The organism is Micromonospora sp. DT4 (assembly GCF_049841675.1).
Taxonomy (GTDB): Bacteria; Actinomycetota; Actinomycetes; order Mycobacteriales; family Micromonosporaceae; genus Micromonospora.
Genome location: NZ_JBNCKT010000004.1, coordinates 71,582 through 129,252, shown reverse-complemented (window position 1 = coordinate 129,252; position 57,671 = coordinate 71,582). Strand labels below are relative to the sequence as shown.

At 72.5% G+C, this 57,671-nt stretch carries 42 protein-coding genes and 2 pseudogenes (1 of these 44 cut by a window edge); 18 read left to right on the top strand and 26 right to left on the bottom strand.

Going from position 1 to position 57,671, the window contains the following annotated elements:
- On the bottom strand, positions 1-1,512 hold the 5' portion of the coding sequence (locus tag ACLQ24_RS03145; protein ID WP_425888883.1) for a DUF2079 domain-containing protein. Its footprint begins 315 nt before the window's first position; only the first 1,512 of its 1,827 coding nucleotides appear in the window; it begins with the start codon at positions 1,510-1,512; its stop codon lies off the left edge, out of view.
- Between the two features lie 23 nt (positions 1,513-1,535).
- Between ACLQ24_RS03145 and ACLQ24_RS03140 the strand changes: the two are divergent.
- A pseudogene (locus ACLQ24_RS03140) lies at positions 1,536-1,927 on the top strand (feruloyl esterase); the annotation flags it as partial.
- A 114-nt stretch (positions 1,928-2,041) separates the two neighbouring features.
- On the opposite strand, the gene ACLQ24_RS03135 reads toward ACLQ24_RS03140, so the two are convergent.
- The 5 genes from ACLQ24_RS03135 to lpdA form a co-directional block, all read right to left on the bottom strand.
- Entirely contained in the window at positions 2,042-2,941 is a 900-nt protein-coding gene (locus tag ACLQ24_RS03135; RefSeq protein ID WP_425888882.1) for a TIGR01777 family oxidoreductase, read from the bottom strand.
- A 326-nt stretch (positions 2,942-3,267) separates the two neighbouring features.
- Complete coding sequence (locus ACLQ24_RS03130) at positions 3,268-4,605, bottom strand: low temperature requirement protein A (RefSeq protein WP_425888881.1); 1,338 nt, start codon at positions 4,603-4,605, stop codon at positions 3,268-3,270.
- Positions 4,606-4,650: 45 nt separating this feature from the next.
- Positions 4,651-4,971: a hypothetical protein gene (locus tag ACLQ24_RS03125; RefSeq protein ID WP_425888880.1), complete on the bottom strand. Its 321-nt coding sequence runs from the start codon at positions 4,969-4,971 to the stop codon at positions 4,651-4,653.
- A 239-nt stretch (positions 4,972-5,210) separates the two neighbouring features.
- Entirely contained in the window at positions 5,211-7,043 is a 1,833-nt protein-coding gene (gene sucB, locus ACLQ24_RS03120; RefSeq protein ID WP_425888879.1) for a 2-oxoglutarate dehydrogenase, E2 component, dihydrolipoamide succinyltransferase, read from the bottom strand.
- Between the two features lie 66 nt (positions 7,044-7,109).
- Positions 7,110-8,501 (bottom strand): dihydrolipoyl dehydrogenase, encoded by a 1,392-nt coding sequence (gene lpdA / locus ACLQ24_RS03115; RefSeq protein ID WP_425888878.1) that lies wholly within the window; start codon positions 8,499-8,501, stop codon positions 7,110-7,112.
- Between the two features lie 178 nt (positions 8,502-8,679).
- Between lpdA and ACLQ24_RS03110 the strand changes: the two genes are divergently transcribed.
- Positions 8,680-9,009 carry a hypothetical protein gene (locus tag ACLQ24_RS03110; protein WP_425888877.1) on the top strand — a complete coding sequence of 110 codons (330 nt, stop codon included), beginning with the start codon at positions 8,680-8,682 and terminating at the stop codon, positions 9,007-9,009.
- A gap of 67 nt (positions 9,010-9,076) precedes the next feature.
- Here ACLQ24_RS03110 and ACLQ24_RS03105 read toward each other — a convergent pair whose 3' ends face one another.
- On the bottom strand, positions 9,077-10,651 hold the full coding sequence (locus ACLQ24_RS03105) for a leucyl aminopeptidase (RefSeq protein WP_425888876.1): 1,575 nt from the start codon (positions 10,649-10,651) through the stop codon (positions 9,077-9,079).
- Between the two features lie 162 nt (positions 10,652-10,813).
- Between ACLQ24_RS03105 and gcvT the strand changes: the two genes are divergently transcribed.
- Entirely contained in the window at positions 10,814-11,947 is a 1,134-nt protein-coding gene (gcvT, locus tag ACLQ24_RS03100; protein ID WP_425888875.1) for a glycine cleavage system aminomethyltransferase GcvT, read from the top strand.
- An 84-nt stretch (positions 11,948-12,031) separates the two neighbouring features.
- Here gcvT and ACLQ24_RS03095 read toward each other — a convergent pair whose 3' ends face one another.
- The 3 genes from ACLQ24_RS03095 to ACLQ24_RS03085 form a co-directional block, all read right to left on the bottom strand.
- Entirely contained in the window at positions 12,032-13,336 is a 1,305-nt protein-coding gene (locus tag ACLQ24_RS03095) for a DUF2314 domain-containing protein (protein ID WP_425888874.1), read from the bottom strand.
- A 66-nt stretch (positions 13,337-13,402) separates the two neighbouring features.
- Entirely contained in the window at positions 13,403-14,176 is a 774-nt protein-coding gene (gene cobS / locus ACLQ24_RS03090; RefSeq protein WP_425888873.1) for an adenosylcobinamide-GDP ribazoletransferase, read from the bottom strand.
- Positions 14,166-16,142 (bottom strand): bifunctional adenosylcobinamide kinase/adenosylcobinamide-phosphate guanylyltransferase, encoded by a 1,977-nt coding sequence (locus ACLQ24_RS03085; RefSeq protein ID WP_425888872.1) that lies wholly within the window; start codon positions 16,140-16,142, stop codon positions 14,166-14,168. Before ACLQ24_RS03085 ends, cobS begins: the two co-directional genes overlap by 11 nt.
- A gap of 305 nt (positions 16,143-16,447) precedes the next feature.
- Here ACLQ24_RS03085 and ACLQ24_RS03080 point away from each other — a divergent pair, with 305 nt between their 5' ends.
- Positions 16,448-16,648, top strand: a complete 201-nt coding sequence (locus tag ACLQ24_RS03080; RefSeq protein WP_425888871.1) for a hypothetical protein — start codon at positions 16,448-16,450, stop codon at positions 16,646-16,648.
- Positions 16,648-17,445 (top strand): site-2 protease family protein, encoded by a 798-nt coding sequence (locus ACLQ24_RS03075; RefSeq protein ID WP_425888870.1) that lies wholly within the window; start codon positions 16,648-16,650, stop codon positions 17,443-17,445. Before ACLQ24_RS03080 ends, ACLQ24_RS03075 begins: the two co-directional genes overlap by 1 nt.
- A 64-nt stretch (positions 17,446-17,509) precedes the next feature.
- Here the strand turns inward: ACLQ24_RS03075 and ACLQ24_RS03070 are convergent, their stop codons facing one another.
- The 6 genes and pseudogenes from ACLQ24_RS03070 to nadA all read right to left on the bottom strand — a co-directional run bounded on the left by ACLQ24_RS03070 (position 17,510) and on the right by nadA (position 27,883).
- The gene (locus ACLQ24_RS03070) at positions 17,510-18,508 is read right to left on the bottom strand and encodes an aldo/keto reductase family protein (protein WP_425888869.1); all 999 of its coding nucleotides are present in this window, start codon (positions 18,506-18,508) and stop codon (positions 17,510-17,512) included.
- A 44-nt stretch (positions 18,509-18,552) separates the two neighbouring features.
- Positions 18,553-23,688: a WG repeat-containing protein gene (locus tag ACLQ24_RS03065; RefSeq protein WP_425888868.1), complete on the bottom strand. Its 5,136-nt coding sequence runs from the start codon at positions 23,686-23,688 to the stop codon at positions 18,553-18,555.
- A 402-nt stretch (positions 23,689-24,090) separates the two neighbouring features.
- A pseudogene (locus ACLQ24_RS03060) lies at positions 24,091-24,273 on the bottom strand (helix-turn-helix domain-containing protein); the annotation flags it as partial.
- A gap of 156 nt (positions 24,274-24,429) precedes the next feature.
- Positions 24,430-25,026 (bottom strand): DUF3043 domain-containing protein, encoded by a 597-nt coding sequence (locus ACLQ24_RS03055; RefSeq protein WP_425888867.1) that lies wholly within the window; start codon positions 25,024-25,026, stop codon positions 24,430-24,432.
- Positions 25,027-25,139: 113 nt separating this feature from the next.
- Complete coding sequence (murA, locus tag ACLQ24_RS03050; RefSeq protein WP_425888866.1) at positions 25,140-26,495, bottom strand: UDP-N-acetylglucosamine 1-carboxyvinyltransferase; 1,356 nt, start codon at positions 26,493-26,495, stop codon at positions 25,140-25,142.
- Positions 26,496-26,707: 212 nt separating this feature from the next.
- Positions 26,708-27,883: a quinolinate synthase NadA gene (gene nadA, locus ACLQ24_RS03045; RefSeq protein WP_425888865.1), complete on the bottom strand. Its 1,176-nt coding sequence runs from the start codon at positions 27,881-27,883 to the stop codon at positions 26,708-26,710.
- Positions 27,884-27,951: 68 nt separating this feature from the next.
- Here nadA and ACLQ24_RS03040 point away from each other — a divergent pair, with 68 nt between their 5' ends.
- The 4 genes from ACLQ24_RS03040 to ACLQ24_RS03025 all read left to right on the top strand — a co-directional run bounded on the left by ACLQ24_RS03040 (position 27,952) and on the right by ACLQ24_RS03025 (position 38,409).
- Positions 27,952-29,091, top strand: coding sequence for a glycerate kinase (locus tag ACLQ24_RS03040; protein ID WP_425888864.1), 1,140 nt, complete (start codon positions 27,952-27,954; stop codon positions 29,089-29,091).
- A 159-nt stretch (positions 29,092-29,250) separates the two neighbouring features.
- Positions 29,251-29,619: an iron-sulfur cluster insertion protein ErpA gene (gene erpA, locus ACLQ24_RS03035; RefSeq protein WP_282257478.1), complete on the top strand. Its 369-nt coding sequence runs from the start codon at positions 29,251-29,253 to the stop codon at positions 29,617-29,619.
- A gap of 192 nt (positions 29,620-29,811) precedes the next feature.
- Positions 29,812-30,789: a carbohydrate kinase family protein gene (locus ACLQ24_RS03030; RefSeq protein ID WP_425888863.1), complete on the top strand. Its 978-nt coding sequence runs from the start codon at positions 29,812-29,814 to the stop codon at positions 30,787-30,789.
- Positions 30,790-30,924: 135 nt separating this feature from the next.
- Positions 30,925-38,409: a hypothetical protein gene (locus ACLQ24_RS03025; protein ID WP_425888862.1), complete on the top strand. Its 7,485-nt coding sequence runs from the start codon at positions 30,925-30,927 to the stop codon at positions 38,407-38,409.
- 12 nt (positions 38,410-38,421) lie between these two features.
- On the opposite strand, the gene ACLQ24_RS03020 is transcribed toward ACLQ24_RS03025, so the two are convergent.
- A complete protein-coding gene (locus ACLQ24_RS03020) occupies positions 38,422-38,655 on the bottom strand; it encodes a sulfurtransferase TusA family protein (RefSeq protein WP_425888861.1) in 234 nt (77 codons plus the stop codon).
- Positions 38,652-40,043 carry a cysteine desulfurase family protein gene (locus ACLQ24_RS03015; RefSeq protein WP_425888860.1) on the bottom strand — a complete coding sequence of 464 codons (1,392 nt, stop codon included), beginning with the start codon at positions 40,041-40,043 and terminating at the stop codon, positions 38,652-38,654. The genes ACLQ24_RS03020 and ACLQ24_RS03015 overlap by 4 nt, the downstream gene beginning before the upstream one ends.
- Here ACLQ24_RS03015 and coxB point away from each other — a divergent pair.
- Both coxB and ACLQ24_RS03005 read left to right on the top strand, forming a co-directional pair.
- Complete coding sequence (gene coxB / locus ACLQ24_RS03010; RefSeq protein ID WP_425888859.1) at positions 40,034-41,005, top strand: cytochrome c oxidase subunit II; 972 nt, start codon at positions 40,034-40,036, stop codon at positions 41,003-41,005. The genes ACLQ24_RS03015 and coxB overlap by 10 nt on opposite strands.
- A gap of 9 nt (positions 41,006-41,014) precedes the next feature.
- On the top strand, positions 41,015-41,440 hold the full coding sequence (locus ACLQ24_RS03005; protein ID WP_425888858.1) for a cytochrome c oxidase subunit 4: 426 nt from the start codon (positions 41,015-41,017) through the stop codon (positions 41,438-41,440).
- 202 nt (positions 41,441-41,642) lie between these two features.
- On the opposite strand, the gene trpD is transcribed toward ACLQ24_RS03005, so the two are convergent.
- From trpD to ACLQ24_RS02990, 3 genes are all read right to left on the bottom strand, one after another.
- Positions 41,643-42,725: an anthranilate phosphoribosyltransferase gene (gene trpD / locus ACLQ24_RS03000; protein ID WP_425888857.1), complete on the bottom strand. Its 1,083-nt coding sequence runs from the start codon at positions 42,723-42,725 to the stop codon at positions 41,643-41,645.
- Between the two features lie 90 nt (positions 42,726-42,815).
- On the bottom strand, positions 42,816-43,211 hold the full coding sequence (locus tag ACLQ24_RS02995; protein WP_355236420.1) for a hypothetical protein: 396 nt from the start codon (positions 43,209-43,211) through the stop codon (positions 42,816-42,818).
- Between the two features lie 109 nt (positions 43,212-43,320).
- Complete coding sequence (locus ACLQ24_RS02990; RefSeq protein ID WP_425888856.1) at positions 43,321-44,310, bottom strand: cytochrome c oxidase assembly protein; 990 nt, start codon at positions 44,308-44,310, stop codon at positions 43,321-43,323.
- Positions 44,311-44,418: 108 nt separating this feature from the next.
- On the opposite strand from ACLQ24_RS02990, the gene ACLQ24_RS02985 reads away from it, so the two are divergent.
- The 5 genes from ACLQ24_RS02985 to ACLQ24_RS02965 all read left to right on the top strand — a co-directional run bounded on the left by ACLQ24_RS02985 (position 44,419) and on the right by ACLQ24_RS02965 (position 49,593).
- Positions 44,419-45,018 carry a cytochrome c oxidase subunit 3 gene (locus ACLQ24_RS02985; RefSeq protein WP_425888855.1) on the top strand — a complete coding sequence of 200 codons (600 nt, stop codon included), beginning with the start codon at positions 44,419-44,421 and terminating at the stop codon, positions 45,016-45,018.
- 72 nt (positions 45,019-45,090) lie between these two features.
- The gene (locus tag ACLQ24_RS02980) at positions 45,091-45,930 is read left to right on the top strand and encodes a cytochrome c (RefSeq protein ID WP_425888854.1); all 840 of its coding nucleotides are present in this window, start codon (positions 45,091-45,093) and stop codon (positions 45,928-45,930) included.
- 64 nt (positions 45,931-45,994) lie between these two features.
- Positions 45,995-47,089, top strand: coding sequence for a ubiquinol-cytochrome c reductase iron-sulfur subunit (locus tag ACLQ24_RS02975; RefSeq protein ID WP_425888853.1), 1,095 nt, complete (start codon positions 45,995-45,997; stop codon positions 47,087-47,089).
- Entirely contained in the window at positions 47,086-48,717 is a 1,632-nt protein-coding gene (locus ACLQ24_RS02970; RefSeq protein WP_425888852.1) for a cytochrome b N-terminal domain-containing protein, read from the top strand. The genes ACLQ24_RS02975 and ACLQ24_RS02970 overlap by 4 nt, the downstream gene beginning before the upstream one ends.
- Before the next feature lie 195 nt (positions 48,718-48,912).
- The gene (locus ACLQ24_RS02965; RefSeq protein ID WP_425888851.1) at positions 48,913-49,593 is read left to right on the top strand and encodes a DUF4142 domain-containing protein; all 681 of its coding nucleotides are present in this window, start codon (positions 48,913-48,915) and stop codon (positions 49,591-49,593) included.
- Positions 49,594-49,680: 87 nt separating this feature from the next.
- Here the strand turns inward: ACLQ24_RS02965 and ACLQ24_RS02960 are convergent, their stop codons facing one another.
- The 5 genes from ACLQ24_RS02960 to ACLQ24_RS02940 form a co-directional block, all read right to left on the bottom strand.
- On the bottom strand, positions 49,681-49,968 hold the full coding sequence (locus ACLQ24_RS02960) for an Lrp/AsnC family transcriptional regulator (RefSeq protein WP_355236440.1): 288 nt from the start codon (positions 49,966-49,968) through the stop codon (positions 49,681-49,683).
- A 377-nt stretch (positions 49,969-50,345) separates the two neighbouring features.
- Positions 50,346-51,212 carry a sugar phosphate nucleotidyltransferase gene (locus tag ACLQ24_RS02955; RefSeq protein ID WP_425888850.1) on the bottom strand — a complete coding sequence of 289 codons (867 nt, stop codon included), beginning with the start codon at positions 51,210-51,212 and terminating at the stop codon, positions 50,346-50,348.
- Entirely contained in the window at positions 51,209-51,751 is a 543-nt protein-coding gene (locus ACLQ24_RS02950; RefSeq protein WP_425888849.1) for an NUDIX hydrolase, read from the bottom strand. The genes ACLQ24_RS02955 and ACLQ24_RS02950 overlap by 4 nt, the downstream gene beginning before the upstream one ends.
- Before the next feature lie 54 nt (positions 51,752-51,805).
- The gene (locus tag ACLQ24_RS02945) at positions 51,806-53,599 is read right to left on the bottom strand and encodes a RelA/SpoT family protein (protein ID WP_425888894.1); all 1,794 of its coding nucleotides are present in this window, start codon (positions 53,597-53,599) and stop codon (positions 51,806-51,808) included.
- 128 nt (positions 53,600-53,727) lie between these two features.
- On the bottom strand, positions 53,728-55,482 hold the full coding sequence (locus ACLQ24_RS02940; RefSeq protein WP_425888848.1) for a DEDD exonuclease domain-containing protein: 1,755 nt from the start codon (positions 55,480-55,482) through the stop codon (positions 53,728-53,730).
- 127 nt (positions 55,483-55,609) lie between these two features.
- Between ACLQ24_RS02940 and ACLQ24_RS02935 the strand changes: the two genes are divergently transcribed.
- Together ACLQ24_RS02935 and ACLQ24_RS02930 are read left to right on the top strand one after the other, a co-directional pair.
- Positions 55,610-57,028 (top strand): NYN domain-containing protein, encoded by a 1,419-nt coding sequence (locus ACLQ24_RS02935; protein WP_425888847.1) that lies wholly within the window; start codon positions 55,610-55,612, stop codon positions 57,026-57,028.
- A 124-nt stretch (positions 57,029-57,152) separates the two neighbouring features.
- Positions 57,153-57,566, top strand: a complete 414-nt coding sequence (locus ACLQ24_RS02930; protein ID WP_425888846.1) for a hypothetical protein — start codon at positions 57,153-57,155, stop codon at positions 57,564-57,566.
- The last annotated feature ends 105 nt before the right edge of the window (positions 57,567-57,671 follow it).

The following is a 57,671-nucleotide window of genomic DNA, read 5'->3' as shown; positions in this document are numbered from 1 at the left end:
GGCGAACTCGCCCTGCCGGTGCGACAGGGCGTACGCCTGCCACCGCTGGCCGTCCGGATAGATGTCCACGGTCAGCGGCAACGGGGTCAACGTGTTGCCGTCGGAGACGTACTGCCGCCAGGCGCCGGACGTGATGAAGCGCGGGATGGGCTCCCGTTCGCGGGTCAGCAACGGGGTGGGCAGCAGCGGCACGAGGGCCGCCGCGAACCCGATCACCCAGGCCAGCTCCGTGGGGCGGTACCGGGGTGGCGCGGCGCGAAGCTGATCGATGGCGTACGCCAGCAGCACCCCGATCACCGGGGCTACCACCAGGGCCAGCCGGGCCGGCAGCGCGGCATTCACCACCGGCAACTGGCCGAGGACGTCGAACGGCATGGGCAGGTCGGTGCGCCGTCCGTCGACCTTCGCCACCGGCCCGAAGGAGAGCACCGTGAAGATCAGCGCGACGACGCCCAGCGCCCAGAGGACGGCCCGGCGGCCGGCGTCGGCCCACCGCCAGAGCGCGACGAAGCAGATCACGGTGAGCACCAGCAGCGGGATGCCGAAGAACGAGTTCTCCTCGGTCGGGTTCGGCGCCAGCGCGGTGCCCAGCCCGGCCTCCCCGGCCAGCGAGCGGCGCGGGAACGCGGTGAAGGCGGCGATGTCCTCCGAGTGGATCACCGGGTCGAAGCCGGTGCCGTGGAACCGCTGCGGCCCCGCGAAGTGCAACCACAGCGGGTACGACAGCAGCACGCCGGCCACCACCGCTGTCACGCCGAGCCCACGGACGAAGGTGGGCAGCGCGGCGCGGGCCTCGGCGCGGTGGGCCGGGTGCAGCGCCCAGACGGCGACGAACACGCCGAGCGCGAGAGTGGCGAAGAACAGGCCCTCGGCGGCGATCGAGAAGGCCGCCGCGACGAGCAGGCCGAGGATCACCCCGTCGCGCAGCCAGCGCCCGGGGCGGCGCAGCGCGAACAGCCGCCAGATCAGCAACGGCACCAGCCAGCCGGCGGTCCAGTTCAGGTGGGCGTTGGCGTGCGAGACCATGCCGGGGGAGTAGGCGATGAAGAGGCCACCGACGCCAGCGGCGAGGCGGCTGCGCACCAGGTGCCGCGAGAGCAGCCAGTACCAGGCCAGCGCGGTGGCGAAGAGGTTCAGGGTGAGGATCACGAGGAACGTCGCCGGCGGCCCGACGAGGTACGTGAGCGGGGCGAAGACCACCGCGTACACCGTGATCGAGGTGTTGACCGCGAGGTTCACGCCGTCCGGGACGTTGATCAGGTAGGTGAAGAAGGGGTTCTCCCCGTGGGTGACCGCGTGCCCGCCGAAGGCGAGCAGCCACTCGAAGAGCGCCTGGTCGCTGGAGTTGACGGTGATCGTGCGGGCGTTCGGGTCCCGCCACAGACCGCTGGTCACCCAGACGGCGAGCGCGAGCGCCACCAGCACGACGATCAGGTCGGCCCGGCGGTCCCGGAGGGCGCGCGGCGGCGACGCGGGTGCGGGCCCGGTGGCCAGCGACGGGGAGGACGGCACGCAGCGGACGTTACCAATCGGACCTGGACGAGCCGGTCAGACCGGCGGTTGTCGTCGGTTCCCGTGCCGCCGTGGCGGGGGCGATCACCCTCGCCACGCCCGCCCAGGCCGCCAGCCTCACCCAGGTCACCGGGTTAGGCTCCAATCCGGGCAACCTCGCCATGTACGCCTACCGGCCGGACAACCTGCCGGCCAACTCCCCGGCCTCTCGGCGGAGGGGGCGATGAGCGCGGTCATGCTCGCGACGTACCCGGACGTCTTCGCCGCCGGATCGATCATCGCGGGCATCCCGTACCGCTGCGCCACCAGCGTGGTCAACGCGTTCAGCTGCATGAACCCGGGTACGGACAAGACGGCGGCGGCCTGGGGCGACCTGGTCCGTGGCGCCTACTCCGGCTACACCCGCCCCCAACTACTGGGTAATCGGCTGCTGACCTCCCATCCCTGGTAGCTGGCCCCCATTGATCATGGAGTTATTGCCCCGACACGCCGAGGTGGCGGGCAATAACTCCATGATCAACCCGCCTTGTCAGCCCTGCAGGGCTGCCGACAGGGCTGCGGGGAGGGTGGGGTGCTGGTAAGGGTAGGCGGCGTTCGACAGCACGCCGGGGAGCACCCGGGTGCTCGTCAGGGCCTCGTGGGAGAAGCCGCCGAGCGCCACCTTGAGGGCCAGGGCGGGGATCGGGATGATCGCCGGGCGATGCAGCTGCCGGGCCAGCTCGCGGGTGAACTCGGCATTCGTCACCGGGTTCGGGCTCACCACGTTGACCGGGCCGGCGATCTCGTCATCGGCCAGCAGGAAGTCGACCGCGTCCAGCCAGTCCTGCATGGAGATCCACGGCAACCACTGCCGGCCACTGCCCAGGCGCCCGGCGATGCCCAGCTTGAACGGCAGCAACTGCGGCTTGAGCAGCCCACCGTCGCGGTGCAGGGGCAGGCCGGTGCGCAGCCGCACCACGCGTACCCCGGCGTCCTCCGCCGGTCGGGTCGCGGCCTCCCACACCCGGCAGACGTCGGCCAGGAAACTCTCGCCGGCGGGCGCGTCCTCCTCGATCACCCGGTCGCCCGTGTTGCCGTACCAGCCGACCGCCGACGAGTTGAGCAGCGTCCGAGGTCGGTCGCCGGCGGCCAGCCCGGCGATGGTCGTCGCGAGCGTGGTCGTGCTGTCCACCCGGCTGGTGCGGATCAACCGTCGGTAGTCGTCGTTCCAGCGCTTGTCGCCGACGCCCGCGCCGGCCAGGTTGACCACCGCGTCCGTCTCGGCGACCACGGTCGGGTCGAGCTGGCCGGCCGCCGGGTCCCACTGCCGCTCCTGCGGGTCGCGCGGCGCGCGGCGCACGAGCCGGGTGACCTGGTGCCCGTCGGCGGCGAGCCGGTCGCCCAGCCGGGTGCCGAGGAAGCCGGACGCGCCGGCCATGAGGATCCGCATGCCGTCATCTTCGTCGAAAACCCCCTCCCCGGACGCGCCCCGCCCCCACTCCGCGTCGATCTTGCACCTTTTGGTGTCGTTATGTCAGGCAAGGCCCGTTTCATCGCCACAGAAAGTGCAAGATCGACGAGATGAGGTCAGGGGCGTAGGTCGGTGAGGAGGTTCTCCACCTCCGGGTACACGTCGGCGGGGAGGGGGCCCAGCGTCAGGGTGGTCAGGTTCTCGTCGGGTGCATGTACATCCCATGCCGTCCCCGCGCCTCCATGCCCTCGGCGGCCTTCCTGCCGGATACACCGCGACGCTGTCCGCAGTCTAGACCGGCGTTGTTACGGGGTGGTCGGCTCGTCGGGCTCCCGGAGGTCGTGCCAGCGCGCACGCCAGGCGGCCTCGTGCGCCTCGTGCGTCGTCCGTTCCTGGAACACGGCGGCCCGCAGCGCGTGCCGGGAGTCCGACATCACCAGCACCTCGACGGCGACGAGCCCGACGCAGATCACGGTGGCCAGGGTGAGCGCGCCCAGCACCGGCAGGTGCGGACCGATCGGCAGCGCCGCCGTGAGCGCCACGATGACACCCACGCGGGTCCAGGTGACGGTGTGCAGGGTCCGTAACTGGAACAGCATGTTGACGGCGAAGTAGGTGATCAGACCGCCGAAGAGCATCGGCATGGTCGGCCCGTCGATCTTCTCCGCGATACCGCCGGCCGGGTCGGTGATCTTGTGCAGGAGCTCCTCGTTGCCGATCGAGAACAGGATCACCCCGGCGATCATCGGTAGGTAGAGGTACGCGTACGCGTCGCGGGCCATCGCCACCCGGGGAGCGCCCTCGGCCGCGTGCAGCGCGATCCGGGCGGCGGGCCCGACGAAGTCGAAGTGCGCCCACCAGAGGGCTGCGGTGATCACGATGCCGAGCGCGGCGGCGGCCACCGCCGGCCAGGTGACGGGTTTGCCGAGCAGGTTGCCGCCCACCCCGGTGGAGATGATCGACTCGCCCAGCGCGATGATCAGGATGAGGTCGTAGCGCTCGGTCCAGTGCTCCGCGCTGGTCACCCCCCAGCCCCAGGTGCCGACGATGAAGCCGGTGGCGTACTGCACCACCACCACGGCGACCCACAGCCCGTCGCGGACCAGGGCGGCCCGGTCGGAGTCGGTGATCTGCGGCGGGATCAGCGCGGCGGCCAGCAGCAGCACGATGCTCACCGCCAGCTCCGGGGCGAACCGTCGGAGCTGGCGCCGCTCCTGCGGGCTGTCCCGCACCACGTGCTGGTACAGGAACATGTGCACGGCCCGGACCACGACGTAGCTGATGGCCACCAGCATCGGGCCGGCGGCGCTGCCCTTCGGGTCGCTGAACGCCTGCGGCAGCCCCAGCGCGAACGCGAACAGCGCGACCATCGAGATCACCATGAGCGCCGGTACGTAGCCCTCGCCGAGCCGTACCCGGGTGGCGACCAGGCTGTGCACCACCCAGATCCACCAGAGCACGGCGAGCACCAGGGCGGCGTGCAGCAGTTGGCGACCGGAGATGTTCGCGGCCGTCGCGCGGGTGATGATGAAGAAGGAGAAGACGAAGACCAGGTCGAAGAAGACCTCGAACTTGTCCACCCGTGCGCCGGGCGCGATGGGGACGGCCGGTCCCAGTTGTCCACGCCGCCGGTAGCCGCCCACAGTCCCACTCTGGCAGCGTGTGGCCTGGTCGGAGGACGGAACGGGTCAGCCCGCGTCGTGGGACCGCAGGCCGTCCACCAGCAGGTCGAACAGCCGGTCGGCCTGGTCGCGCTCGCCGGCGGCCAGGGAGATCCCACTGAGACCGGCCAGAACGTCACCGGCGGCGACGTCGCCCCGGACGCTGCCCGCCGCCACGCCCGCGCTCAGCAACCGGCCGAGCGCGGCCAGCAGCAGGTCCCGGCTCTGGGCGTACGGGTTGGCGCCGGACGCGATGACGAGGCGCAGCGCGTCGGCCATGCCCCGCTTCGTGGCGAGGTAGTCCGTGAAACGCGACATCCACTCCCGTAGCGCCCGCTCGGGCGGCAACCGGTCCAGCAGCAGCGGCGCGGCGTCGCAGAGCCGGGCCAGCTCGTTGCGGTACGCCGCCTCGACCAGCCGCCCCGGCCCGGCCGGGCGGGCGCACGGGCGTCGCCGACTACGCGCTGGACCCGGAGGCCGCCGAGCGGCTCTGGCAGGTCTCGACCGCGCTGCTCAAGAGCTGAGCGGCAGAGACGAAGGGGCACCCCGGTCCACGACCGGGGTGCCCCTTTCGGCGTTGCGGCGGATCAGGTCAGGCCCAGCTCCGACTCGAAGTTGCCGCCCTCCAGCCGCTCCTTGACCGAGGTCAGGAAACGGGCCGCGTCGGCGCCGTCGATCAGGCGGTGGTCGTACGACATGGCCAGGTAGACCATCGACCGGACCGCGATGACCTCGCCCAACTCCGGGTCGTTGACCACGACCGGACGCTTCACCACGGCGCCCGTGCCGAGCATCGCCGACTGCGGCGACGGCACGATCGGCGTGTCGAAGAGAGCGCCCCGGCTGCCCGTGTTGGTCAGCGTGAAGGTCGCGCCGGCCATCTCGTCCGGGGTGATCTTGTTGTTCCGGGTGCGCTCGGCCAGGTCGGCGATCCGCTTGGCGATGCCGCCCATGTTGAGGTCACCGGCGTTGTGGATGACCGGCACGAGCAGCCCGCGCTCGGTGTCCACGGCGATGCCGAGGTGCTCGGCGGCCGGGTAGGTGATCTTGCCGCCGTCCAGGTCCATGCTGGCCTGGATGATCGGGTGGGTCTGGAGCGCCTCGATGGCGGCGAGGGCGAAGAACGGCAGGAACGACAGCTTCACGCCGTGCTTGGCCAGGAACAAGTCCTTGGCCTGGGCCCGCAGCTTGGCGACCTTGGTGACGTCGACCTCGACGACAGTGGTGAGCTGCGCCGTCTCGTGCAGCGACTGCTGCATCCGCTTCGCGATGGTCGCCCGGATCCGTGGCAGCTTCTCCGTGGTGCCCCGCTTGGCGCTGGGCTGCGGCTTGGCGGCCGGCTTCGGCGCGGCGGCCGACGGAGCGGCGGTCGGCTGCGCCGCCGGAGCCGGCGCGGCCTTGGCGGCCTTGGCCTTCTCGGCCGCGTCGAGGACGTCCTGCTTGCGGATCCGGCCACCCACACCGGTGCCGTTGAGCGCGGCCAGGTCCACACCGTGCTCGCTGGCCAGCTTGCGCACCAGCGGCGTGACGTACCCGGCCGCCTCCTCGCCGCCGCCCTGCGCCGGGGCGGACGGGCGCTGCGGCGCGGCCGTCGGCGCGGACGGCTGGGCCGCCTGCTCGGCCTTCGCCGGCTGCGCCGAGGTCTCCGCCTCGGCGGACGGCTCGTTGTACGACATGCCCGGGGTCGGCTCCTCGACCTTCGGCTCCGGCTTCGGCTCGGCCTTGGGCGCCGGCGCCGCCTTCGGCTCGGGCTTGGCCTGGGCGGGGGCCCCGCCGGTCACGCCGATGACCACGAGGTCGGCGCCGACCGCGGCGGTCTCGTCCTCGGCGACCTTGATCTCCAGCACGGTGCCGGCGACCGGCGACGGGATCTCCGTGTCCACCTTGTCGGTGGAGACCTCCAGCAGCGGCTCGTCCACCTCGACGGTGTCACCGACCTGCTTGAGCCAGCGGGTGACCGTACCCTCGGTGACGCTCTCGCCCAGGGCCGGCATCTTGACCGGGGTGCCCTCGCCCGACGACGCGGCGGCCGGCGCCGGCGTCTCGGCCGGGGCCTCGTCCTGCGCTACCTCGTCCGCGGTGCCCTCGGCGGCGGCGGTCGGCTCGGTGGCCGGCTCGACCGACTCGGCCGGTGCCTGCTGCTGCTCCTGCGGCGCGGCCTCGCCGCCGCCGGTCGACTCGCACTCACCGGCGATGACAGCCAGCTCGCTGCCGACCTCGGCGGTCTCGTCCTCGCCGACCACGATGCGGCTCAGCACGCCCGCCGCGGGCGACGGGATCTCGGTGTCGACCTTGTCGGTCGAGACCTCGAGCAGGGGCTCGTCAACCTCGACCGTGTCGCCCTCCTGCTTGAGCCAGCGCGTGACGGTGCCCTCGGTGACGCTCTCACCGAGCCGGGGCATGGTGACCGATACCGGCATGTTTTCCAGACTCCTTCATTCCCCTGGGGGATCTTCGCCCGTCGCCGGACGCCGCGGTTTGGGTGATCAGGCGTGTGCGTGCAGCGGCTTGCCGGCGAGGGCCAGGTGCGCCTCGCCCAAGGCCTCGTTCTGGGTCGGGTGGGCGTGCACGAGCTGGGCGACCTCCGCCGGGTAGGCCTCCCAGTTGTAGATGAGCTGCGCCTCACCGATCAGCTCACCCACCCGGGCGCCGACCATGTGGACGCCGACCACCGGGCCGTCCTGGAGCCGCACCAGCTTCACGAAGCCGGTGGTCTTGAGGATCTGGCTCTTGCCGTTGCCGCCCAGCGGGTAGTTGTACGACGTGACCTTGTCGGCGCCGTACTGCTCCTTGGCCTTCGCCTCGGTCAGGCCCACCGACGCCAGCTCCGGGTCGCAGTAGGTGACGCGCGGGATGCCGACCTCGTCGATGACGGCCGGGGTCTGCCCGGCGATCTCCTCGGCGACGAAGATGCCCTGCTGGAAGCCCCGGTGCGCGAGCTGGAGGCCGGGCACGATGTCGCCGACCGCGTAGACGTTCGGCACACTGGTGCGCAGCCGCTCGTCGGTCAGCACGTAGCCGCGGTCCATCTTGACGCCCTGCTCCTCGTACCCGAGGTTGGCAGTGTTCGGACCGCGACCGACGGCGACCAGCAGCAGCTCCGCCTCGACGGTCCCGCCACCCTGAATGGTCAACTTGACGCCGTTCTCGGTCTTCTCGACCTTCTCGAACGGCTTGCCGACCTTGAAGTTGATCTTACGCTTGCGGAACGCCCGCTCCAGCGCCTTCGACGACTCCTCGTCCTCGGCGGCGACCAGTCGGGGCAGCGCCTCGACGATCGTCACGTCCGCGCCGAAGGACTTCCATACGCTGGCGAACTCGACGCCGATCACGCCACCACCGAGCACGATCACCGACGAGGGGACCCGGTCCAGGGTCAGCGCGTGGTCGCTCGTGATGATCCGCTCGCCGTCGACCTCCAGGCCGGGCAGGCTCTTGGCGTACGAGCCGGAGGCCAGCACGATGTTGCGGCCGGTGTAGCGCTTGCCGTCCACCTCGACGACGTTCTTGCCGACCAGCTTGCCGGCGCCCGCGACGAAGGTGATCTTCTTCGAGCCGCCCACCAGGCCCTGCAGGCCCTTGTACAGGCGGGAGATCACGCCGTCCTTGTACGAGTTGACCCCGGCCATGTCGACGCCGACCAGCTCGGCCTTCACACCGAACTGCTCGGACTCGCGGGTCTGGTCGGCGATCTCGGCCGCGTGCAGCAGCGCCTTCGTCGGGATGCAGCCATTGTGCAGGCAGGTGCCGCCGAGCTTGCCCTTCTCGATCAGGGCGACGGAGAGATCAAGCTGGGCGGCGCGCAGCGCCGCCGCGTAGCCGCCGCTGCCACCTCCGAGGATGACAATGTCGAAGGTTGCGTCGTTCGGCTCGCTCACGCTCAACTCCCAGGTCGCGTCACTGCATCGGGGGTCACGGAGGGGTAACACGGACACACCCCACCTCGGTCATCTTGTCACCACCGGGCACAGGGTGCGTAGTGAGGTGCCCAACGACACGTCATCGACACGTACCCTTGGCACCGTTGTCGATGACGTCAGTTGGGGGAGAGGTTCAGTGGGGTTGTTCCGGCGCCGGAAGCAGGCGCGTGTGCTGAGCCACGACCGAGCGGCCGATCGTGGCGATCTGGCCCATCTGGAGAACTTCATCCGGAGCAGGCGAGGCGTCGAGGCGTTCATCGAGCCCCGGACGACGGTCACCGAGACCACCGTCATCCTGATCGCCGACGACGGAGAGTGGACCCGCCGCCGTATCGACGGCCCGGACGGCGCGCGCCGCTTCGCGTACCGGATGGGCATCCCGGTGTACGACGTCCGGCTGATGGGCTACCCGCAGCGGATGCGCGACGTCAACGAGCGCCGCAAGCATCGCCCCGAGCTGTCCTGAGAGACGCGGAAGGGCCCCCGGCAGCTTGCTTGGATCTTGGATTCCAGGGGCCCTTCCGCGTGCGCTGTCAGCCGTTGGCGGCGATGTCCTCGACCAACTGCACCAGGGTGCGGACCGGCACGCCGGTGCCACCCTTGGTCCAGTAGCCGGTCGACTCGCCCGAGTGGTAGCCGGGCCCGGCGATGTCGATGTGCGCCCACGCCACGTCGTCGGCCACGAACTCACGCAGGAACACGCCGCCCTGCAGCATGTGCCCGGCCCGGTCCATCCCGGCGCTGATCTGCGAGATGTCCGCCACGTCCGAGTCCATGCCCTTGCGCACGTCTTCCGGCAGCGGCATCGGCCAGGCCGGCTCGCCGACCGCGTCGCCGACCGTGCGGACCCGCTCGCACAGGTCCGGGGTGCCCATCACACCGGCGACCCGCTTGCCGAGCGCGATCACCTGACCGCCGGTCAGGGTGGACGTCTCGAACAGGTAGTCCGTGCCGTCGGCGCAGGCGCGGGCGATGGCGTCGGCCAGGATTATCCGGCCCTCGGCGTCGGTGTTGAGCACCTCCACCTTCTTGCCGCTGAACATGCTGATCACGTCGCCCGGTCGGTAGCTGGTGCCGGACGGCATGTTCTCGGCCATCGGCAGGTACGCGCTGACCGCCACGGCCGGCTTCAGCGCGGCGATCGCCAGCATCGCCGCGCCCACCGCGGCGGCGCCCGCCATGTCGGACTTCATCTCCCACATGCCCTGCGCCGGCTTGATCGAGATGCCGCCGGTGTCGAAGGTGATGCCCTTGCCGACCAGCGCGACCCGCTTGCCGTTGCCGGCGTCCGGCGGGGTGTAGGTGAGCTTCACCAGCCGCGGCGGGGACTCCGAGCCCTGCCCGACCGCGATGATGCCGCCGTACCCACCGGCGGCCAGCGCCGCCTCGTCCAGCACCTCGACGCCGAGGCCGGCGTCACGGGCGGCGGCGGCCACGGCGTCGGCGAACGACGGCGGACGCAGCTCGTTCGGGGCGGTGTTCACCCAGTCCCGGCTGAGCCGGACCGCGCCGGCGACCGCCTGCGCGCGGGTGATCTCCGCCTGGGCGCCCGCGTCGGCGGCGTCCGGCACGGCGATCAGCACCTCGGCCACCGGCTCCCGGCGGGTCGGCTGCGGCCGGGTCTTGTAGCCGGCGAACCGGTAGCCGCCGAGCAGCGCGCCCTCGGCGACCGCGCGCAGCGCGGCCAGCGCGTCGGCGTCGTCGGGCAACGGCAGGCTGAGCGCCACCTTCGGCGCGCCCGCCAGGGCCCGCACGGCCGCGCCAGCCGCGCGACGCAGCGTCTCCGGCGCCGGAGCGGCACCCGTCGGTTCCGGGCCGAGCCCGACCGCGACGACCAGCGGAGCCGTGACGGTGCCCAGCGTGGCCAGCTTGATAACCTCGCCCGGGCCGCCGGTCGCGCCGAGCAGCGCCAGCGTCTCGGTCAGCTTGCCGTCGAACGCGACGGCGATGCTCTCCGCGCCGCTGCCGAGCAGCAGGTTGCCGGCGAGGCCGCTGGTGGCGTCCTGCTCTCCGGTCTGGCTGTGCACACCGATCACGATCGCGTCGACGGCGAGCTCCGCTGGGTCGGTGTCGACCAGGCTCAGGGTGGTCGTGCGGGGGGATGTCACTGAAGCTACTCCGGGCGGGCCGGGCCGGTCGCATCGTCGCGTACCAGCGGTGAAGGTCTCCGGCGGAACCTACCCGCCGGACGTCAGGGCTGTCCCGCCGATCACACCAACGGGCTCCCGCCGATGCTAACCAGCGGCGTAACCCCCGGTAAGTTGCCACCCATGACCGACGTGACCTCCGCTGCCGCCGCCGCGACCCGGCTGCGCCGTTCCCCGCTACACGGGCGGCACACCGCCGCGGGCGCCAAGTTCGCCCCCTTCGGGGGCTGGGAAATGCCGCTGGAGTACGCCGGCGGCGGGGTGCTCAAGGAGCACACCGCGGTCCGTACGGCGGTGGGGGTCTTCGACGTGTCGCACCTGGGCAAGGTCCGGGTGACCGGCCCCGGCGCGGCCGACTTCGTCAACTCCTGCCTCAGCAACGACCTGGGCCGGATCGGGCCCGGCCGCGCGCAGTACACGCTGTGCTGCGACGACGCCACCGGTGGTGTGGTGGACGACATCATCGCCTACCTGTACGCCGACGACCACGTCTTCCTCATCCCGAACGCGGCGAACACCGCCGAGGTCGTACGCCGGTTGCGCGCCGCCGCGCCGGAGCGGATCACGGTCACCGACGAGCACGAGGCGTACGCGGTGCTGGCCGTGCAGGGCCCCCGCTCGGGCGACCTGCTCGCCGCCCTCGACCTGCCCACCGAGCACGGCTACATGAGCTTCGACGCCGCCGACCTCGCCGCCGTGGAGTTGACCGTCTGCCGTACCGGCTACACCGGCGAGTTGGGCTACGAGCTGGTGGTGCCGGCGGAGCACGCGGTGACCGTGTGGGACGCGCTCTTCGCCGCCGGTGCGGCGTTCGAGCTGCGCGCCTGCGGGCTGGCCGCCCGGGACACGCTGCGTACCGAGATGGGCTACCCGCTGCACGGGCAGGACCTCTCGCTGGACATCACCCCGGTGCAGGCTCGCTCCGGCTGGGCGGTCGGCTGGGACAAGCCGGCCTTCTGGGGCCGCGACGCGCTGCTCGCCGAGAAGGCGGCCGGACCCCGTCGTACGCTGCGCGGCCTGGTGGCCGTCGACCGTGCCATCCCGCGCCCCGGCATGACCCTGCACGTGGGCGACACCCAGGTCGGCGTGGTGACGAGCGGCACCTTCAGCCCCACGAGGAAGCAGGGCATCGCCCTGGCCCTGCTGAACACCGACGCCAACCTGACCGACGGCGACCAGGTCGAGATCGACATCCGAGGCCGCCGAGCCCCCCTGACCCTGACCAAGCCCCCCTTCGTAACCCCCTCAGTCCACTAACCCCCACCGCCTCCCCCGCCCTCCCGGCGTTGATCATGAGGTTGACGGGACGCTAGGAGATCAAACTCCCCGTTAACCCCATGATCAACTGGGGGTGGGGGTGGGGCTGGGGGGTTCGCCGGAGTCCAGGACTGCCTGGGTCCAGCCGCCTTCGATGACTCCGGTCGCGCCCAGGACCGCCCAGTCGACGACGTCGGTCGACTCCACCACCACCGGGGCGCCGATCCGTACGCTCTCGTCGGTCGCCGCGTCGCTGGCGCTGACGCCGACGATCCGCTCCGGGGTCTCCCACGACGTGACGCCCGCCCAGACGTACTCCGGGCCGTCGTCGCCCGGCAGGCCGTACTTGACCACAAGCTGCGACTCGGCCGGTAGGTGGCCGGCGACGAAGCGGGCCCGGGCGTCGCCCAGCGCGGCGCGGGCGGTGGCGACCGCACGGCTCATCGCGTCACCGGAGCGGGCGTAGCGCACGTCCGGCTGGATGCCGGAGAACAGGGTCGCGCAGGCGGCGGCGTAGTAGCGCCCGTCCGGGCCGGGGTGCCCGGCCGGCGGACGCAGGCTCAGGAACGAGTCGGCCTCCGGGTCGGTCGCCGGGTCCAGCTCCAGGCGCAGCAGCACCGGGGCGGTCGCGCCGTGCTGCTCCGGGTTGCCGTACGCCACGGCGATGTCGTGCCCGGTCACCGTGGCGAGCACCGGAAGCTGCACGAACGCCGGCACCTCCTCGCCGGTGAGGCCGTCGGTCCAGTCCCGCAGCAGCCGACGGGCCGCCCCGGTCATCACCGCGCCCCAGGCGCGCGTGAGGTGGTCGGGCACCCCCTGGGTCTGCAACTCCAGCAGCCCGAAGCGACGCAGCCCCTTCGTGGTGAACCACAGTCCCTCGGCGTCGGACGAGTACGGCACCAGCACCCAGTCGACCAGCCGGATGCGGCCCTGCTCGTCGGGGAGCGAGCGCAGCGCGGTCGCCGGGTCGAGGAACTGGAGGCCGAAGACGTCCACCACGTCGCTGTCGGCTGACTCGGCGACCGCCGCCGCCACCGCCCGTGCCGCCCACTCGTGTGCCGGCGGCCAACCGGGCCGGTACTCGGCCTGCACCACCACCAGGTGCGTCGCCGCCGCCAGCCGGGCCAACTGCTCCTCGGTGGCACCGAACGCGGTGAGCAGATCCGGCGGCAGCGCGGGGAACTCGGCGATCGGCCGGGTGTCCACGCTCATCAGCGGGCTGTCCAGCATCTGCCGCGCGAGCCCGTGCACGGGTTCGGCCAGCCGCCCGGTCAGCGCCGCGACCGCCGTCTTCGCGCTGACCTTCGGCAGCCCCGCCATCGGCACCAGGTAGGTCGCGCTGAGCGACTCCGGCACCGGTACGGGCAGGAAGTCGTCCGTGATGAGCATATGGGTTCCCCCGGTGGCCGTGCCGGTGTTGTCGAGCCGAACGCTACCCGGCCGGCCGCGTCGGCTTCAGGCGGACAGCACCACACCCAGGTAGACCAGCGTGGTGACCACCTCGACGGTCGCGCCGAGCACGTCGCCGGTGATGCCGCCGAGCCGGCGTACCGCGTGGGTCAGCAGCGGCACCGCGACGGCCAGCGCGGCGACGACGGCGAGTGGCCCCTGCCACGGGCGACCTGGCACCGCCGGCACCGCCAGCAGCATGACGGCGACCGCGCCGACGGTCAGGGCCGCCGGGCCGACCGTGCCGGCGACCATGGCGCCCAGGCCGTCCGGCCGGGCCGCGGGCACGCCCCGCCGGCACGCCACCGTGACGCCCAGGCGGCCGGCGGCGGTCGCCGCGACCACCGCCGCGAGGCAGGCCAGCCACGACCGGCCGGCCAGGTCGGCGAGCGCCGCGGCCTGCACCAGGAGTACGACCACCAGCGCCACGACGCCGAACGGCCCGACGTCCGGCTTCTTCATGATCTCCAGGGCGGCGGCACCCCGCCGGTACGAGCCGAGGGCGTCCACAGTGTCGGCCAGCCCGTCCAGGTGCAGCCCCCGCGTCAGCAGGGCGGCGGCGACCACCGTCACGCCGGCGGCCACCAGCGGGGGCGCGAGCAGACCGGCCACGAGCAGGACACCACCGAGGAGTACGCCGAGCAGCGCGCCGACGGCCGGGGCGAGCGCCATCGCCGTACCCGCCACCGGGCGGTCGATCCGCCCGGCGCGTACCGGCAGCGTGCTGAAGGTGGTGACGGCGAGCCGGACGCCCGCGACGAACCGCGACTCAGCCGGCACGCCAGCCCGACGCCGGCTGCTCGTCGCCCCAGGTGCGGGTGGGGCCCGGCCCGGCCGGCTCCGGCTCGGCGAACTCCGGATCGGTGTAGCCGGGCCCGGTGTACGCCGGCTCGTCGTAGTCGGGCTCCGGGCCGGTCGGCGGCTCGTCGGTCCCGTCCGGGTCGACGTCGCCGCTGAGCGACGGGTGGACCGGAAGCGCGGCGGCCAGCGCCAGCACCGAGCGCAGCAGCGGCAACGCGACCAGGGCGTTGGCGCCCTCGCCGAGGTCCAACCGGAGGTCGAGCAGGGGCGTGAGGCCGAGCACGTCGGCGGCCAGCCGCACTGCGGGGTGCTGGCCGTGGTCGGCCAGCAGACACCAGTGCCGCGACTGCCCGGCCAGGTCACGACTGACCATTCCGGCGGCCAACCCGACCGGCCCGTCCAGCAGCACCGGCACCCGGCGGGCGGTCGCGCCCAGCAGCATGCCGGTCGCCACCGCCACGTCGCCGCCACCCAGCTCGGCCAGCACGTCCTTGGCGCTGCGCGGCGAGCGGCGGGTGCGGTGCAGGGCGTCTCGTACAGCCGCGCAGCGGACCATCCACGCCGCGTCGTCGATCTCACCGGACGCGGTGATCACCCGACCCAGCACGGAGGGCGGTTCGGCGCCGGCGGTGGCCGCCAGCACGGCCGCCGCCGCCGCTTCGGTGCCGGCGCCGCACGCCCCCAGGACCAGCAGTTGTACGCCTGCGTCGGCCGCCTGATCGGCCAGCCGCCAGCCGTGGCGCAGCGCCGACTCGACCTGCTCGCCGGAGAGCGCGGGCTGGGTCTCCATCGGTGCGGCGGCCGGGGTGTCCACGACCTGGAGGCTCGCGCCGGCCTCGGCGGCCAGCCGGGCCAGCGCGCCCCGGCCGGCGCGGGCCTGCGCGGCGCGGCGCGCCGATTCGCCGGTGACGGTGCCGGCGGAAGCGCCGCCCGCATGGTCGCCGTTGAGCAGCAGCACCCGTACCGAACCCCAGGCGACCGGCGTCGACGTGCCCTGGGTGGCGGCGGCGAAACCGACCACCCGGTCCAGGACGCCCAGCCCCGCGCCCGGTACGTCCAGGGTGGCCAGCCGGTCCACGGCCTGTGGGCCCGCGTACTCGTCGGGCATCGGCAGTTCCATGCCCGGCTGGATGACCAGCCCGGTGGCCACCATCGGCAGCGCCATGGTCGGCGCGGCCCAGGGGGTGCCGGGCTCCTGGTGCGGGGCGACCGGCGGGGTGTGGGTCAGGACCTCGGGGAGCTGCACCTCGGGCGTGGGCTCGGCGTCGCCGAGGCTCGCGTCAGTCCGACCCGCAGTGGCCTGGCTCGGGGCGGCCTGGCTCGGGGCGGCGTGCCTCGCGGCGGTGCGCACCGACCCGACCGAGGCGGACCCGGTCGGCGCGGCGGTCGCGGTCGGGGTGGACGGCTTCAACCAGGCGGGCTGACCGGCGACCACCAGCACCACGGCGTCGCAGGCGTCCGCGACCGCGCGGTTGGCCGCGCCGAGCGCGTCGGTGAACGCCCGCCCCAGCGGGGTGGTCGGCACCAGCGACAGTCCCACCTCGGGGCTGACCAGCACCACCCGCGCCGCGCAGGAGCGGATCGCCTCGGCCAGCTCGGCGATCGTCGCCACGTCGTCGGCGGGCTGGTACTCCGGGTCGAGCAGCACGGTCACCCAGCCACCCAGGTCGTCCACGAGAAGCGTCTCGTTGGGCTCGGCCGACCCGAGCACGTCCGCCAGCCGACGCGGCTCCCCGGTGGTCTCCTCGGTGGTCCAGCTACCCGGCCGCCGGGCGCGGTGCGTCGCCAGTCGGGTCGCCCACTCGGTGTCCTCCGGGTCGCCCTCCGGCGCGGTGGCGACGTAGCGCACCACCGGCGCGTCGGCGACCAGGGACTCGGCGAACTCGGACTTGCCGGACCGGATACCGCCGAGCACCAGGACCGTGTTCCACCCGTCAACGGACATGCCCGTACCTTAAGGCCGCCCGGGGTCGCTCTGCCTGCCGGCCCGGCGCTCGCGCGAGGGCCGTCCCGATCCACGGTGCCGGCGGACAGCGACAGCCCTCAGCCTGGCGGGGGACCGCCGCGCGCCGGGGCTCCGCGCCCCCGCAGCGGGCAATCTTGGACACTTCCGTCAGCCGGAAACGGAAAGTGTCCAAGATCTATGCTGCCAGCGCCCCTTCCGGTGGGCGAGGGGCCGTTGCGCGCCGGGCCGACTACGCTGGCGGGGGTTCGTCCCACCGGGACTTCAGCGGCGAGGGGAGACGCGGCATGGCGTGGAGCTGGCGGTACGAGGGCACGGACGGCCAGACGGTCGAGGGACCGGCGGAGTCGTTCGGCAGCCAGGCCGACGCCGAATCCTGGATCGGTCAGACCTGGCGTGAACTCGCGGCGTCCGGCGTCACCTCGGTCGCGCTCGCGGAGGACGACCGGGTGGAGTATCGGATGAGCTTGCTGCCCACGGCCGAGTGATGGCGTACGACCGGCCGGGCACCGACAAGCTGGTGCTCGGCGTGCCGAGGGCGGCGTTCCGGCCCAGCCCGGTCTTCCTCGGCCTGGTCGCGCTCTTCGCGGTCAGCGGAGTGCTGGCCTGGAACGGTTACGGCAGCGTCCGCTTCGACGTGTTCCTGTTCGTCGTCTCCGGCTGGCTGGTGTCGCTCTGCCTGCACGAATACTCCCACGCGGTCGTCGCCTACCGCGCTGGCGACCGGGACATCGCCCACCGTGGCTACCTGACGCTCAACCCGTTCAAGTACACCCACCCGCTGCTGTCGATCGTGCTGCCGGTGGTGGTCGTGCTGTTCGGCGGCATCGGCCTTCCCGGCGGCGCGGTGTGGGTGGACCGGCACGCCATCCCAGGGCGGCTGCGGCACACCCTGGTGAGCCTCGCCGGCCCGGCGACCAACGTGCTGTTCACGTTGCTGCTCGTGCTCGCGGTGCGAATCGGTACCACCTCGGGCGGCCCGGTCGAGTTCTGGGCCGGGGTGGCGCTGCTGGCGTTCCTGCAACTCACCGCGAGCGTGCTCAACCTGCTGCCGGTGCCCGGCCTCGACGGCGGCAACATGATCCAGCCGTGGCTCAACCCGCAGTGGCGCAAGATGTACGACCTGTTCGCCCCGTACGGCTTTCTTCTGCTCTTCGCGCTGCTGTGGAATCCGCGCATCGGCGGCTGGTTCTTCGACGCGGTCTTCGCGGTCGGTGGCCTGTTCGGCCTGCCGTCCTGGCTGTACGCCGCCGGCCTGGACCTGATCCGCTTCTGGCAGAGCTGAGTCGAGCTGACCTGAGGTGTCCGGTCGGGCCGGCGCGGGCGCGCCGACCGGACCGGTCCTTGAGTCAGGGGCGCTGCGCGGGAGACTCGGTCTTCGCCGGGTCCCGCTCGGTGACCGGCTCGACGATCTCGTCGATGGCCTTGAGCAGTTCGGCGTCGAGCGTGACCCCGGCCGCCTTCACGTTGTCGTGCACCTGCTCGGGGCGGGACGCGCCGATGATCGCCGACGAGACGTTCGGGTTCTGCAGGACCCACGCCACGGCGAGCTGGGCCATGCTCAGCCCCGCCTGCTCGGCGAGCGGCTTGAGCCGCTGCACCCGGGTGAGCACGTCGTCGTCCATGAACCGGGAGATGAAGTTCGCGCCGGACTTCTCGTCGGTGGCGCGGGAACCGGCCGGCGGCGGCTGCCCCGGCAGGTACTTGCCGGAGAGCACGCCCTGCGCCATCGGCGACCAGACGATCTGCCCGATGCCCAGCTCCTCGCTGGCCGGTACGACCTCGGCCTCGATGACCCGCCACAGCATCGAGTACTGAGGCTGGTTGGAGACCAGCGGTACGTGCAGTTCGCGGGCGAGCGGGTGCGCGGCACGCAGCTGCTCGGCGGTCCACTCGGAGACGCCGATGTAGTGCGCCTTGCCGGAGTGCACGACGTCGGCGAACGCCTCCATCGTCTCCTCCAGCGGCGTGCTGTAGTCGTACCGGTGGGCCTGGTAGAGGTCCACGTAGTCGGTACGCAGCCGGCGCAGCGAGCCGTTGATCGACCCCATGATGTGCTTGCGGGACAGGCCACGGTCGTTGCGACCCGGCCCGGTCGGCCAGTAGACCTTGGTGAAGATCTCCAGGCCCTCACGGCGCTCGTTCTCCAGCGCCCGGCCGAGCACGTCCTCGGCCCGGGTGCCGGCGTACACGTCGGCGGTGTCGAAGGTGGTGATCCCCGCGTCGAGGGCGGCCCGCACACACGCGAACGCCGCATCCTCCTCGACCTGGGAACCGTGGGTGATCCAGTTGCCGTACGAGATCGCGCTGACCATCAGGCCGGAACGGCCCAGGTGTCGGAATTCCATGTCCCGACCCTAACTCCGGTGGATCATGATCGCCGAGCGGCGTTTCAGAGCACCGGGTTGGCGTCGGTCAACAGCCGGTCGATCTCCTTCAGGACCGCCCCGCGATCGGGGTGCACCGGGTCGATCAGCGGCGCGCCACGCCGGTCCAGCGCGCCCCACCGGCCGCCGCCGCCGGTGGCGACGAGGAACGCCACCGGGTGGATGACCACCATCGGGTACGACGGAGGCACCACCACCGCGCCCGTGCGATCCACCACACCGCGCCGACCGGCCACGTCGACGACCACGAGACCCTCGTCGGTGAAACCGTCGACCGGCCCCGCGTCGGTCAACTCGGTGACGAAGGCGTGGTAGCGGGTCGGCACCACGATCCGTCCGGTCCGGTCGACCGCCCCCCACCCCTCGCGCTTCACGGCGGCCAGCCCGCGGCGGAACGGCCGTACGTCGGCGAAGTTCGGCGGGACCTGCACCGCGCCGGTCGGGTCGATCGCCGTCCAGCCGCCGTCGGTGACCACCCAGGCCAGGCCGTCGCTGAACGGACGCACCGCCCGGTACGACGGCGGGATCACCGTCGTACCCAACATGTTGATCAGCGACCACCGGTCGGTGTCCGGCCGCCGGACCCAGGCCAGCCCGTCGTGGAACGGCTGCGCCTCCGCGTAGCGGGCGGGAATGACCAGCTCGCCGGCCTGGTCGGTGTAGCCCCACAGTGGTCCGTCGCGGTCCGGCTGCGGGGGCCGGTCACGGTCGAGCACCTCGTCCCGACTCCGGGGGTACGGCCCGAAGCCGTCCGCCGAGGCCCGCACGGTGACCGCGTCGAGGGCCACCCGCACCCGGTCCAGCAGCTCGGCGTCGGCTGCGCCGCGCAGGTCGAGCGCCCGCTCGAAGTGGTGGCAGGCCTCCATCAGCCGGCCCTGGTCATAGCAGCACCGCCCGGCGTGCTCGTGCAGGGCGGCGCGCAGCCGGTCGGGCAGCTCGATCGAGTTGGCCTCGGCGAAGAGCTGGTCGGCCTCGGCGAAGTCACCTCGCCAGCGCAGGACGTGGGCCAGCCGCGCCTGCGCCAGCGCGGTTCGGCGCAGCTCACCGGTGGCCTCCGCGTACGTGAGCGCCAGGCGTCCGTCGGCCAACGCGTCGTCGAGGTCGCCGAGGGTCCGCGAGGCCACCGCGCGCAGGCTGAGCAGGCGCGCCCGGGCCCGGTTGTCGACGGCCGTGCCCAACTTTTCGGTCAACCGCCGCCGGATCGCCCGCATGCCGTCCGGCTCCGTCAGCTCCTCGCGCAGGGTCATGGGGTCCAGCCGCCAGCGGTACGCGGCCAGGACCTGCTCCGGGTCGCCCTGGTCGGCCAGCGAGGGACCGGCCGGCTCCGTCGCCGTGCTCGGCGGCGCCGACACGGGCGCGTCCGTCTCGGACGGCGCCTCACGCGGCGCGGGAATGACGGCAGCAGGTACGGGCTCCGCGGGGGCGGGCTCTGCGGCGGCGGGCTCTGCGGGGGCGGGCTCTGCGGGGGCGGGCGTGGGTGCCGCTGGCGGTCCGGAGACGGGCTCAGCGGCGGGTGGCGCTGGGGTGGGCTCGGTCGCCGCGGGTGGCGCGGATACGGGTTCGGTCGCGTCGGGTGGCGAGTGGACGGCCTTGGCCGTTGGCGCGGAGGCAGCTCTGGCCTCGGTCGCTGGCGCGGAGACGGGTTCCGCTGCGGCGGCTGGCGCGGAGGTCGGTTCGGCGGCCGTGGTGGACGTGGAGGTCGGTTCGGCGGCCGTGGTGGACGTGGAGGTCGGTTCGGCGGCGGTCGGCGCGGGGTCGGGTGTGGCGGTTGGCGCGGAGGCGGTCCCCGCCAGGGTGTCCGGCGCGGAGGTGGGCTCGACTGTGGCGGGCGGCGCGAAGGTGGGCGCGGGCGAGGCAGGCGGTGCCGACACGGGTGCGGCCGGCGGTGTGACCGCCGTCGACGGTGTGGGCGGGGGCGGTGTGAATGCCGCCATTGGCTCTGTCCCGGTGGATCCCTCCGCCGCAGGTCCGGGCGTCGCGTGTGTCGTCTCGGGGACCGGTGCGGGCTCGGCGTCGGTGTCCGGTGTGACTGTCGACGGGTACGCGGTGCTCGGCCCGGACAACACCGACGCCGACCGGTCCGACGAGTTTGGGCTGGTGACAGCGGCGGTCGACGGTGTGCCTGTCGGGTCAGCCAGCTCGTGCACGTCGTCCGCAGTGGACTCGCTCTGCCAGCCCGACGTCTCGCCGGAGCCCGGACGCTGATCCTGGCTGGATGTCGGACCGGTCGTCGCCCGTTCGTGGTCCGCGTCCTCGAACAGGTCGTCCGACCAGCCGTGCGGGGCGACCGGGGCCGGATCGGCTGGCGGTCCGGAGACGGGGCTCAGTTCGGACGGGGCCGGCTCGGCAGAGGGCTGCACGGGGTCGACCAGGTCATCGGACCAGGGTTCACGCTCACTGCCGACCGGCCCGAACGGCGGCGCGGAGACGGGCGCCGCGTCGGCGGGCGGCGCGGAGACGGGCGCAGTGTCGGCGGGTGGTGCCGACACGGGCCGCACGGCGGCGGGTGGTGCCGAGACGGGCCGTGCCGAGACCGGTGGTGCCGAGACGGGCCGTGCCGAGACCGGTGGTGCCGAGACGGGCCGTGTGGCGGTCTGGTCGGTTGGCGGTGCGGACACCGGCCGGGTCGACGGCGGGGAGAACGCGTCGGCGGGGGGTCCGGAGACCGGTGTCGCGGCAGCCTCGACGGCGGCGTCGGGCCGCTGTCCGGTCGCCGGGCTGTCGACCAGCGGCTCGACCGAACCGTCGTACGCGTCTTCGGTCTGCGGCGGTGACCCTGCCGGCCGGTCGACCGGCGTCCGGTCCCTGGTCGTCTCGAGAACCGTCGCATCGTCCGGCGGCGTCGCGTCCTGCTCGGACTCGACCGGCTGCATGGCGGGACTGAACCAGGCGTCGGGCCCCCGGGCCGGCGTCTCCGCTGACTCCGGGGCGGTCGGCGCGGATGCTTCGGAGGGCGTCGGAGGCACGTAGCGACGCGGCACGCCCGGGGCGATCGGGAGCGCCGGCTCGGCGTCGGGTGTGGCAGACGTGGGCGTCTGGCGCGCGGCGGGCTGTTCCGGCCGCTGCCAGGTGGGCGGAGGCGCGAGCGGCGGACGGCTGTCCGGGCCGGGATAGCGCGGTGGCGCGGTGGGGCGGGCGTCCGTCGTCGAAGCCGCTTCGGTGGGCCTGCGATGCTCGGGTGGGGGCGGCGACGCCGGCTGTTCGTCGGACGACGGGGGCTCCACCGGGGCGGGCAGGAACTCCACCCGCAGCCGGGCGGCCGGCGGTCCGGAGACCGGAACGTCCGCTGCCGGGGAGACCGGTGTGGCCGACACCGGCCAGTCGTGCTCGGAGCGCGCGGACGACGTCGAAGGTCGCCGCTCGTGGTCGGCGGGAGCGGGAGAGACGGGCATCGCCGACACGGGCCGGTCCCAGCCGGCAGCGGCGGGCGAGACGGGCTGGTCCCGGCCTGGAGCGGCGGGCGAGACGGGCCGGTCCCGGCCTGGAGCCGCGGGCGAGACGGGCTGGTCCCGTCCGGGAGCCGCAGGCGACACCGGCCGCTCCGGCGGGACCGGCCGAACCGGAATCGCCCGGCCGGTGCCCGGCGCGGCCGGGGAGACGGGTGTGGGCGGGACCGGGTCGGCCCGACTGTAGGTGGGCGACGCGCTCGCGGCGGGGCGCGCCTGCCGTTCGTCGTACCGGGGTGGTTCCGCCGGTGGCCGCGCGGGGCCGGCCGGCGGCCGCGAGCCGACGCGCGGCTCGGGGGCGCGGTGTGGCTCGGGCCGGTAGCCCGGCTCCCGGGTGCGGTCGGGATGCACCGGGCCGGGCGGCGGCCAGGGCAGACCGCCACCCGAGCGGGGGGCGGGCTGCGTCCGGGCTTCGCGGTACACCTCGTCGCGGTACGGCTCGGGCCGGGTGGTCTCGCGCGGGCGACGGTCCGGGTACGCCTCGGCGCGGGCCGCTGCCTCGCGGGGTTGCTGGCGGTGCGGCTCGACATCGGGACGGCGGCGCTCGTCGTCGCGGCGGGACTGCTCCGGCGGCTCCGGTTCGGGGCGGCGTCGCCGTCCATCCTCGGACGTCTGGGGCGGCCCGAATCCGTCCTCCGGCCGGCGTTGCCGGTCGGTGGGCGCGCCGGGACCAGCCTCCACACGCGACCGATCGTCGGCGACACCCCGCTCCGACCGGCGAGCCTCGTCGGGCCAGCGCCCCGCGCGGCGTGCGTCGTCGGCGACGCCCCGCTCCGGCTGTCGGGCGTCGTCGGGGCGGCGGTCGGGCTGTCGGGCGTCGTCGGGCCGACGGTCGGGTTGACCGTCGGCGCGGTAGCGGGAGCGGCCGTCGATGGGCGCCCACTGGCCGGCGCCCTCGGCGGCCCAGCCGTCGGTGGGCCGGCTGTCGGTGGGGCGGCCGTCGTGGCTTCGGGCCGGTCGGGAGCCGTACCCGTCGCCGGGCTGCCGGTCGTGGCCGGCGGCCGGTCGTTCCGCCGTGCCGCGTCGGCGCGGTGGCTCGTCCGGCTCGGGCACCCAGCCGGAATCGATGCGCGGCCCCGGGGAGTAGGGCCCGGGGGAGACCGGCGGCGCCACCGGGTACGCCGGGTCCCGGTCGGCCGGCTCGGGTCGGCGCCGGCGGCTGTCGTACCCCTCGGAAGAGGGCTGTTCGCGGTGCCAGGCGGCCTCGCGGCCCGGTGCCCGGTCGTCGGCGGCGCGTCGGTCGGACCAGGCGGTACGCCGGTCCGACTCGGGAGAGCGGCGCTCCTCACGCCGGGGCGGCTCGGGGAGTGGCCGGCGGTACGGCTCGTGGTCGTAGTACGCGGTCTCGGATCGGCCGTTGCGGGAGGCGTCGCTCGTCCGCTCGTCGCCACGTGGCCAGCCGTAGGACTCGCCCGGCTCGTCGTCCGCGCGCCAACGGCCGTCGGGCTCGGCCGGAGGTTCGTCGGCCCAGGAGCGGCCGAGGTAGGTGCCATCCGGGCGAGTGGGTGCGAGCGGCGGCACCTCGGCACGACCGACCGCGCTCGCCCGGCCGCGAGGCGGTGGGGACTGGTGGGTGGCGCCGATGTCGCCGGGGTAGCGCTGGCCGGGGAACTGGGGGTGCCATTCGGTGGTCGGTTCGACCACCCAGGACGGTTCGTTCGGGTCCCGCCACCGGTCGGTGTAGCGGCCGTTCATCCGTCGAGCCCGTCGCCACACCCGACCGCTCGGCCGCTCCCCGTCGACGGTGACGTGTGGGTGCTCCCGCCCCGCTGCCGCCTGGGCGTCCGGTCGCCGCCTGCCACGCTCCGGTGGCCGGCTCGCGTCCGCTCGCTCACGGCGTTGTCACCTCGTTGCACATTGTCGCGCTGGGGCCTCGCGTGCCGGTCGGGCCGCCCGTTCCGGCGGGGCGTGGCTGCGGATGGAGGGTAACGGCGCGGACTCGCTCACCGCCACTGTGGCACCGTCCACGGGCGCAAACGTTATCCGATGGTTTCGGACATTTGGGTCGATAACCGAATCTGACCTTCGACGATACCCCACCGGCCGTCGGGACGGACCAGGGCATCAGGTCAGGGATGCTCCAGGACGAGGACGGGGCGTCTCCACGGTCGGGTTGCCGGCCCCTGACTCCAGCTCCGAGAGCGTGGACTCGGCCACCCCGGCCCGAGCGGCCACCCCGGCCCGAGCGGCCAACTCGGTCAGCGAGACACCGGCGCGCTCGCGTTCGCGGCGCAGGGCGGCGGCGATGCTGGCCGACGGGGCAGCCGGTTCTCCGGGCATGCGTGTTGGCTCCACCGGATCATCGTTCGCGGCCACGAACAACGGGCGACCGTTCACCGTGATGGACTACGCGCACGGTACAACGAACGGCCGCCGCCGGGACGCTTCCCGACGTCCTATGCCCAACGCGGCCCGGGCCGCGCCGTGACGCCGGGATCAGACCTTGTCGCCGAGCTTCACCGCGGGCGCCGGAGCGCGCATACGCCGGAAGGTGATCGACCGCATCACGGCGTACAGGTAGAGCGAGCCCATCCGCTGGTCGGTCTTCGGGAAGCGCTCCCGGACCAGCTTGCCGATCTTGCGGCAGATCAGCAGCGAGTCGACGACCACGCCCAGGGCCAGGGCGCCCCAGAGCACGTTGGAGATCAGTCGGACCACCGGCGGCATCGCCGCGTTCGAGCCGATCAGCACGATCAGCGCGCCGCCGAAGAACCAGGTGCCGACGGTACGGCGGGAGTCGACCACGTTGCGCGCCAGCAGCCGCTCCGGGCCCCGGTCGCGGGGGCCACCCTCGCGGCGGAAATCGGCCGCGGCCTCCGACCGCAGTTGGCGACGCCGCTCCCGCTCCTCCTCCTTGGTGAGGGGACGGCTCGGGCCGGCTGGACGCCGGCCGACCGTCGGCCGCTTCGGCGTCTCCCGCCCCTTGGCGGGGGTGTAGGCCCGGGAACGGTCGGCGGCGGTCTCCTCGGGGGTCACCGAGGTGACGGCCTCGTCGACGAGGTCGGTGGACTTGCGGCGAAAGAGCGACGGCACGCGGCAAGGGTAGCCAACGGTCCGCGCCCGGTGCACATCGCGGTACGGCGGCCGACGGCTCCAGGTCGCAGCGCGATCTGGAGCCGTCGGGGCCGAACGATTGGTGCGAGAGGTTACGGGCGCTCGGCGTGCGCGCCCAGGTCGGCGAGCTTCGCCTCGAAGTCCTCGTAGCCCCGGTTGATCAGGTCGACGCCGTACACCCGGGAGGTGCCCTCGGCCGCGAGCGCCGCGATCAGGTGGCTGAAACCGGCCCGCAGGTCCGGAATGACCAGGTCGGCGGCGTGCAGCTTGCTCGGCCCGGCGATGACGGCGGAGTGCTTGAAGTTGCGCCGGCCGAAGCGGCACGGGGTGCCGCCCAGGCAGTCGCGGTAAACCTGGATGTTGGCGCCCATCGAGTTCAGCGCCTCGGTGTAGCCGAGCCGCTGCTCGTAGACCGTCTCGTGCACGATCGACAGGCCATGGGCCTGGGTCAGCGCCACGACCAGCGGCTGCTGCCAGTCGGTCATGAAGCCCGGGTGCACGTCGGTCTCGAGCGCGACGGCGTTCAGCTCGCCGCCGGGGTGCCAGAAGCGGATGCCACCCTCCTGACCCGGGTCGCCCAGCTTCGGCGCGCGCGCGTCGGTGACCTCGTACTCGCCGCCGACGGACCGGAAGATGTTCAGGAAGGTCATCATGTCGGCCTGCTGCGCGCCGAGCACCTCGACGTGACCACGGGTGGCCAGCGCGGCGGCGGCCCAGCTCGCGGCCTCGATCCGGTCCGGGATCGGCCGGTGGGTGTAGCCGTGCAGCTTCGGTACGCCCTGGATCTCGATCACCCGGTCGGTGTGGACCTTGATGATCGCGCCCATCTTCTGCAGGATGCAGATCAGGTCGATGATCTCCGGCTCCACGGCGGCGTTGCGCAGCTCGGTGACGCCCTCGGCCATGACCGCGGTCAGCAACACCTGCTCGGTGGCGCCGACGCTCGGGTACGGCAGCGCGAACTTGGTGCCGTGCAGTCCGTTCGGCGCGGACAGGTGCAGACCCTCGGGCCGCTTGTCGACCGTCGCGCCGAACTCCCGCAGCGCCTGCAGGTGGAAGTCGATCGGACGGGGGCCGATGTGGCAGCCGCCCAGGTCCGGGATGAACGCGTGTCCCAGCCGGTGCAGCAGCGGCCCGCAGAACAGGATCGGGATGCGGCTCGAGCCGGCGTGCACGTTGATCTGGTCCGTGCTGGCGCTCTCCACGTTCGCCGGGTCGAAGACGAGCTCGCCGTCCTCGGCGCCGTCGGTCACCTTGACGCCGTGCAGACCGAGCAGACCTCGGACCACCTCGACGTCTCGGATCTTCGGCACGTCGAACAGCCGGCTCGGGCTGTCGCCCAACAGTGCGGCGACCATCGCCTTCGAAACCAGGTTCTTCGCGCCGCGCACGCGGATCCGCCCTTCGAGCGGAGTGCCTCCATGCACGACCAGGACGTCGTCGGTCAACGCAACCTCCAGCGCTTCGGTGCTGCTGTGTTGTTGGTGGGGAACGTGAACCTTGTCGCTACCCCGGATGCGGCCATATCGAAACGGCCCGCTCGCGTCGTCGCTCTGGCAGCATAGCCCTCGGTGACGAATAAGGACTCGGTCAGACCGGAGTGTGTGGCATTAATCGGTGATCCGGCACTTTTACGTACCAGCGACGTCACGGACCGTGATCACGCTCCGGGGAGGGCGAGCATCTGGTCCAGCGCCACCCGCGCGTGGTGCGCGGTGTCCGCGTCGACCGTGATCTGGTTGACCACCCGACCCGCGACCAGCTCCTCCAGCGCCCACACCAGGTGCGGCAGATCGATCCGGTTCATCGTCGAGCAGTAGCAGACCGCCTTGTCGAGGAACATGATCTGCTTGTCCGGGTGCGCCAGGGCCAGCCGGCGGACCAGGTTCAGCTCGGTGCCCAGCGCCCACGCCGAGCCGGCCGGCGCCGCCTCGATCATTTTGATGATGTACTCGGTCGAGCCGACGTAGTCGGAGGCCGTGACGACCTCGTGCCGGCACTCCGGGTGGACCAGCACGTTGACCCCGGGCACCCGCTCCCGTACGTCGTTGACGCTCTCCAGCGTGAACCGGCCGTGCACCGAGCAGTGCCCCCGCCAGAGGATCATCTTGGCGTCGCGTAGCTGCTCCGGGGTGCGCCCGCCACCGGGCTTGTGCGGGTCGTAGAGCACGCAGTCGTCCAGCGACATGCCCATCTCCAGCACCGCCGTGTTGCGGCCCAGGTGCTGATCCGGCAGGAAGAGCACCTTGCGGCCCTGCTCGAACGCCCAGTCCAGGGCGCGCTTGGCGTTCGACGACGTGCAGACCACGCCGCCGTTGCGGCCCACGAAACCCTTGATGTCCGCCGACGAGTTCATGTACGTCACCGGCACGGTCTCACCGGCGATGCCCAGCTCGGTCAGCGTGTCCCAGGCGGCCTCGACCTGACCCAGCACCGCCATGTCCGCCATCGAACAGCCGGCCGCCAGATCGGGGAGGATCACCCGCTGGGTGTCGGTGGTGAGAATGTCGGCACTCTCGGCCATGAAGTGCACGCCGCAGAAGACGATGTACTCCGCGTCCGGACGGGCCGCCGCCTCGCGGGCCAGCTTGAACGAGTCGCCGGTCACGTCGGCGAACTGGATGACCTCGTCGCGCTGGTAGTGGTGCCCCAGCACGAAGGCCTTGCTGCCCAGCTTCGCCTTCGCCGCCGTGGCGCGGGCCACCAGGTCGGGATCGCTGGGCGCTGGCAGGTCGCCCGGACACTCGACGCCGCGCTCGGTGTCGGGGTCGCTGCCCCGGCCGAGCAGCAGCAGAGCCGTCGCCGTGTTGGAGGGTTCCACCCAGGTCGAAGTCACGTAGCCCATGGTCCCACAGCGCGAGCGCGCCGCAGCTCCGCTCGGTGTGGGCTGCCACACTGCTCGGCATGCGCGTGCTGCTCTGCCCGGACAAGTTCGCCGGCACCCTGCCCGCACCGGAGGTCGCCGCCGCGGTGGCCGCCGGTTGGCGCAGTGTCACGGACGACGACGACCTGCTGATCCGGCCGCTCGCCGACGGCGGGCCGGGCTTCGTCCAGGTGCTCGCCGAGGCGCTCGGCGGCCGGCGGCTACCGGTGTCGACGGTCGATCCGCTGGGCCGACCCGCCGCCGGTGAGATCCTGCTCATCGCCGACGGCGCGACCGCCTACCTGGAGAGCGCCCAGGCGTGCGGACTGCACCTGCTCGCCCACGCCGAGCGGGACCCGAAGGCCACCACGTCGTACGGCCTGGGTCTGCTGGTGGCCGCCGCCGTGGAGAGCGGGGCCCGGACGGTGGTCATCGGGCTGGGCGGCTCCGCGACCAACGACGCCGGCGCCGGCATGCTGGCCGCGCTGGGTGTGACACCGCTCGACGCCACGGGTGCGGCCCTGCCGTACGGCGGAGCGGCCCTCGCCGCCGTCGACGCGCTGGACGGCGCACCCCGGCTGCGGGGCGCCCGGCTGGTCGCCGCCACCGACGTCGACAACCCGCTGCTCGGCCTGCACGGCGCGAGCAACGTCTTCGGCCCGCAGAAGGGCGCCGACCGGGCCGACGTGCTGCTGCTCGACGCCGCCCTGGAGCGCTTCGCGGCGGTGCTGGAGCGCGACCTGCCCGGCTGCCCGGCGGGGCTGGGCGCGCTGCCCGGCGGCGGGGCCGCCGGAGGACTCGGCGCGGCCGTCCTGGCGTTCGGCGGCGACTGCGAGTCGGGCATCGGCCTGGTCACCCGTGCCGTCGGGCTGGACGCCGCCCTGGACACCGCCGACCTGGTGATCACCGGGGAGGGGTCCTTCGACCATCAGTCGCTGCGCGGCAAGGTCGTCGCCGGGGTGGCCGGGGCCGCCCGGGACCGTGGGGTGCCCTGCGTGGTGGTCGCCGGCCAGGTCAGCACCGGCCGGCGGGAGGCCGCCTCGGCCGGGGTGACCGACGCGTACAGCCTGGTGGAGCACTTCGGCGGCGAGGCGGCCGGCGGGCTCGACGCCGCGCTGAGCCGCCCCGCGGACGGGCTGCGCGAGCTGGGCGCCCGACTGGCCCGGCAGTGGAGCCGCTGAGCGCTCCCCACCGCCCCACCTGGGGCGAGGGTCCCGCCACGCGGGTACGTCCGGCCCCGGCGGCGTACGATCGGAACTGGACCACAACCGGGAATCACTGGACAGCGCGTGACGTTGGCCAGTTCGTCCGGACCCAAGACCGCGCAGGGAGACTTCCACGTGACCACGCCAGCGCAGACCGAGTCGACCGAGGCCCAGGCCCCTACTTCCGTCGTCCTCACCGACGTCGCGGCGCAGAAGGTCAAGGCCCTGATCGAGCAGGAGGGCCGCGACGACCTGCGGCTCCGGGTCGCGGTGCAGCCGGGCGGCTGCTCCGGCCTGCGGTACCAGCTCTTCTTCGACGAGCGCTCGCTCGACGGTGACGTCGTCACCGACTTCGGTGGCGTCGAGGTCGTCGTCGACCGGATGAGCGCCCCCTACCTGGCCGGCGCGACGATCGACTTCGCCGACCGGATCGACGCCCAGGGCTTCACCATCGACAACCCCAACGCGGGCAACTCCTGCGCCTGCGGCGACTCGTTCAACTAAAGCCGCCACCACGCGCCACCGACGACGGGGCAGTCCCACCGGACGGCCCCGTCGTCGTGTCGGGGTGATGGGTGGAAACGGTCCCGTGGCGGGTAGGTGAGCGGCCGGTTGCCGTTGCCCGACCGACCGGACACGTCCGGATTGCCGGGCCGGTAGGCTGACCGCGCCCTGCTCCCGACCCTGAGGGTTGACATGAAGATCGCCGTGACCGGCTCGATCGCCACCGATCACCTGATGAGCTTCCCGGGTCGCTTCGCCGACCAGCTCATCGCCGATCAACTGCACAAGGTTTCGCTCTCCTTCCTGGTGGACGACCTGGTGCTCCGCCGTGGCGGGGTGGCGGCGAACATCTCCTTCGGCATGGGCCAGCTCGGGCTGCGCCCGGTGCTGCTCGGGGCGGTTGGCGCCGACTTCGCCGACTACCGCTCCTGGCTGGAGCGGCACGGCGTCGACTGTGACTCCGTGCACATCAGTGAGGTGGCGCACACGGCGCGGTTCGTCTGCACCACCGACACCGACATGTGTCAGATCGCCTCGTTCTACGCGGGCGCGATGAGCGAGGCGCGCAACATCGAACTGGCCCCCGTCGCCGACCGGCTCGGCGGACTGGACCTGGTGCTGGTCAGCGCCAACGACCCCGAGGCGATGCTGCGGCACTCGGCCGAGTGCCGCACCCGTGGGTACGCCTTCGCCGCCGACCCCTCCCAGCAGCTCGCCCGGATGCCGGGCGAGGACGTGGTGGCGCTGATCGAGGGCGCCGAGTACCTGATGACCAACGACTACGAGAAGTCGCTGCTGCAGAGCAAGGCGCAGCTCAGCGACGAGCAGCTGTTGGACCTGGTCAAAGTGCGGGTCACCACGCTGGGCAAGGACGGCGTGGAGATCGCCGGCCGGGGCATCGACCCCATCCACGTACCCATCGCCCGGGAGATCCGGGCGGTCGACCCGACCGGGGTCGGCGACGGCTTCCGGGCCGGTTTCTTCACCGCGCTCTCCTGGGGCCTCGGCCTGGAGCGGGCCGCCCAGGTTGGCTCGCTGCTGGCCACGCTGGTCCTGGAGACGGTCGGCACCCAGGAGTACGACGTACGCCGCGACCTGTTCGTCAAGCGTCTTGCCGAGTCCTACGGCGACGTGGCGGCGGACGAGGTCCGCCCGCACCTCCTCCCGTAACCCCGGATCCCGACAGGGATCGGTCTGACGCGCGAGGTACTTCGTCGCACAGACGGCTCGCGGCCACCTCGCGGCCACCTCCCGGTAACTCGACAGCCCGTTGTTGCGGGCGCGAGTGGCGAACGGGAGGTGGTCATGAAGGGCACCCTGGACGGGGGTTGTCCCGAGTTCCTCGTGAGCTGGGTTCCGTCGGGTATGCATCTGAGCCTCGGGCCGGACCCGGTGCCGTCGGAGGTGCTGCTGGCCCCGCCGGTGCCCGGTCTGCACCTCGTCCACTGGGCCGAGGACACGGCCGGCTCGGCGCGGGCGTTCGACATCCTGCGAGCCCAGCCGAGGGCCGTGGTCGAGCGGATGGTGGACGCTCCGCCCGCGTCCGTCCTCGCCGAGATCGATTTCGAGCGGGCCACCGCCCGGGCCGATCGGCTGCGCATGCCGGTGCGGGTGCCCCGTGACGTGCTGACCGGCGGGGACACCAGCCGCGTGGTGCCGATCGGTCCGGCTGGCGACGGCGCCCAACACGTCCTTGTCCTGCCGGCCAGTCACCTACTCGTAGACGCCGTGACGCCGGTGCGGACGCAGAGGTCGGAGCAGGTTCTCCCCGATCTGGCCGTGGCGGTACGAGCGGCCGTCCGAGCCGGTGCCGGACAGCGGACGGAGCCGCGCCTGCCCATGTTCGTGCTCTCGACGGCCACCAGCGGTTCCTTCGCCGACCGGGACGTACCCACTGTGCATTCCGCCGTGGTGCATCAGCTCGTCGAGCGGTTCGGACAGCAGTACCGCGAATCGTCGATCCAGTTGGTCGGTCCGGACCCGGGTGGGCTGCTGCGTGAGGGGTATCCGCAGTCTTTCGGGTTGCTGGACGCGCTCCAGGAGGCGGGACACGGGCACCTGGACGCCGCGGGCCGTGGCGTTCTGCTGGCCGAACTGGCCGCCGTGGGCGCCACACTGATCGGCGCCACCGACGATATCGCCGAGATGCCGGGTGACTCGGGCCTGCGGACGCTGTGGCTCGGCGGACAGGTACGGCCCGAAGATCCGGTCGGCGACGGGCCGGCCCAGTCGCAACGCTTCGTACTGCCGATCGACTGGCCGGCGAGGCGTGACGCGCTCAGCGCGGTGGTGGGCGGTCTACCGGAGTCGACCGGGGCGGTGCGCGCCGCGCTGAACGACTGGCTGTCGTCGGTGGTGAGCTATCGGGGGGGAATTCATCAGGTACGGGAGGTTCAGGGTCGCGTCGACGAGGTGTTGGCGTTGCGGCTTCGTCTGGCCGGTGACATCGAGGCTCACCTGATGTCGGGACTTGCCGCACTCGATGAGAGCCCGCATGCCACGAGTGAGTGGTGGAACGAGTTCCGGGACCATCCGGACTTCGACCTTTCGCAGCTGTTTCAGCTGGCCCCGGTGGAGATCTACGGCTTGCTGCGCCGTTCGGTGGATCTGGACTGGGCCTTCGGGACGACGGTGGTGCCCGAGTCGATCAAGGGACGCGAGTTCGGGCCACCGCGGCCCGACAAGGTGTCGGGGAGGAACGCGAATGGCCTGGCGGTCCGCGTCAACCCGCTGTGGACACCGCTATCCGCGCTGACCGCCGCCCACTTCACCGACGCGCCGGGTGTCGCATGGCAGTTCTCCGTGACGCCCGATGGACTGCCGTGGTTCGGCAGTGAGAACGCCTCGCAGGTCGTGCCCGAGCGCGAGTGGGCGCGGTTGCAGGAGTTCCGGCTCGCTGCCGCCCGTCGGGCGGTGGCCGCAGCGGTGCGGGGCGAACCGCGGTCGGTGGACCAGACCCCGGACGAGGATGTCCCACCGCCGGTTGCCGACGGGGAAGTCGAGCGCCTCACCGCCGTGCTGAACCTGCCGGACCTGATAGCGGAGCTCGGCGTGCCCGCGCCGACACCGGAGCGGCTGCGACAGATGCTGGCTGCCCGCGAGGTCCGAGGGGCGCTTGTCGCGCCGGAGGTGCTGCGCAAGCAGTTCGACGGGCTCGGGCATCCCACCGTCGGTGCACGCTTCGGACCCGATGGCGCGTTCGTGGTCGGCGACAACCGTGCTGGTGGGGAGGTTCACTACGATCCCGACGATGACAGCCTGATCTTCAACGACCAGTCGGGCCGGACGATGAGCCCCAAGGTTCGAGCGACGCTCACCACGAAGGAATCCGACGCCTGGGTGACGCACGTCGCCCGGATGGTGAGCGCCCAGACGGGGCTGGAGTTCGAGATCGGCCTCTCCAAACAGACCGCGAAGGCGGCGCTCAAGTCGAGTCCCCGCGATCCGGAAGCGCTCGCCAAGGTCGCCATCGTCAAAGCGGGACTGTCGGACCGGCGGGCCGTCGGGCGGCTCCGCGAGGCCGCCGACCACCTGGACGCCCGAGTCGCGGCGGCACTGGATCGCCTGCCGGCCACAGCGGCGAAGACCGAGGCGACCAGGGCGTGGAGGGCGTTCCGGGACGCCGTGGCGGACACCGGGGGCTCCACCGTCGGCGCCGCGGCCAGGGCCGTCGCGGCGTATCGGACGGCGCTCTCGCAGGTGACGTCGGCCGTGGGATCGTCGGCCCCTCGGATACTCCCGGATCCGGGATATTTCTTCCCTCTCCCCGTCGTGGAGGTGCCGTCGGGGCTGTGGGTAGGTGCCGCGCAGGTTCCCGACGAAGCGGGCGACGCGGTCCGACGCCCGGGCTCGGAGCGGATCGTGGAGGTGCGCTTCCGAGCGAATCCAGACCTGGGAGACATCGGGCTGGCGCGGTTGGCTCTTCTCCGCCAGCCGGTGGATGTGGTCGACGTCGCGGTGCACCGGCCGGCGGTCGCCGACCTGACGGACGGCTTCGACGCCCAGGCGCGGGCCGATGCGTTCGGCCTTCCGGTGGACGTGGCGAGAGCGGACGCCCCGCCGCGGTATCTGACCCAGCCGCCGAGCGGATCGGTCTGGCTGGACGAGCACGGCCGGGCGGTCGACCATCCCGAACAGGCTCACTATCTGCGTGTTCGGCCGACCCGTCACCTCGTCGAGCAGCATCTCGACCACGGCCTCAGGGCGGAGCCCGCCGGACGGACATCCTCGTCGAACGCCACCGCCCCGCACATCGCGTCGTGGCGATCCGAACCGCGACCGCGCTTCGCCGGGGCCAACCGGTCCCGCTGGCAGAACGCGCTCACCCCGCAGGACCAGGCCATGGTCGACGCGGTCGTCGAGGCGGTGCACCGCCTCGACGTGACGTCCGGGCCACGGCGGGCGGCGGAACTGGCGGTGGTCGACGCGCTGCGTTCGCTGCACGTGCTCCGGGATCACCACGGCGCGGCGCGCCGGGGCGAGCACCTGCTGGCCACGATGCAGCGTCGGTTCACCCGGGACGGGCGCGCCGATCCCTCCCGGGTCCGTCGGATGATGCTGCACCACCGCACCGACCTCGGGAGTGGTCGGGAGACCCTTGGGTACGCGGCGGCGGCGGTGCGACTGGCGCTCGCCCACGGCAGTGCCCTGCCCGCCGCGACGATCGACCTGGACACCGCGACGCTGACCGTCGAGTTCGCCGCGCCGGGCGGCACCCGGCCGGTGCTCTCCGCCGAACAGCACACCGTGCCCGTCGACGTCGTTCCCGTGGACCGGTGGCCGCACGCGTTGACCGACTCCGCGCTGCTCGTCGACGATCGGCTGAAGATCCGCTCGGACGCGAGCGACAGGTCCCTCGTGCTCGGCTTTGCCGGGCTGTTCGCCCAACTCGCCACCGAGGGGGCAGCCGGTCTCACCCGGACCCTGCTGGCCGACAGCGCGGAGGCCCTGCACGCCAAACGGACGATCCTGCGGCGGATCCACTTCGGCGGCAGCACGTGGGGCACGACCCGACCGAAGCGATGGCTGAAGAAGCACCTGTCGATGCCGCACACCACCGAGGTGCTGCGGGCGGAGCTCCGCGCCATCGACGATGAACTCGCGGTGGCGGACCCCGGCCACTCCGACACCGCGGTCTGGGGCGTGGACCAGCCCGCCCACCTGAGTGGCAGGGCGTCCTTCGCCGACCACCTCGCACGGCGGATGGTCGCCGCATCGTCGGTAGCGACCACGTTCGCCGGTGGGCTGACCAACGACCCACCGCGTGCGATGGCGCTGATGGGAGCATCGGTCGCCGGGACGGGAGCACAGACCATCGTCCAGGCGGCGTCCGACGCGGCGGCGGCCAGCGTGAGCGGCAGCGCCGCGTCCAAGGCGGTACTGACGGCCCCCAAACGGTGGGGCGAGTTGGGGCGGCCGGTGAAGACTGTGCTCGGACTGCCCACCGCTCAGGTGACCAAGCGTGCGCCCTCCGCGTTGGCGCTGGCGGCTGCCTCAGGTCTGGTGACCGGTCTGGTGGGCCTCGACGTTCCGGCGGTGCTGGACGTGAACGGGCAGGTTCTCACCGAGGCGCACAAGGCGCACCGGTGGGACCTGGCCGGCCTGTCGACCGCGCTGCAGGGCGGGCAGGGTCTGCTGGCCGGCGCCGGCTCGGACTGGGTGTTCGACCTGTGGGAGGGGCGCGCGAAGGGCGCCTTCGAGCGCGCGTTGAGCGGCAGCCCGGATCACCGCCGCAACCAGTACGTGGAGGTCGCGTTCCACCACGCGCTGGAGCTGTACGGGCGGTGGGCCGAGTCCCTCAACTCGGGCATACCCGCCCCGGAGCACCTGAAGGCCGACCTCGCCGACCTCGTCGGACAGGTGGACGGGCTGGCGCAGGAGGTCGGGAGGGAGGTGGACAACAAGGTCGCCGACCTGCGGCACCGCCGTCGGCTGGTCAAGCGCTTCGGCGGCATGTTCGGTCGGCAGCAGGGGCGGCAGAGTTACGACCTGGTCGATCGCGGACTGCCCAACGGGAGGCCGAACATCTGGCACCACATGCTGCGCGTCGGCATCCAGTACTCTGCCGCGCAGGTGCCGTCCCAGGTGATCGGTCACCTCGCCGGCAGCGCGGCCGGACTCGCGGACGCCGGTGTCCTGTCTGGCGTGGGACGAGGCCTGGCCTACGGCGCCGGGTTCAGCGCGTTGAAGAACCACGAGTTCCGCGACGCGGTGGCGGTGGCGGCCTGGGACGCCAGGTTCCGGCTGGGTGTGGTCAGGACCCTGCTGGACGCGATCGCCAGGGGCGAGGCCGTGGCCGAGGGCGTGCTGCCCCGCGCCGCCGATCCGGGGCGCTACCCGTGGTTGGCGAAGTTCAGTCAGGACACCGCGCGCGTCCTGGATCAGCGCAGGATCAACCAGCTCGTCGGCCGGCCCACGGAGATCTCCAAACGTACCCAGATGATCTACAAGCATGTGCCGTCCACCGCCGCCGGAGCGCTGGGTTACGGCATCGCGGCGGGTGCTGGGATGATCGCCGCTCCGGTGGCGCTGCCCCTGATCCTCACTGTCGTCGGCGTCCTCACGGCCACCGGCGTCGGCGAGACCTACCTGCGGACCCACGAACCTCGGCACCGCCAGGCGGCACGGTTCGCCGGCGCCGTCGCCGAGGTGAGCAGCCAGCCCCGCTCCAGCGAGCAGTTCGTGCAGGTTCTCCGGGACAACCTGCGCGAGGCGGCGGTGGCGAACGAGTTGATCACGCCGATCGACCTGCCGCCCAAGGCGGGGGTACTCAAGCGGTTCGGTCGCTGGCAACGCGACGGGTTCAGCGACGTGTGGGTCAGCGGAAGGCGGCGCGTCCGACGGGCCGTCGTATGGGCGCAGGACCAGGCCCGTGCCGGCCAACCACCGCGACACCTCACCCGGCAACCGCTCCGGGCGGCCGGACCGCTGCACCTGACCGCCGCCGACCGCGCCGAAGTGGACGCGCTGCACGAGATCCTCACCGACCTCGACACGCTCAAGAGCTGGGCCGTCGGCGACGACACCGACCGCGAGCTGCTCCGTACCGACCTCGCTCTGCACCTCGACAAGCTCGGCCTCTGGCAGGGCGCGGCGGGACCGGACTGGTCCTGGAGCCAGGCGCGCTGGACGGCGATCGCCGCGGCTCTGCGATCCCGACACGGCCGGATCGACCTCCTCGGGCAGAGCGGCCCGGGCGGCGTCGAGTCCGTCGAGTCGATGGCGGCGCTCCGGCGCGCCGAGTCGGATCCGCTGTCGCCGTACCGGGTGGCCGTCGACCGCGAGCGGGAGAGGACGAATCACCTGTGGGCCGGCATCGCCAGGATGTCGTCGGCCGAGGGGCGACCGCAGCCCTGGGTGTCGGTGATCTCGCCGACGAAACTGCACATCGCGGTCGGTGACCTGAAGAGCGCCGAGCTGGACCTCCGGGTCGACACGGCGCTCAACGGGCCCGCCGAAATCGTGCTGCGGCTGCGCCACTGGTCGGCGCCGACCTACGAACTCCTCGTGCGGGACAGCGCGACCCTGCACGATCCGGACGCCCTGGGTCGTCTGCTGAACGGGGCCGTCGAGCAGATCAGGGTCGATCGGCCCGGCCTCGGCACGCGATCGTGGAACCTGGTCCAGCACGCGTTCCGCACCGAGGACAGGTACCCCGTCCTGCGTCGACAGCTCAATCCGTTCGGCCCGCCGACGTGGCCGCTTCGGCTCAGCCCCGCCATCGCCGCGCATCCCAACCTGTACGTGATCTCGTCGCACGACGGGCCGCGCCCACGCCAGCTCATCGACCAACTGATCCCGGCGGCCGCCCGGCCCGCGCAACCGGTCATCCTGCTGGACGCCCCGAGGATCGGCCACGCCGTGCTCGACGCTGATCTTGCCGCGCTGAACTACCTGCTCGAACAGTTCGCCCAGCGCGATCAGCTACCGGTGGTCGTCACCCGGGGCAGGGTGAACGGCGACGTGCTCGACGTGGCGGCGAAGTACGGTGCCGCCGTCCTGCATCCGACCCTGGACAAACCCGTCAGCGCCGGATTGAACAGCCTCCAGTTGGGCCACCGGTGGAAGGTGACCGCGTCGCGGAAGGGGCCAGGCGGCCGGGGCCTCCCGGACAGTGCGGCATGGGACCACATCACCCCGGCGGTGCTCGACGCGGCGGCTCGACTGGCGCGCCCCACCGAGGCGGTGTCCCGCGTCGATGACGCGCTCGGTGAGTTGATCTGGTCGGTCGACCTGGCAGTGGAACCGGCGGCCGGCCGTACGGTCTTCCGCACTGTGGCGCAGCGATGGTCGACAGACGGGATGAAGTCCCACCTCAACCGGGTCAAAAAAATGATCGAGCGGGTGCCCGGTCGACGCGAGCTGGGCATCCTCGCGCCGGTGCTGGAGTTCGGCGCCGCTGGCCAGGCCGACGTCGTCTTCGACTACGCGATCGCCGACGAGGCGCGACGACCCCGGGTGCTGCTCGAATCGGTGGGCCGTCTCGACCTGGCGGGGCAGCTCGACGTACCGACGGGGGTCGGGCTGACCACCGGTGCCCTCGTGTCGATGGTGAGCGCCGTCGGCGGCGACACGTCGATGCCCGCCGTCGCGGTGTCGGTGCTCGAGGTGCTCCCGGTGATCAGGGCCGGGAACTTCGCGGATGCTGAGACCTTCATCGAGACCAACCGGGGCCGATTCTCCCCGGAGGAGAAGGGGCGGTGGGTGGATGCGATCGCCGGCCTGTCCGCCAGCATGCCGGGACGCGTCGAGCAGCTCGAACGGTTGTCGCAGGCGGTGCTCACCTGCTGAGTTCGGCTCTCCTCAGTGGGTGCGGCGGAGATCGTAGGCGGGGCCTTCCGGGCCCGCCACCGACCCCAGGTACTCCTGGCCGCGCATTCGGCACCACGCCGGGAGGTCGACCGCCGCCGCCGGGTCGTCGGCCAGCACCCGGACCACCGTGCCGACCGGCACCTGCGGCATTCGCCGGGCCGCCGCGATCACCGGCAGTGGGCAGCGCTGGCCCCGGCAGTCGATCACCTCGTCCGGCATCGTCACAGCCCGACCACCCCGGCGTCGGCCCGCAGTTCGGCGACGATCCCGGGCAGCTCGGCGAGGAACCGCTCGACGTCCTCCTCGGTCGTGTCCCGGTGCAGGCTGACCCGGACGTTGCCGTGCGAGAGCACCCCCATCGCCTCCAACACGTGCGACGGCCGCAGCGTGGACGACGTACAGGACGAACCGGACGACACCGCGAAACCCCGCCGGTCCAGCGCGTGCAGCAGCGTCTCGCCGTCGACGTACAGGCAGGAGAACGTCACCAGGTGCGGCAGGCGCAGCACCGGGTCGCCGACCACCTCCACGTCGGGCACCTCGGCCGTCACCCGCGCCCGGATCCGGTCCACCAGCGGGGACAGCCGGGCCTGCTCGGCCGCCGCGTCGGCCGCCGCCGCGCGCAGGCTCGCCGCCGCCGCCACCACCGCGGGGAGGTTCACCACCCCGGGGGTACGTCCACCCTCCCGCTCGTCGGCCGGCCACGGCGACTCCCAGCGGGTGCCCTTGCGCACCGCCAGCAGCCCCACCCCGGGTGGCCCGCCCCACTTGTGGGCACTGGCGCTGAGCACCGACCAGCCGGCCGGCAGGGGCACCCGCCCGACCGACTGCGCCGCGTCCACGTACAGCGGCACCCCGACGTCAGCGCAGAGGGCCGCCGCCTCGGCGACCGGCTGCACGGTGCCCACCTCGTGGCTGGCGCTGATCAACGCCGCCAGCGCGACCCCGGGAGCCCGGACGGCGTCCGACCAGGCGGTCAGATCCAACCGGCCCGACCGGTCGACCCGCACGGCGGTGGCCGCGCCGCCGGCCGCCACGTGCCGCTCGGCGGCGTGCAGGACGGCGGAGTGCTCGATCGCCGAGTGCACCAGCGTCGCCCCGACCCGACGCCGTCCCGCCAGCGCGCCGAGCACCGCACCGTGGGCCGCGGTCGTACCACTGGGGGTGAAGGACAGCTCGTCGGCGCGGACGCCGAGCGTCTGCGCGGCGGCCTCGCGGGCGGCGTCGAGCAGTTGCCGCGCGCGGCGTGCCTGGCTGTAGATCTTCCCCGGGTCGGCCCAGCCGTCCTCCAGCGCCGCCAGCAGCGCCTGCCGGGCGACCGGATGCAGCGGCGCGGCGGTCGCCGCGTCCAGGTAGACCGAAGAGGCGCTCACGGTGGCACCTTCTGTTCGCGACTGCGGGGCTCGCAACCCCGGCTCACTCCTCGCGCTCACGGGGCCTAACGCTATCGCGGCGTTATGCCCAGGATCCCCCCGATGGGGGCGGACAGCGACCCCACCACGGCTGAGTCCGTCATGGTCGAGTAATCTGCGACCGTCGGTGACGCCTTTGCCGCCGGTGCTGACGAACGACGCACCGCGGCGCGCTAGGGAGGCAGGACCAGGTGGTCGCAAGGAGTTCGGAGGTACGGCCGTCGGCCGTACGGCACGGTGCTGCCCCACGGGTCGGTGGACGCCGGGGACGTGGTGCCGGTCGGCTGGCCGGGCTCGGTCTCGGGGGCGTGGCTCTGCTGGTTCTGCTCACGGGCTGTGACGTCGGCAAGACGTTCGACGGCTTCGGCTGGCCGCAGGGCGGCATCACCCCCGAGTCGCACCGGATGTACGACCTGTGGATCGCCTCCTGCGTCGCCGCGCTCGCGGTCGGCGTCTTCGTGTGGGGCCTGATCTTCTGGTGTGTCGTGCGCTACCGCAAGCGCGGCAACGCGCTGCCGGTGCAGACCCGCTACAACCTGCCGATGGAGTTCCTCTACACCATCGCGCCGATCCTGATCGTCTCCGTGCTCTTCTACTACACGGCGATCGTGCAGACCGACGTCGACAAGCTGTCGAAGAACCCGGACGTCACGGTCGAGGTCGTCGCGTTCAAGTGGAACTGGCAGTTCAACTACCGCGACGGTCAGGGCACGCAGGCCCGCACCACCGCGTCGACGCTCGGCACCAGTGAGGTCATCCCGGTGCTCGTGCTGCCGACCAACCGGTCCATCCGGTTCGAGGAGACCAGCCGCGACGTCATCCACTCCTTCTGGGTGCCGGAGCTGCTGTTCAAGCGGGACGTCATGCCCGGCAAGATCCGCAACGTCTTCGAGGTTTCCAGCCTGGACGCCGAGGGCGCGTACGTCGGCCGCTGCGCCGAGCTGTGCGGCAGCTACCACGCGTTCATGAACTTCGAGCTGCGGGTCGTCTCGCCGGAGAAGTACGACCAGTTCCTCGCGGCCAAGCAGGGTGGCAAGTCCACCCAGGAGGCGCTGGCCCAGATCGGCGAGGAGCCGTACGCGCAGACCACCCAGCCGTTCGACACCCGACGGACGCAGAGCAACTTCAACCCGGACGACGCTCCGGCCGGCACGGGAAGCTGAGGCAGCCGCATGAAGACCGAGTGGCGTATCTTCCTGATCATCGCCGGGTTCCTCTTCGGCGCCACCATCCTCTACGGCGCCTGGACGCACGGTGAGTCCGGCAACATCGAGTGGGTGGGCACCGTCGCCCTGGCGCTGTCGTTCCTGCTCTGCTCGATGTGCGGCGGCTTCTTCTGGTTCGTCTCCCGCCGTATCGACCTGCGCCCCGAGGACCGGGCCGACGCCGAGATCTCCGATGGCGCCGGCGAGGTCGGCTTCTTCAGTCCGGGCAGCTACTGGCCGTTCGGTCTGGCGCTGGCCGCCGCGACCGCCGCGCTGGGCCTGGTGTTCTGGCAGTTCTGGCTGATCGGCCTCGGCCTGGTGGCGGTCATCTTCGCCGCCTGCGGCCTGCTCTTCGAGTACTACACCGGCACCCGGCGCACCGCCGAGCACTGATCGACCCGGTCGCCCGCGGCGACCGACCGCGTACCGCCACGAAGGCCCGCCTCCCGAACGGGGGAGCGGGCCTTCGTCGTGGGAGCGGCTCGCTGACCTGGTTGGACGCATGCCGCCCGTGCTGTCCGATCCTGGGGGACGGGCCGAGCAGGTCGCCGCGAGCCAGTGGCCGGCGGGGGACAACCGCCGTCACCGACGCGGATCAGACGGTGGTCGCGGCTTCGGCGGTGGTGGCGGTGGCGGCGGTGGTGGCGGTCTCGATCCAACGCTCCAGCACGCCCGCCGCCGCACCCGAGTCGATCGACTCGGCGGCGCGGTCCAGACCGGCGCGCAGCGCCTCGGTCAGGTCGCCGTCGAGCGGACCCTGCGTCGCGAGCGCCGCCGCCGCGTTGACCAGGACCGCGTCGCGCACCGGGCCGGTCTCGCCGGCCAGCAGCCGACGGGCCACGCCGGCGTTGTACGCGGCGTCATGGCCGCGCAGGTCGCCGAGGGTGGCCCGGGGTACGCCGAGGTCGGTCGCGTCCAGCACGGCCTCGCGTACGGTGCCGCCCTGCGCCGCCCAGACGCGGGTCGGCGCGGCGGTGGTGAACTCGTCCAGCCCGTCCTCGCCGCGCATCACCAGCACCGAGTCGCCCCGGGCGGCGAACACACCGGCCATCACCGGTGCCATGCGCGCGTCGAAGCAGCCGACCGCGCCGGCGCGGGGACGGGCCGGGTTGGTCAGCGGGCCGAGGAAGTTGAACACGGTGGGTACGCCCAGCTCCCGGCGGACCGGCCCGGTGTGCCGCATCCCCGGGTGGAACCGGGCGGCGAAGCAGAAACCGATGCCGGCCTCGGTGACGCAGCGCACGATGGCATCGGGGTCGAGGTCGAGCGGGACGCCGAGGAACTCCAGCAGGTCGGCGGTGCCGCAGGAGGAGGACGCGGCCCGGTTGCCGTGCTTGACCACCCGTACGCCCGCGCCCGCGACGACCAGCGCGGCCATGGTGGAGATGTTGACCGTCTGGGCGAGGTCACCGCCGGTGCCCACGACGTCCAGCGCGGTGGAGCGCAGCTCGTCGGGGAGGTCGACCGGGACGGCCCGGCTCAACATCGTCTCCACCAGGCCGGCCAGCTCGGCCGAGGTCTCACCCTTGGCCCGGAGCGCCACCGCGAAGCCCGCCACCTGCGCGGCGGTCGCCGAACCGGCCATGATCTCGCCCATGGCCCAGGCGGTGTCGCCGGTGGACAGCTCCTCGCCGCGCAGCAGCGAGTTGAGCAGGTGCGGCCAGGTCCGATCGCCCATGGCGGGCCTCCCGAGCGTACGAAGTGCGGGTGGGCTGGAACGGGCGCAGGCTCGGCCGGCGCCGTGTCGGTGCCGATTGGCGCTGGGACGTCAGGCGGGTGCGTGCGTCCGCAGCAGCTCGGCCACCGTGCTGCCGGTGGTCACCGGGTCGAGCGGGTGCACCAGCGTCGCGTCGACCTCGGCGTACGCGGCGAGCCATCGGTCTGCGGCGCGGGCGATCACGAGGCAGGTGGGGGGCGCGTCGTCCCGGTCGTCCTTGATCTGCCGGGCGATGCCGATGCCGCCGCCGGGGCTCGCCTCGCCGTCGAGCAGCAGCAGGTCGATCTCGTAGTCGTCGACGAGCCGGATGGTCTCGGCGTAGGTCGACGCGTCGACGAACTCGATCTGCAGCCCGGGGGCGGGTCGGGTGCCCACGGCGAGCCGCATCCGGTCACGGACCTGCGGGTCGTCGCTGTAGAGCAGGACGGTGCACAGACGCTCACTCATGCCGACACTCCGCTTCCAACCTCGTAGCTGCCCGCCGATCGTACCGGCCGACGTGACGTACCTGACACGCCGCCCGCTCTCCGCGCGTCCGACGTACCGTCTGCGCAGCTCAGGCCGTCGCGGCGTCGGCGGCGCGGTCGCGGGCCTCCTGGCGGTCCAGCTCGCGGTCGACGCGGCGGGCCTCCCGCTCGGACTGCTTGACCCACTGCACGACCAGCACCGCGAGCATGGTCACGCTGACGAACTCACCGCCAGCCCAGAGGATGCCGCCGGCGACCACCTGGTCGGCCTTGGGGTCGGCCCAGCTCAGGTTGAGCGACGGGTACCAGTCGCCGCCCAAGAGCGTGGTGCTCTGCATGATGGTGAGACCGAGCACGGTGTGGAACGGCACGGAGAGCAGCATCAGCAGCGCCCGCGCCGGGTACGGCCAGCGGCCGGGCAGCGGATCGAGGCCGAGCAGCGGCCAGAAGAACACGCAGCCGGTCAGGATGAAGTGCGCGTGCACCAGCTCGTGCGCCCAGGCGTGTTCCAGGGTGAAGCGGTACAGGTCACTGAAGTACAGCGCGAACGGGTTGACGACGAAGATGGCGAACGCCACCAGCGGGAAGCTGTAGACCCGGGCGACGCGGCTGTGCACGATCGCCAGGAGCCGCTTGCGCGGTCCGACCGGCAGGGTCCGCAGGGCCAGCGTCATCGGCGCGCCCAGCGCCAGGAAGATCGGCGACACCATGGAGAGCACCATGTGCTGGACCATGTGCACCGACAGCAGCGCGGTGTCGTAGGCGTGCAGCCCGCTGACCGTGACCAGCGCGATGCCGCCGAGGCCGGGCCCGAGGAAGAAGACGGTACGGGCGACCGGCCAGCGGTCGCCGCGGATGCGCAGCCGGTACACGCCGTAGAGGTAGAGGCCGGCGGCGAGCACCAGGCCGAGGGCCAGCCAGCTGTCCAGCCGGGTCTCGGTCAGCACCGCACCGATGGTGAACGGTGGTGGGGTCGCCTCTGCCCCGGCGGCCAGCGCCGACGGGCCCGCCGGAGTGGCCGCGAGCACCTCGGCCGGGACGGCCGAGGTGGCGGCGAGGATGGGATCGACGTGCAGCACGCTTTTCAGGCTAGGCCAGGCGAACCGGGCCCTGACGCTCGGCCCACGGAAGGCGCAGGTTTGCCACCCCGCTGATCGCCGGCCCCGGTCAGGGGCAATAATGACGGCGTGACTGCGGCCCCAGCCATTGACAAGAGCCGGATCCACTCTCTGACGCGACCCAACATGGTCAGCGTGGGGACGATCGTGTGGCTCTCCAGCGAACTCATGTTCTTCGCGGCGCTCTTCGCGATGTACTTCTCGATCCGCGCGGCTGCGCCGGAGCAGTGGGAGAAGCACACCGAGTCGCTGAACATCCCGTACGCGACCACCTTCACGGTGATCCTGGTGCTGTCCTCGGTGACCTGCCAGCTCGGCGTCTTCGCGGCGGAGAAGGGTGACGTGCACGCGCTGCGTCGCTGGTTCACCGTCACCTTCGTGATGGGCCTGATCTTCGTGCTCGGCCAGGTGAACGAGTACCGCCACCTGGTGGAGGACGGCATCAAGATCAACGCCGACGGCTACGGCTCGATGTTCTACCTGACGACCGGCTTCCACGGCCTGCACGTGACCGGCGGTCTCATCGCCTTCATCATCTTCATGGTCCGCACGACCATGGGCCGGTTCACGCCGGCGCAGGCGACCTCGGCGATCGTCGTGTCGTACTACTGGCACTTCGTCGACGTCGTGTGGATCGGCCTGTACGCCATGATCTACTGGCTTCAGTGATCTTGGCGCGTCACGAACCGCGCCGCTGCTCCGTCCCCTGAGACAAGGTCCAACCGGTTAAGGACACAGCTCATGACTTCTGACAACGACCGCCGACGCGGCCTGCTCGCGCGGTTGCGCGGGCGGCCCGCCGCGCGCAGCAGGGGCCGCCGCCGGCTGGGCGCCGCGGTCCGGCTGATCGCGGCGCTGATGCTCGCCGGCGGCGCCTACACCGTCTTCGCCCCCGGTGCGCAGGCGCAGGACAATCCGCCGCTCACCGGCGCCGCAGCCGAGGGCAAGGCGCTGTTCGACGTGAGCTGTGTGACCTGCCACGGACGCAACGCCCAGGGCGTCGAGGGTCGCGGGCCGAGCCTGATCGGCGTCGGCGCGGCCTCGGTCGAGTTCCAGGTCAGCTCGGGCCGTATGCCGCTGGCCCGCCAGGAGGCCCAGGCGCACCGTAAGCCCCCGGTCTTCACCGACGAGCAGGTCCGTCAGCTCGCCCAGTACGTCCAGGAGCTCGGCGGCGGTCCGGTCGTGCCGGGCACCGAAGACGACCTGCACGAGAACGGCAACGTCGCGGCTGGCGGCGAGCTGTTCCGGATCAACTGCTCGCAGTGCCACGCCTTCGGCGGTGGCGGCGGTGCGCTCTCCTCGGGCAAGTTCGCCCCGAGCCTGCACCCGGCGACCGACCGGCAGATCTACGCGGCGATGCTGAGCGGCCCGCAGAACATGCCGGTGTTCGGCGACAACCAGATCACGCCGGAGCAGAAGGCGGACATCATCGCCTACATCCAGGAGACGCTGAAGACCGACCAGGATCCGGGCGGGTTCAACCTCGGCCGGTACGGGCCGTCCACCGAGGGCCTGGCGATCTTCCTGGTTGGCATCGTGGCGCTCGTCTTCGCTAGCCTGTGGATTGCGGGTAAGTCGTGACCGAGCGGATCGTCAGTTTCAGTGCCGTGGTGCCGCTCGGCGCCACCCGTAGCGAGGTGACGGCATGAGCACGCACACCGAGCACCAGGCCCCCCAGGGCCAGGAGCCGCTCGACGTGAACGACCCCCGGCTGAGCCGGTTCGACATCGTCCGCGAGGGCGCGCGTCGGGACGACATCGAGATCGTCCACTACGAGCCGCAGGTGCTGCCGGGCACCAAGGCGGAGCGTCGGCTGACCCGCGTGGTGGCCGGATTCTTCCTGATCACCGGCCTGGCGGCGACCGCCTTCCTGGCCATCTACATCTGGTGGCCGTGGCAGTACGCGCCGGGCCGCGGCGGCGACAAGTTCTACACGCCGCTGCTGGGCGCCACCCTCGGCGTGGCCCTGCTCGCCGTCGGCTTCGGCATCCTGACCTGGGGCAAGAAGTTGCTGCCCAAGGAGGTCTCGATCCAGGACCGGCACGAGGGTCAGGTTGATTCCGAGGGCCGTACCATCACCGGCCAGACCCTGCTCTACGTGGCCGACGAGCTGGGTGTGAAGCGTCGTCCGCTGCTCGGCATCTCGCTGCTGGCCGGTCTCGCGCCGGTCGCCGCGGTCGCGGCGGCGCCGCTGGTCGGCGGGCTGATCTCCCAGCCGCACAAGAACAACCAGATGTTCACCACCGGGTTCGCCCCGGCCGAGGGTGGGCAGAAGATCCGCCTGGTCCGCGAGGACGGCCGTCCGGTTCGCCCGGCGGACATCAGCGCGGGTGGCCAGCTGACGGTCTTCCCGGGCATCGAGCACGGCGTGAGCAACCGGCACGCCGACTCGCCGACGCTGCTGATCCACCTGCGCGATTCGGACGCCCAGAAGTCCCGCGAGGCCAACTCCCGTCCCGACGTCGGCCACGGCGACTTCATGTGGGGCAACTACGCGGCGTTCTCCAAGATCTGCACGCACGCCGGCTGCCCCGCCAGCCTCTTCGAGCAGCAGACCAACCGGCTGCTCTGCCCGTGCCACCAGTCCCAGTTCCTGATCACCGACAACGCCCGGCCCGTCTTCGGCCCCGCCAGCCGGCGGCTGCCACAGCTGCCCATCGAGGTGGACTCCGAGGGCTTCTTCGTGGCGAAGTCCGACTACACCGAGACCGTCGGGCCTGACTTCTGGGAGCGGCCGTGAAGCGTCGAAAGTTTGACCTGGCAGCCACGCCGGGCAAGGCCGCGGCGGGGGTGGACGACCGCTTCGCGGTGGCCACGCCGCTGCGCAAGCTGCTGAACAAGGTCTTCCCGGACCACTGGTCGTTCCTGCTGGGCGAGATCGCGCTGTTCTCGTTCATCGTTCTGCTGTTGACCGGTGTGTTCCTCACCTTCTTCTACGAGCCGGCGATGACCGAGGTGGTCTACGACGGCAGCTACGCGCCGTTGCAGGGCACGCCGATGTCCGCCGCGTACGCCTCCAGCCTGGACCTGTCGTTCGACGTCCGTGGTGGCCTGGTGATGCGGCAGATGCACCACTGGGCGGCGCTGCTGTTCATGGCCGCGATCGTCGTGCACATGCTGCGGGTGTTCTTCACCGGCGCCTTCCGCAAGCCGCGTGAGACCAACTGGATCATCGGCTCGCTGCTGTTCTGGGTCGGCTTCCTGGCCGGCTTCACCGGCTACTCGCTGCCGGACGACGGCCTGTCCGGCACCGGTCTGCGGATCGCCTCCGCGATCATGCTGTCCATCCCGGTGGTGGGCTCCTGGCTGACGTCGTCGATCTTCGGCGGGGAGTTCCCCGGCACGATCATCATCAGCCGGTTCTTCATCGCCCACGTCCTGCTGATCCCGGGCCTGCTGCTCGCGCTGATCAGCGCCCACCTCGGTCTGGTCTTCAAGCAGAAGCACACCCAGTGGCCCGGCCCCGGCCGGACCAACAACAACGTGGTCGGCGAGCGGATGTTCCCGCGCTACGCGCTCAAGCAGGGCGGCTTCTTCATGGTCGTCTTCGGCGTGATCGCGCTGCTGGGCGGTCTGTTCCAGATCAACCCGATCTGGCTGTTCGGCCCGTACGAGGCGTGGGTGGTCTCGGCCGCCAGCCAGCCCGACTGGTACGTCATGTTCCTCGACGGCTCGACCCGACTCATGCCGGCGTGGCAGCTCAACATCCCGATCGGCGACGGGTACGTCATCCCGCCGCTGTTCTGGCCGACCGTCGTACTGCCCGGCATCCTGGTCGGCCTGTCGACGATGTACCCGTTCCTGGAGGCCCGGCACCTCAAGGACCGCAAGAGCCACAACCTGCTCCAGCGGCCCCGGGACGTTCCGGCCCGTACGGCCGTGGGTGCCATGGCCGTCGCCTTCTACATCGTGCTGACGCTCTCGGGCGCCAACGACGTGATCGCCGACAAGTTCCAGATCAGCCTGAACGCCATGACCTGGGCGGGCCGGATCGGCCTGCTCGTGGTCCCGCCGCTGGCGTACTACGTCACCTACCGGCTCTGCCTGGGTCTGCAGCAGCACGACCGGGAGGTGCTCGCGCACGGCGTGGAGACCGGCATCATCCGGCGTCTGCCGGACGGCCGGTTCGTCGAGGTCCACCAGCCGCTCAGCGCGGCGAACGGGCACGCGGACGGCCACGGCGAGCTGGACTACGTCGGCTGGGTGGTGCCGAAGAAGATGAACCGGCTCGGGGCGCTCGGCCCGGCGGTCCGGGGCTTCTTCTACCCGATCGAGAAGCCGGTGGAGGCGCCGGTCTCGCCGGGTCACCCGCCGGTCGAGCCCCGGCCCGACCGCGCGGAGATCGGCAGCGGCGAGAGCCGCCACTGACCTCCCGACAGCACCGTCACGTGACGCCCGCCGGACTTCCGGCGGGCGTCACGTCGTTGTCGGTGTCCCGCCACCCATCCGAGGAGAAGTCGGACGGGCACGGCGGGACCGGTCGACCCCGCGCGCCGGGCGATCGCAGGAATAACCCCCGTGAGCCGGGTATCCGTGCGATCCAACGTCTCAAGGGGGGGAAGCATGTTGGGTCTCAAACGCCTCGGCCTGTTGGCCGCGCTGGTGCTGGTCGGCCTCGCACCGGCAGCGGCCGCCCAGGCAGCGGCACAGCCGTCGACGCAGGACACCCAGTATCTGCAGGCGGTGCACCAGGTCAACCTTTTCGAGATCACCGCCGGTGAGCTGGCTCAGCAGAAGGGCCAGAACCAGAGGGTGAAGGACCTGGGCGCGATGTTCAAGACCGACCACACCCAGCTGGACCAGACGGTGCAGCAGACCGCGTCGCAGCTCAACGTCGAACTGCCGAACGAGCCGACGGCCGATCAGCAGGCGGTCATCGACAAGCTGAACAACGCCAGCGGCACGGAGTTCGACCGGCTCTGGGTGACCAGTGAGCTGGCCGGTCACGTCCAGGCCATCCAGGCCACCCAGACGGAGATCTCGCAGGGCTCCGAGCAGACGGTGGTCCAGTTGGCCCAGACCGCCCTGCCGACGTTGCAGGCGCACTACGACGAGCTGGTCCAGCTCGCCAACCAGTTGGGCATCCCGGTCCCGCAGACCAGCGCCAGCGGCACGCCCAGCCCGGGCACCTCGTCGCCGGCTCCGGGTGGGACCACCGAGTCGCCGGCTCCGAGTGGTGGCATCACCGAGTCGCCGGAACCGGGCCTCGGCACCACCGAGCGGCCCGCTCCCAGCGAGAGCTGACCTCGCGGTAGCGCGACGGCCGGTCCACTCCGCACGGGTGGACCGGCCGCGGCGCGTCCCGCGTCGGGCGCGAGCGCGGCCCGCGGGTCAGTCGGCGTCCGCGAGGCCGATCGCGAACGTCTCCTCAAGGTCGAGCTTCGAGTACGCCCGGAACGCGATGTGCGACTCCGTGTTCAGGACACCCGGCACCTTGGAGATGCTGCCCGCGATGACCTGTGCGATCTGGTCGAACTCGCGGACCCGGACGATGGCGATGAGGTCGACGTGCCCGGCCACCGAGTAGACCTCGCTGACACCGGCGACGTTGGCCAGGGCCTCCGCCACCTCGGGGATCGCGTCGGTGGCACAGTCGATCAGCACGATCGCGGTGATCACGGGGCATTTCTCCGTTCGTCGGCGTCGCTGCCCATGCTAGATGCTCCGGGCGGGACTCCAGGACGGGTGTACCCGGCACCCGTCCTCCCGTGCCCGTCGCCGTTGCTCGGTGTCGGATGCCCGGCGCTGTCGCCATCAGTCGTCGCCTCGGCCCGCCGACCCGCCGACCCGCCGACCCGCCGACCCGCCGACCCGCCGACCCGCCGACCCCGCTAACCCGCTAACCCGCCGACCCGCTAACCCGCCGACCCCGCCGGCCCCGCCAACCCGACCGGTCCGCCGACTTGCGGGGTCGGTGGCGTGGCGGGTGGCCGACCCGCGGGGCTTTCGAACCGGGGGCGCGCGAACGGCCGGCCCGGCGGCGCGGGCGCGCGGGATCAGTCGTGGGCGGTGGCGTGCACCGTACCGTCGTCGCCGAAGCGGATCGCGTCCCGCAGACGCTCGCCGTCCCGTACGGTCGCGCCCGGCCAGATCACGCTGCGCCGCACGTCGCCGCCCACCCGGGCATCCGCGCCGACGACCGACTCGACACAGCTCCCGGTCACCGTGGCGGACTCGTCGACCAGGACACCGCCGGCCGCCGCGTGCAGGTTGGCCGCCAGGTAGTCGGCGGGGGTGCCGGTGTCGTAGAAGGTCCCCGCGTACGGCACCACGTCGAGCGTCCCGGCCGCCTCCGCCGGGCGCCACACCGCGCGTACCAGGTCGGAGAAGACCACCGGTAGGTCGCGTACGAGTCGCCACGGCAGCAGCGAGAAACCGGCGAAGCAGTGCCCGGCGAAGGTGCCCGGCGCGCCCGGGTCGGCGGCGGGCTGCCCGAGCAGGCGTACGGAGTCCCGGTCCCAGCCGTCCAGCAGCGCGGCCACGTCGGGGCCCGGCGCGGTGACCGGATCGGCCAGGTACGCGTCGGCGTTGCCGACCAGGACCGGCCGGCCGTCGATCCAGTCCCGCAGGTTGGCCACGCCGCCGGCCGTGCCGAGCGGGTCGCCGGGCTCCACCGACAGGTGGGCGCGGTCGCCGACGTGTGCGACCACCTGGTCGGCGAGGTAGCAGGCGTTCACCGCGACCCGTGCGGGACCGGTCAGGCCGAGACCGGCCAGCCGGCTCAGCGCCCGGTCCAGCAGGGGCACGTTGCCGACCGGGCACAGCGCCTTGGGCACCCGTTCGGTGAGCGGGCGCAGCCGGGTGCCCTCGCCGGCGGCGAGTACGACCGCGCAGACGTCCTCCGGCCAGCCCGCCCTGGTCATGGCGCGGTGTCGGGCACCGGCGGCGGGAACTGCCCGGCCAGCGGCCCGATGTCGTAGTAGGCGAGCAGCCGCGCCGTCGGCCAGGTCAGCTTGGGCAGGTCGTCCAGCGGATGCCAGGCGGCCTCGAAGACCTCCCCGCCGTCTACCACCAGTTCGGTGCTGGACGCCGGAACCTCCGTCTCGAAGACCATGTCCACCCAGCCCTTGGCGTGCACGATCGCGTTCGGCACGGCCGGGCGCAGCCGGGACGGCGGCAGCCGGACGCCGGACTCCTCGAACAGTTCGCGAGCCGCGCCCACGACCGGCGGCTCACCCCGGTTGAGCAGACCGGCGGGGAGCGACCAGCCCTTGCCGGGGGGCTGGCGCAGCATCAGCAGCCGACCCGCACCCGTCGCCTCGGCGTCGCGGACCAGGGTGACCGCGCCGACGATGTACTTCGGTACGGCGAGCCGGACCAGGCGACGGCGCACCGGCAACGGCAGCCGGTAGAAGGCCTGGTAGAAGAGAGCCCGACCGGTGGCGCGGGAACGGGGGATCATGACCCCCAGGTTAGTGGTCACGAATGTCGTTCAGACGCGCTGGGGCCCGCCCGGTCACTGTCGATGGTCGACGAGGTCGATGAGCTGGCGTACCACGGCGTCCGGTTCGATCACCCGGTCGAAGACCGCGACGAGCAGGGTCTCCAGGTCGGGATAGCCCAACTCTTCGGAGAGCCGCAGCAGGGGCAGGTCGCTGGCGAGACCACGGTTGTGTTGACGCAGGGCGAGACCGATGGTGGCCCGACCGAGGCGGACCTTGTCGCTGATCGTGATGCCCGGCTCGGTGTGTTCGGCGAACCACCTGTTGATCTGCATCTGCGCGTGCGGCGACTTGACGAAATCCAGCCACTCCTTGCGCGGGCCGCGCGGCGCGGCGGCGGCCTCGAAGCCGTTGTCGGCGTCGTTCTCGGTGAAGATCTCCACCACGTCGCCCTCGTCCAGCTCCGAGCTCAGCGGAGCGAGCCGGCCGTTGATGCGGGCGGCGAGGCAGTGGTCGCCCCGGTGACTGCCCAGCTCGTACGCCAGGTCGACGGGTGTGGCGCCGGCCGGCAGCACCACCTGACGACCGTCGGCGAAGACCTGGATCTGGCCCTCGGCGAGGTCGCAGCGCAGCGACTCGTAGAACTGTGCCGGGTCGGCAGCCTCCGGCTCCCAGTCGAGCACTCGACGCAGCCAGTCCAACTGCTCGGCCCGGGCCGCCGCGCTGCCGCCGCCCGGGCGGGGGAAGCGGAAGTCGGCGGCGATGCCGTACTCGGCCGAGCGGTGCATCTCCCCGGTGCGGATCAGCACCTCCACCGTGCGGTCCCGCGGGCCGCAGACGCTCGTGTGCAGCGAGCGGTAGAGGTTGTTCTTCGGCGAGGCGATGAAGTCCTTGAAACGGCCCGCGACCGGCCGCCAGGTGCCGTGGATCGCGCCCAGCGCCGCGTAACAGTCGGTGGCCGGGCCGTCGACCACCACCGAGATGCGGGGCAGGTCGTACGGCGCGGTGTGGCCGCCGGCGATGGTGTCTTTCCAGATCGAGTAGAGGTGCCGGGGTCGGGGGCTGACCTCGGCGTCGACCCGGCTGCGCTTGAGCGCCACCCGGGCGCGGCTGACCACCGCGTCGAGGTACGCGTCCCAGCCCGGCCGGTCATGCACGTGTCGGGCCAGCCGGGCGTGCTCGTCGGGCTCCAGGTGCAGCAGCACCACGTCGTCCAGCTCACGTTTGAGGGTCTGGATGCCCAACCGGTCGCAGAGGGGGACCAGGACCTCCTGCGTCTTGCGGGCGATCCGTTCGCGGGACGCCGCCGAGCGCACACCGAGGGTACGCATGTTGTGCAGCCGGTCGGCCAGCTTGATGATTAGCACCCGGACGTCCTTGGCGGCCGCGACGATCATCTTGCGGATCGTCTCCGCCTCGGCGGCCTTGCCGTAGAACGCCTTGTCGAACTTGGTCACCCCGTCGACCAGGTGGGCCACCTCGTGGCCGAAGTCCTCCGACAGCGCCTGGAGCGTGTAGCGGGTGTCCTCGACGGTGTCGTGCAGCAGCGCCGCGACCAGCGTGGTGGTGTCCATGCCCAGCTCGGCGCAGATCTGCGCCACCGCGAGCGGATGGGTGATGTACGGCTCGCCGCTCTTGCGGAACTGCCCGCGGTGCATGTTCTCCGCGATCGTGTACGCCCGTCGCAGCACTGCCGGATCGGTGCCGGCGTGGATGCCCCGGTGGGTGCGGACCAGGTGGGTGACCGGGTCGGAGTCGTTGGTCGGCCAGGTGAGCAACGACCGCAGTCGGCGGGTGAGGGGCAGCTCACCCGACCGGGTTGGCAGGGCGCCCCCCAGGGCGGCGCCGTGTCCGGCGTCGACGTCCACGAGGGACACCTCCTCACCCCGGCTCCGCGACCGCCGGACCGGGCGATCGGGAGCAGGCCCACGAAACGGGCAGGACTGCACTTCTCTAACAGCCTAAGCGAGTCGACGTAGTCCGATCGGTCAGTTGGTCATGAGCGTTCGGTCGAGAGTTGGTGCGACGCCCCGCTCTCGGCCTTCGCCAGCAGGTCACCGAAGCGGCCCGCGCCGCCCGCCGGTGAGGACCAACCGGACGATATCTCGACCAGCCGGGTCTCCGGCCGCTCCAACCAGGACAGGATCCGCTCGGACTCCTCGGCGGTGGCCGACGGCACCGGCCCGTGCCCGCCCGACACTGTCTCGGCCGTGGCGCGGATGGTGTTCAGCGTGGGTCGCGGGTGGACGCCCGGCGGGGACACGCCCGCCCCGGCCAGCCGTCCGTGCCGGATCAGGGCCAGCTCCCAGCCGCCGCGGGCGGCCGGTCGGGCCGCCGCCAACTCGACGATCCCGGTCAGCGCCGCCAGCCGCTGCATCCGCACGGTGGCGCGCAGCACCGCGGCCAGCCGGGATCGCACCACGGCGGCCTCCTCGTAGCGCTGGTCGGCCGCGAGCACGTCGATCCGGGCCAGCAGCGCGTCCACCACCGGCTGCGGGTCGCTGGTGGTGGCGGTGCGGAACGGCCCGACCGCTGCGTCGTCGTACTCCTCGGGGGTGATCCTGTGCTCGCAGGGCGCCGGGCAGCGACCCAGCTCGGCCAGCGCGCAGGCCGGCGTGACGGTGCGCAGCGAGAGCCGGTGCGTGCACTGGCGCAGTGGGACGGCGTCGTGGAAGCCGGCGGCGGCCAGCTCCGCGGCCCGCCGGGAGGTGAACGGCCCGAGGTAGGCGGTGTCCGCGGGGGAGATGTCACGCACGATCGACAACCGGGGGTACGGCCCGTCGGTCAGCTTGAGCCAGACCATCCGCTCCGGGTATTTCGACCGCCTGTTGTACGGCGGCGCGTGCGCGGCGATCAACCGCAGCTCACGGACCTCCGCCTCCAACGAGTGCGCGCACTCCACGGCCTCCACGCGCTCGGCCGCGGCCAGCATCTCGGAGATCCGGGCGCGCTTCTCGCCGGCCGTGAAGTAGCTGCGCACCCGGGTGGCGATGTCTCCCGAGGTGCCGACGTAGAGCGGCCGGCCGTCCGCGGCCCGGAAGATGTAGACACCCGGGACCTTGGGCAACCCCTCGGCCAGGTGCCGCTTGCGGCGCTGCGTCGGGGTGACCGCGCGGGCGAACTCGATGGCGTCGCCGACGGTGTCGACGCGGTGCCCGCCGAGACGGCCGATCAGGCCGTGCAGCACGTCGACGGTGGCCCTCGCGTCGTCCAGCGCGCGGTGGGAGGGCTGGGTGGTGGTCCGGAAGTACGCCGCCAGGGTGCCCAGCTTTCGGTTGGGCACCTCGTCGCGGGTCAGCACCCGCCGGGCCAGCGCCGCCGTGTCCAGCACGCGGGGGTTGGGCCAGCGGTACCCGTGCTTGGCGCAGGCGGCCTTGAGGAAGCCCACGTCGTACGGGGCGTTGTGGGCCACCAGCACCGCGTCGGCGATGAACTCCAGGAAGCTGGGCAGCACCTGCTCGATCGGCGGGGCCGGCAGCAGCATGGCCTGGGTGATCCCGGTCAGCACGGTGATGAACGGCGGGATCGGCTGCCCCGGGTTGACCAGGGTGGCCAGCACTCCCAGCTCCTCGCCGCCGCGCACCTTGACCGCGCCGATCTCGGTGATGCCGCCGCCGTCCGGCGCGCCGCCGGTGGTCTCCAGGTCGACCACCACGAAGGTCGTCGCGTACAGCGGCAGGGCCCGGTCCACCCCGCCCACCGCCGGGTCGAGACCGGCCAGTGACTCCTGGACGTACTCCGCCTGTGCCATCGGCGGCACGCTAGCGCCCCGGTCCGACACTCCCGTCACAGCCGTCCCAGCAGTCACCATGGGGCTAGGATGAGAGATCGGCTCACTCACCGGGCAGTGGGCCCGCCAGCGGTGGGAGACTTGCCACATGCCCCTCACCGAGCCGCACGACGACCACCTCCCGCAGGAGGGTCCGGTCGCGCGCGACGGTGCCGTGGGCGATCCGGACACCGGCGGCAATCCCGTCGAATCGGCGATCGAGCCGGAGCCGACACTGCCCGAGCCGGTCCGCCAGCGGATCGTGGCGCTGACCGCCGCTGTGCTGCCCACCCTCCCCGCCGACGAGGTACCGGTGCCGCTGCGGCGGGTGGCCAAGTTCGCCCCCAACCGCCGGGCCCGCCTCGGCGCTCCGGCCATCGCCGCCCAGCTCACCGGTGACCCGCTGTTCCGGCAGCGGGTCACCGCCCGGGTGCTGACCGACGCCGGTGACCTCGGCGCGGCCGTGGTCGAGGGCACCGCGCCGGCCGCCGCCGACCCGGTCGAGGTGGCCGCGCTGGCGTATCTGGCCCGACCGCGCGGCTGGCGGGAGCTGATCGACGCCAGCGGCGCCGCGGTGCGCGCCGAGGTGGACAGCGCCGTCGTCGCCGAACTGGTCCGCGAGGCCGAGCAGCGGGCCACCCGCGCCGAACACGATCGCGCGGTGGCCCGGGTCGAGGCCGACAAGCTCCGCGACGAGCTGGCACGGGTCCGGGAGGAGCTGGGTCAGCTTCGCGAGGAGTCCCGTCAGTTGGCCCGTACCCTGCGCGAGACGCAGACCCGCGAGCGCAAGGCCACCGAACTTCTCGCCACCGAGCGGGGTCGCGCGGCCCGGGCCAGCGCCGAGGTGGACGCCGAGCTGCGCCGCGCCCGCGCTCGGCTCGCCGAGGCCGAGGCGGCGGCCGGGGTGGCCCGCGCCAGCGCCAAGGAGGCCCGTTCGGTCGACGACGCCCGCCTCTGGCTGCTGCTGGAGACCATCGGCCAGGCCGCCGTCGGGCTGCGCCGGGAACTGGCGCTCGACCCGGTCGACAAGCTCCCCGCCGACTTCGTCGCGGACGCGTTCGCCGAGCAGCCGGGCAGCGCTCCGGCCGGCCCGGCCGCCCGTGCCCGGGACACCGACGACCCGGCCCGGCTCGACCAGCTACTCGCCCTGCCCCGGGCGCACCTCGTGGTGGACGGCTACAACGTCACCAAGCGCGGCTTCGGCGAGATGTCGCTGGAGCAGCAGCGCAAGCGCCTCATCACCGGGCTGGGCGGGATCGCCGCGCAGACCGGCGACGAGATCACCGTGGTGTTCGACGGGGCCGAGCGGATGCACGGGCTGCCCCCCGCCCCGCGCGGCGTACGGGTGCTCTTCTCCCGCAAGGGCGAGACCGCCGACGAGCTGATCCGACGCCTGGTCCGCGCCGAGCCGGCCGGCCGCCCGGTCGTCGTGGTCTCGTCCGACCGCGAGGTCGCCGACGGCGTACGCCGGCACGGGGCGTACCCGCTGGGGGCCGACTCGCTGCTGCGCCGCCTCGCCCGCTCCTGACCGCGCATCCGGGCCGAGCCGTCGGGGCGGGCAAGAATCCGGCGAGGTTCTTGCAGGTCCGGTCGGCGACGTTGTCCGCATCCGCCCGGCACCGTCGGGCACCGGACGAAGACAGGCGAACGACATGAGAAAAAGACTGCTGGGCACCATCCTCGGCACGGTTGTCACACTGGCGGCGCTCCTCGTCGCCCCGGCACCGGCCCAGGCGGCCTCGGGCGGCGGCTGCACCGGCGCCTACCCGATCAGCTCGTGCATCTCGTACCAGGGCTCCAACCAGACCGTGGTGGGTGACTTCTACATGAACGCCACACCGGACCAGTCCCGGTGCACGGCGTACCTTCAGCTGCGGACCACGAACAACGGCAACACCTCCTGGATTTACTACGACCTCAGCCGGACCGGCCGGTTCGGACCGATCAGCCGCAACGTCAACGTGATGAACAACTTCAAGGGCTCCGCCGTCGCGGTGGTCGAGGTCTACACGTGCAGCGGAACGTTGCACGGCATCTTCACCAGCCCTCGGGTGTACTACCCGTGACGTCCTGATCCGGGCGCGGGCGCGGGAGCGGCCCCCGCCCGAGAGCGCGGGACAGCCCCCGGGGGCCGGCCGGGGGGGGGGGGGGGGGGGGGCGGTGTTAGACAA

Excerpts from the sequence above, each read along its gene's own strand:
- ACLQ24_RS03040 (WP_425888864.1), top strand. The coding sequence starts at position 27,952 with ATGCGCGTGCTGCTCTGCCCGGACAAGTTCGCCGGCACCCTGCCCGCA.
- ACLQ24_RS02980 (WP_425888854.1), top strand. The coding sequence starts at position 45,091 with ATGACTTCTGACAACGACCGCCGACGCGGCCTGCTCGCGCGGTTGCGC.
- ACLQ24_RS03065 (WP_425888868.1), bottom strand. The coding sequence starts at position 23,688 with ATGAACGGCCGCTACACCGACCGGTGGCGGGACCCGAACGAACCGTCC.
- ACLQ24_RS03095 (WP_425888874.1), bottom strand. The coding sequence starts at position 13,336 with ATGCTCATCACGGACGACTTCCTGCCCGTACCGGTGCCGGAGTCGCTC.
- ACLQ24_RS02950 (WP_425888849.1), bottom strand. The coding sequence starts at position 51,751 with ATGATCCCCCGTTCCCGCGCCACCGGTCGGGCTCTCTTCTACCAGGCC.
- ACLQ24_RS02975 (WP_425888853.1), top strand. The coding sequence starts at position 45,995 with ATGAGCACGCACACCGAGCACCAGGCCCCCCAGGGCCAGGAGCCGCTC.
- ACLQ24_RS02940 (WP_425888848.1), bottom strand. The coding sequence starts at position 55,482 with ATGGCACAGGCGGAGTACGTCCAGGAGTCACTGGCCGGTCTCGACCCG.
- ACLQ24_RS03075 (WP_425888870.1), top strand. The coding sequence starts at position 16,648 with ATGGCGTACGACCGGCCGGGCACCGACAAGCTGGTGCTCGGCGTGCCG.
- ACLQ24_RS02935 (WP_425888847.1), top strand. The coding sequence starts at position 55,610 with ATGCCCCTCACCGAGCCGCACGACGACCACCTCCCGCAGGAGGGTCCG.
- ACLQ24_RS03005 (WP_425888858.1), top strand. The coding sequence starts at position 41,015 with ATGAAGACCGAGTGGCGTATCTTCCTGATCATCGCCGGGTTCCTCTTC.
- ACLQ24_RS03030 (WP_425888863.1), top strand. The coding sequence starts at position 29,812 with ATGAAGATCGCCGTGACCGGCTCGATCGCCACCGATCACCTGATGAGC.
- gcvT (WP_425888875.1), top strand. The coding sequence starts at position 10,814 with ATGACCGACGTGACCTCCGCTGCCGCCGCCGCGACCCGGCTGCGCCGT.
- ACLQ24_RS02965 (WP_425888851.1), top strand. The coding sequence starts at position 48,913 with ATGTTGGGTCTCAAACGCCTCGGCCTGTTGGCCGCGCTGGTGCTGGTC.
- ACLQ24_RS03135 (WP_425888882.1), bottom strand. The coding sequence starts at position 2,941 with ATGCGGATCCTCATGGCCGGCGCGTCCGGCTTCCTCGGCACCCGGCTG.
- ACLQ24_RS02930 (WP_425888846.1), top strand. The coding sequence starts at position 57,153 with ATGAGAAAAAGACTGCTGGGCACCATCCTCGGCACGGTTGTCACACTG.
- ACLQ24_RS02995 (WP_355236420.1), bottom strand. The coding sequence starts at position 43,211 with ATGAGTGAGCGTCTGTGCACCGTCCTGCTCTACAGCGACGACCCGCAG.
- ACLQ24_RS02955 (WP_425888850.1), bottom strand. The coding sequence starts at position 51,212 with ATGACCAGGGCGGGCTGGCCGGAGGACGTCTGCGCGGTCGTACTCGCC.
- ACLQ24_RS03080 (WP_425888871.1), top strand. The coding sequence starts at position 16,448 with ATGGCGTGGAGCTGGCGGTACGAGGGCACGGACGGCCAGACGGTCGAG.
- ACLQ24_RS03025 (WP_425888862.1), top strand. The coding sequence starts at position 30,925 with ATGAAGGGCACCCTGGACGGGGGTTGTCCCGAGTTCCTCGTGAGCTGG.
- trpD (WP_425888857.1), bottom strand. The coding sequence starts at position 42,725 with ATGGGCGATCGGACCTGGCCGCACCTGCTCAACTCGCTGCTGCGCGGC.
- ACLQ24_RS03070 (WP_425888869.1), bottom strand. The coding sequence starts at position 18,508 with ATGGAATTCCGACACCTGGGCCGTTCCGGCCTGATGGTCAGCGCGATC.
- ACLQ24_RS03085 (WP_425888872.1), bottom strand. The coding sequence starts at position 16,142 with ATGTCCGTTGACGGGTGGAACACGGTCCTGGTGCTCGGCGGTATCCGG.
- sucB (WP_425888879.1), bottom strand. The coding sequence starts at position 7,043 with ATGCCGGTATCGGTCACCATGCCCCGGCTCGGTGAGAGCGTCACCGAG.